A 55,324-nucleotide genomic window follows, 5' to 3' on the forward strand; every position below is an offset into this window, starting at 1 on the left:
TACGGGTGGCGTGGCGCTCCCCGCAATATGGTTTTCCGCCGATTGTGGCTCGCCATTCGCTCGACGACGAATCGTTTCTTCGCATCCAGAGTGCGTTGCTCGGAATGAAAGACCATCCCGAAGGTCGGGATGTGTTGCAGCGATTGAACCTCGACGGCTTCGTGCCTGACGACGACAAGGTATTCGACGGTATCCGCCGCCTCGTTGCGATTTTGAACTCCGGGCCGGTTTAGGGCCGCGCAGATGCTGTCCCATCTCAGCTACCGCTACAAGATTCCGCTCGCGCTGAGCGCAGTCATCCTGTTGACGGAAATACTCGTGACCTTCGCGCTTGTAAGCGTCGCGGTGTCCGATGCCAGAAATGACCTCGAAAGTAGCGCCCAGAATCTATGCCGTGTTCTCACACTGTCGGTTCGCGACCCGATGGTCAAGGACGACCTGTGGCGTGCATTCGAAGTGATTCGGACTCCAGTGACGGTCAGGGAACCCTCGAATCCGCTGAAGGAAATCGTTCTCTTTGATGCCAGGAGTCGCGTGTACGCGTCAACCTCTCCCCGGAAGGAACCCGTCCAGCGGCCGGTCGCCCAGCTTCCTGCCCAGTTCGGTACGGTCATCGCCCATCTGGGCGGCTCCGGTGACCCGTTCTTCTTCGATTTCCCGGGATTACTCGCGAGCCGCGACGTGACCGCCGGCATGCCGGTGAATTCCGACGACGGGAGCCGCCTCGGCTATGTTGTGCTGGTCTATGACGCCAATACCTTCTACGGCCGCGTGCGGTCGACGCTGCTCAAGCTCGCCGTAGCCACGGTGCCAGCTTTGTTGCTACTGATACCGTTAGGCTGGGTGTGGGGCGACCGGATGGCGAAACCGCTCCTTCGCCTCACGGCCGCCATGGGGCGAATTGGAAAAGAGCACCCTGAAAAAGTTGGCGCGGGTATCACAGCGCAAGGAAACGACGAAATAGGTCAACTGGAACAGCAGTTTCGGACCATGCTCGCAGAACTGGCGCAAAAACAGGATTTGGAGCGGGAAGTTGTCGTCTCCGAGAGACTCGCGGCCGTAGGCCAGGTCGCAGCCGGCATCGCACACGAAATCAACAATCCGCTCGGCGGTATGCTAAACGCCATTGACACGCTCAACACTCACGGTGAGCCCGATGCTCAAACAAAGAAGACGCTGGGGCTGCTCGAGCGCGGTCTCGGCCAAATCCGCGCGACTGTCGGCGCGTTGCTATTTGAAGCGCGACTGGACTCACCGGCGATGAGTCTGTCGGACTGGCAGGATTTAAAGCTGCTGATAGCACCGCAGATACAGGCTAAGCAGGCAGCGTTTCATTGGGACATTGAGCTGGACGAGGCGATAGCATTACCCGCACACCTCGTGCGCCAGCTTGTGCTCAACCTGCTGCTGAACGCCGTGAAGGCAGTGGAAGTTGGGGGACGCGTTGACTGCCTGGTTGCTGTCAACGGAATTGGGCTGCAAATAACGGTATCGAACACCGGTCAGCACATATCGGGTGTTGCCATGGAGCACCTGTTCGAACCGTTTGGGTCGGTTGCCATGGCCGAGGGTCGGCGGTCGCACAGCCTCGGATTGTGGGTGAGCTATCAAATCGTTACGCAGCTAGGTGGCACAATTTCAGTGGACAGTGCACCGGGAAGGACATACTTTGCCGTGCTGTTGCCGGTTACTTCTCCGTGAAACAGGAGAGCATCATGTCGACCACGCTCATCTGTGTTGTCGAAGACGACCCCATCATGGGCGAGTCCCTGGCTGACCGCTTCCGCCTGGAAGGGTTCGATGTGGACTGGCATACCGATGGTGAATCGGCGTTCGGTGCTATGCAGAATCGCCCTTATCAGGCCGTCATCAGCGATATTCGGCTGCCCGACATTTCAGGCGAGGACCTGTTTTCGCGTTCGGTGGCCGCGCACGGCTCCGTGCCGCCATTTGTTTTCATCACGGCCTACGCGTCAGTCGATACGGCAGTTGCTCTTCTCAAAAGCGGCGCGGCAGACTACATCACGAAGCCGTTCGACATTGGTGCGCTGGTCGACAAGGTCAGACTTCTCACCGGGACGAGTATACCTGACCGGGCCATGCCGGCGCAGAGCGAGCTAGGCGTGTCCGAAGCGATGCGGCGCCTTGCCGAACTGGTGCCGAGAGTCGCAGGTCGAGCCAAATCGATTCTGATTACCGGCGAATCGGGTGTCGGCAAGGAAGTGCTCGCTCGGTTCATTCATCGACATGCGCCCGGCGACGCATTTCCGTTTGTCGCAGTCAACTGTGGTGCCGTTCCGGAGACGCTTCTCGAATCCGAATTTTTTGGCCACGAGAGAGGAGCCTTCACTGGCGCGGAGCGGCAGAAGAAGGGGTACTTCGAACAGGCCGAGGGTGGCACGCTCTTTCTCGATGAAATAGGCGACTTGCCTCTGTCGATGCAGGTGAAGTTGCTGCGGGCGCTGCAGGAGCGACACGTCACGAGAGTCGGGGGTGAGAGAGGGTTCGCAACCACCTTTTGGCTGGTCTGCGCAACGAATCGGGACCTCGCGGAACTGGTCCGGGTCGGGAAGTTTCGAGAAGACCTGTTTTACCGCATCAACATCCTGCAGCTACGCGTCCCGGCACTTCGCGACAGGCCCGACGATGTCCTCTGGCTTGCCCATCGTTTCGTACGCGACATTGCGGGCCGGCTTGGTGAACCAACGAAACTGTTTCATCCATCGGCCGAAGCGCGATTGGCGACATATGGATGGCCCGGGAACGTTCGAGAGTTGCAGAATCGCCTTGAGCGAGCATGCATCGTGTGTTCCCGCAACATGCTTTTTTCGTCCGACATCTTCGAGGAGGACGGGTCTCAGGCTGTAGCAGCGCTGGATATGGATACTCCACTCGACGGCTACATGACCGCATGCGAAAACGCGTTCATTCGCGCCGCACTGCTGCAGCACCAGGGCCACATTTCCGAGACAGCCCACGCCCTCGGCATTTCAAGGAAGAGCCTGTGGGAGAAAATGCGTAAGCATGCGATTGCGGCCGAGCCGCTTCATTGAACCGCACTCGCAGGTGCGTCGCTATGCAACGGGAGTACGCGCATGGAATCTCATGATAAGGACGAGCCGCTCGAGACCCGACCGGTTCAGGTGAGGGGTCAGGTGCAGGGTATTGGCTATAGGGATGCCTGTGCACGTCGTGCGAGTGCGTTAGGCAGGAAATCGGCAACGGGTGTCAGACGCGACGTGCTTTGACGCTCCGAACGTGCCGCGCGCGGTTCGTCGCGAAGCGCGCCTGTTGCTTACACGTCCCTCGTCAGCAGGAGTGGACATGCGCAAGTTGCTCATAACAATCACCTTAGTGTTGCTTTCGATTGCAGTCCTTGCCGTTGTCGCGACATACGCTGTGATAGTCTGGGTTACTGCCGATTAGGAACCTTCGCGGGCTGTGCGCACAGGTTCCCGGCATCCCTATCGACGTGCTCCACCTGTGCAGGCTCTGCGCACTCCATAGACGGGGCGGTGCGGTTGACCAAAATCCGGCGCGCCGCTCTATCGGGCCACTTTAAAGACTCGTAGCACCGTCTTTCCGCCTGCATCTTTCAGTGGAAAGTAGGAGCGGTGCGTGTCAGGGGCTATCGCCACGACATGCGCATTGGGGCCGACGAAGCCATCGCCCACTTTCGATACTGTCTTGTCCGTAACCTGGAACATGGATAGAACGCCGGATTCCGCCGCGACGTATAGCAGTCCCAGCTGGTCATCATATGCTAGAACGTCGGGGTCCTTGCCTACCGCGAAGGACGATACGACGCGTCTGAGGCGCAAATCGACCACGATGAGCCTGGCGTTGTCTTCGCACGCCACAAAGGCGAGGTGCTGCGCAGCGGAAATTAGAAGCCCATGGTTTCCTTTCGCTTCGGGCAACACAACGCGACCGACGATTTGGTCCGTCGCCGGGTTCACTTCAACCAGTTCTCTGTGCGTCTGGTCGTTGAGGAAGACGTGCTTCGAGGCCGGGTCGTATTGTGCGTTTCCGACCTCGCCGCCTAGACTAATCGTCGAAATGCGCCGATTCGAACTAACGTCGACGACCGTCGTTGTGCCGCCGTTTTTGTCCGACACATAGAGCTTGTGTTCCTCCGGCGCGTAAGCCATGCCGTCGGGGTACGCACCGGTCGGGACGCGTGCAGATACGGTAAGCGTCGCGATGTCAATGGCAACTACTTCATTCGCGCCCGTGGCGGTAGCGTACACACGCCCGAGTTGCGGAATCGCAAGCACGCCGTGAACAGATGAGACATTCGGAACACGCCCAACGACCCGGGAGGTTTGGGTGTTGAAGACAACGACTTCGCTGTCTCCAAGATGAGCGATGAAAAGCAGATGCCGGTCAGCGTCGTAGCTCTCATAGTCGAAGCGTGTTGTAGCGCCGCCAAGTGGCACGTCGTCAATTATTTCCAGAGGTAACGTAGGGGGCGCAGCCGTTGCTTCGACTAACGAAGTGCCGCTGGCGGTTGACGCGAGAACAGCGGTTGCCAGAGCGATGCCGGCGAATACTGGACGTGGGAATGTCATGTTCGACGCCGTGGATTTCGTCGTTGGACGTGCCGCAATCAGGTCGCCGGTGGCCAGCCGTGTGTTTCGCTCTGACAGTCGCGACACCACGCATAGAGCGCGTCATACATGACCATGCCATGCGAAAGCATCTCATGGTCATCTGCAAAGATTCGCGATAGACCCAGTGATAGAGCCAGCAACCCTGGTGCTTGCGCAGCCAGGTCGAGCCGGGCCGTATCGGCTCCGCGTACGATGACTGCAAGCGTGGCCAGAGCCGGGTCCGTCAACTGATATTCCACGAGGAAAGTATCGAAGCTGCAATGTTCGCCAACGTGTGAGAATTTTACTCCAGGAACGTCGAACGGTATCGCACCTTCACGCTCGGCGACTACCGGCACCTGGTCTGTTGGCACGAATAGAAACTCCGGCGACTCATCGATGAATCGGGCAATTAGCCATGGGCAGGCTATACGGTCGATTTTCGGGCGTTCACGCGTGACCCATTTCATGTCAGCCTCCGCGTCGGCTGTGCGGCACTGAACCGTTGCGCAGCATTTTCCCAGTTCAATAGCGTGAAGAGCTGGGTGAGATACTCATTGCGCTTGTTCTGGTACCTCAGGTAGTACGCGTGTTCGAAGACGTCGAGAACAAGGATGGGTTGAATACCCCACGCTGTCAGCTTCTGATGATTTTCACACTGCAAGACCATCAGCTTCCCGGTTGTTGGATGGTATCCGACAACGCCCCAGCCAGACGCTTCTACCGCTAGCGTCGCCGCGAACAGCTGAGCCTTGAACCTGGCGTACGAACCGAAGTTCTTGTCGATTGCCTTCGCAAGTTCACCTTTAGGTTCGGCGCCTTTGCCCGAGATGCTGGTCCAATAAATCGTGTGCAGGATGTGGCTCGAGAGCTGGAACGCCAACTCTTTCTCGTAGAACTTCGCCAATGCAAAGTCGTTCGAATCGCGTGCCTTCGCAAGCGCCTCTTCCGCCTTGTTGGCAGCGACCGCTGCTGGCTTGTGATGGAAGTTGTAGTGAACTTCGACGGTTCGGGCGTCAATAATCGGCTCGAGTGCGTCGTATGCAAATGGTAGTGGCGCTGCCGAATATTTACCGTCCGCGTCTACGAGCTTGTCACTGTACGCAGTTTCCTCAGCTGCCTGCAGCGCATCGGCGGAGGCCAGAACCAGGCCCGCGCCTACTGCAGTTGTCTTGTGTAGAAAATCTCTTCGGGTCGCCACATGCTTCTCCCTTAGTTTGCGAGAGACGCCTCTCTCGGCTGCAGCGCCACATCCGCCGACCAAAGGGCCATTTTGAAGGCCCCAGATTGGCGCGGCGCGAACTGTGAGTCACCTGCTCCTGCGACGAATCGTAGGCCTGAATCGCCCACAAAGCAAAAATAATTTGTAGCGTGCGTAACTTTGATGTAGGTTACGTAACATGAACGAAATTACCGACTGGCTGCTCCTCGTGCTCACGCTCCCGACCGACAACGCAACCGCGCGCATGCGCTATTGGCGCGCCTTGAAAACCAAAGGCTGCGCTGTCTTGCGGGACGGGGTGTATCTGCTTCCGGACGGAGAAGGCGCGGGCGGCGAGATGGGAGAAATGTGCGAGGGTATTAGCCAGGCGGGGGGCACTGCCTATCTGATGCGGTTCCCAAGCCGCGATGCGGTGCAGGAGCAGGAATTCCGGGGGCTGTTCGACAGAGCCGACGAATATGCGACGCTGCGGCGCTCACTCGACGAAAGCCGGAAGTCGCTCGCGAGCCTTGCGCCTGCGGACATCACCAAGGTCCTGCGAAAAACGCGAAAGGAGTTTGAAGCGCTTTCGGGCATCGATTTCTTCCCGAACGAAGCCACGGTCCGTGCCCAGTCAGCCTGGCAAGACTTCGTCGCCGCTACCGATGCGGTGCTGTCCCCTGGGGAACCCCATCAGACGGAAGGCACGATAACCCGTCTTAAGCCAGAGGAGTACCAGGGCCGAGTTTGGGCGACCCGTCGGCGGCTCTGGGTCGACCGCGTGGCAAGTGCATGGCTCATCAGGCGGTTCATCGACCGCGACGCCCGCTTCGAGTGGCTCGCCTCTCCGGATGATTGTCCCCCGGGCGCGGTCGGTTTTGATTTTGATGGCGCCACATTCACACACATTAATGACCGCGTGACCTTTGAAGTTTTAGCGGCCAGCTTTGGTATCGACGAAGAGCCGGGTATGGCAGGACTCGCAAGCATGGTTCACTCGCTCGATGTCGGCGGCATCGTCGTTCCCGAGGCGGCCGGATTTGAGGCGGTGATGACAGGCGCCACACAGCGCGGCCTGAGCGATGACGAACTGCTGAACGAAATGAGCCAGATGCTTGACTCGCTGCTCGCGCATTTTGCAGCGGTGGAAAAGGGAGCAGCCAGGCGACGGAGGTGAAGGGGCTTCTGAATGGTCCCGCAGTAGCTTTCTCCGTTCAGTGTCCGTTGCCAATCGCCATGGAAAACCCGGCGTCGCAGTTACACCGCCCGCGAGATTTGCAACACCGGTCTGTGATGATGCCGCCGAAGTATCGGCACACCGCTAAACATTCAATCGCAAGCTGATGCATTCGGAGTTTCAAGTGCAACAAAGTCAACTGGCACCAGATAACGAAATGAACAATCAGCGCATTGAGGCGGTCGAGTCGGTGACCTTCGGCCAGGCGCTTTGGTACTGGCTCAAGCTAGGCTTTATCAGCTTCGGAGGTCCGGCAGGGCAGATTGCCATCATGCATCAGGACCTGGTCGAGCGAAAACGCTGGATTTCCGAGAAGCGGTTCCTGCACGCGTTGAACTACTGCATGGTCCTTCCCGGACCGGAGGCGCAGCAGTTGGCCACATACATCGGTTGGCTGATGCACCGCACGTGGGGCGGCATAATCGCCGGGGGATTTTTCGTTCTTCCGTCGCTTTTCATTCTGATAGGACTGTCTTGGGTCTACATGGCCTTCGGCAGTGTTCCGGCCGTCGCAGGCGTGCTTTACGGCATCAAGCCGGCGGTCACGGCCATCGTGGTGTTCGCCGCGTACAGGATTGGCTCTCGCGCACTGAAGAACGCGTGGCTGTGGGCAATTGCGGCGGCGGCATTCCTCGCCATCTTCGTGGCCAATGTCCCGTTTCCTCTCATCGTTCTGGTGGCCGGTGTCATTGGTCACTTTGGCGGTAAGTACGCTCCGTCCAGATTCGTGGTCGGCGGAGGACACAAGTCGGGTGAAAAGGCGTTTGGTCCCGCACTCCTTGACGACGACACGCCCACTCCGCGACACGCGCTCTTCACATGGAAGCGATTCACGGTCGTGCTTGCGACCTTCATGCTTATATGGCTCGCGGCCATCGTGGCACTTTCACTCACCTACGGCTGGGCAGGAACACTTACGCAAATGGCCTGGTTCTTCACCAAAGCCGCCCTGCTAACTTTCGGGGGCGCGTATGCGGTGTTGCCGTACGTCTACCAGGGTGCCGTCGATAACTACCACTGGTTGACCGGACCGCAGATGATAGATGGCCTGGCGCTCGGAGAGACGACGCCTGGACCGCTCATCATGGTGGTTTCCTTTGTCGGGTTCGTTGGCGGCTGGACCAAGGCAGTGTTCGGACCGGATGCAATATTGGCCTCTGCTATCGCCGCGTCCATCGTTGTGACGTTCTTTACGTTCCTGCCGTCTTTCCTGTTCATTCTGCTCGGCGGTCCCTTCATCGAAACGACCCACGGAAATCTGAAATTTACTGCGCCGTTGACAGCCATCACTTCCGCTGTGGTTGGCGTCATCGTGAACCTGGCTGTGTTTTTTTGCCCTTCACGTGTTGTGGCCACATGGCACGCACGGCGGATTCGAATGGCCCTCGCTGCTTATAGGTGTGGCTGCTGGTATTGCGCTGTTCCGGTTCAAGGTCGGGGTGATACCCGTCGTGCTTGGATGCGGTGTCATCGGACTCGCACTGAGATTGCTTGCTTTTTGAGGGACCTTTCTCCAGAACCAGTCGCCGATGCTGCCCACTCACGCTCCCGCACGTCAATAGAAGACCAGATAGCCTTTTACGGTCTTTCGCGCGTCAATGGATATGCCGGTGATGGATGTCGGGAAAGTGCGCATGTGTGTGAGTAACAGGCGCGTGCTGATGAGGATGCGTGTGGGGCTCCTCACCGTCCCACTCAAACTCGTGCGTGTGCTGATGGTGCTCGTCGTGCCGATGCCGATGGTTGTGGCTCAGAACCTCGTGAGTGTGCGGATGTTCATGCCGCTCACGGATATGAAGCCAGATTCCCAAAGCCATGAGCATGGCCGCAATCCAGAAAGACAGCGATGGCACCTCTGGCCAGAGGAAAAGCGATAACGCGACGCCGAATACTGGGGCGACAGAAAAATACGCGCCGGTTCGGGCGGTACCGAGATTTCGCAGGGCGATGACAAAAAGAACCAGGCTCACGCCGTAGCCAGCGAAGCCGGTGAGCATGGCAGCCGCCATCTTCCCGACGCCCGGCAGATGCGCACCGAGAAGCAGTGCGATGCACAGATTGACTGAGCCGGCGACAAGACCTTTCAGACATGCAATGACCATCGCGTCGTTCGCCGACACCTTCCGCGTCAAATTATTGTCGACTGCCCAGGCAACGCAGGCTGCGACGACGAGCAGTGCACCGGGCGACACGGCCGTGTCGCCCGGCTGCCACGAAAGGACGCCGCCGCCTGCCACTATCGCGACCATCCCGAGAAATATCGGCACGTCGACGTTCTCGCGGAACACAACCCAGGCAATCACCGCCGTGAACACGCCTTCAAGATTCAGTAGTAGGGAACTGGTTGCAGCGGGAGTCGTGCTGAGACCGAGCATCAGCAGCGCAGGTCCCGCCACCCCGCCCGCTGCGATTGCCCCAAGAAGCCAAGGCACTTCGGCGACCTGAATCCGGCTTTCGTTCTGGCGCTCTCCAGTCGTGCGGCGGAGGCGCTGAACAAGAATTCCGACGGCAAGACCGACGCCACTTCCTAGGTAAAAGAGGCCTGCGACCATGAAAGGCGACAGCGTGCCAAGCAGCGTCTTGGCGAGCGGAGTCGTCGCGCCGAATAGCGCGGCTGCTAGAAGTGCGGTGAAAGCGGCGTTGTGACGTGCGTTCATGGATTGACGGCTGCAAACATTAACCGGGTTTGGGAAGTATCTAGCGAAATCCGCGAGTACGGAGAATTTAGCGTAAACACCCAATAGCCCCACCCCCTATGGTAGACTTCGACAATTATATACCCCGGTGGGGTATCTGGAGGGTGCGATGGGTCATACGGTGCAGGAAAAACAGAAGCTCCTTAATAGGGTTCGCCGTATCAAGGGGCAGGTCGAAGCCATCGAACGGGCGCTTGAGGAAGAGCACGGCTGCTCCGACATCCTGCAGCGGATTACCAGTTGCAGGGGAGCGATGAACGGCCTTCTTGCCGTCGTACTGGAGGACCACATCCGGAATCACCTTGTCGATGCGGAAAGCGGCGAGGAGCCAGGTGACAGCGCGACCGAACAGCTCATCGAAGTTGTTCACAGCTATTTCAAGTAAGGCGAGTTGGAAATGAGTGAATTCAAAGACGCCGCGTTTGGCGCGGGGCACGACCACATCTTCCTTGGCGCTGGTCACGAACAGAACGAACGAAAGACGTGGGCCGTGATTGCGCTGTGCAGCGCGATGATGCTGATTGAAATCATCGGCGGAAGCATGTTCGGGTCACTCGCGCTCGTTGCCGACGGCCTGCACATGTCGACACATGCCGGTGCGATGCTGATTGCGGCGCTCGCATACACATACGCGCGCAAGCACGCCACCGACTCCCGCTTCGTGTTCGGTACCGGCAAACTTGGTGACCTCGCCGGGTTCACGAGTGCCATCGTACTCGCCATGATTGCAGTGCTGATTGGCTACGAGGCGGTGTCGCGTTTTCTGTCGCCGGTACCCATTCACTTCGGCGAAGCGATTCCCATCGCGGTGGTCGGCCTGCTGGTCAACCTGGCAAGCGTTTGGCTGCTGAGCGGCGGCGACCACGGTCATAGTCACGGACACGGTCACGCTCATGGTCACGACGACCATGCTCATGAAGACGAGGTGCGGAACATTTTTGCGCCGTCCGGTGTGTTTGCCGTTTCCATCTTCGAGGATGGGGTGCCGCCCGTCTTCCGCATTACACCGGTCACGGGGGGTTCGCGACCGGACGCCGCAACGGTGTGCGTTACGACGGCGCGACGCGATGGGACGCAACAGGTATTCGCGCTAGCGGACCGTGGCGACTATCTGGAATCGAAGGAAGACATTCCTGAGCCGCACGCCTTCAAGGTCATCGTGCGGATGCCGGACGGCGAGCACGAAATCGAGTTCGAAGAACCTGAACACTGCCACGACTCGCATGAGGCAGCGACCCGCGACCACAACATCCGGTCGGCCTACATTCACGTCATGGCTGATGCGGCGGTCTCTGTACTCGCAATCATTGGCCTTGTACTTGCGCGCACGTTTGGATGGATGTGGATGGACCCGCTCGCTGGTGTCATCGGCGCGCTGGTGATTGCAAACTGGTCGTACGGCTTGATGCGGGACACGGGCGCAATCCTGCTCGACATGAACTCCGACCGACGTATGGCGGAGAACGTGCGTCATGCCATCGAGGACCGTGGCGACAAGGTCGTCGACCTGCACGTATGGCGGGTGGGTCCAGGTCACATGAGTGCCGTGGTGTCGGTGGCAACGGGTGAACCCCAGCGAGACTCGCGCTTCTATCATGCGGTGCTCGAGCGCTTCAACGGGCTGTCGCATGTCACCGTTGAGGTGCAACCCGCTCAAGCGCCCGCCTGACCCATGGCAGTGAAGTGCCACGCGTTGCGGTGTGTGACTTCGACGGCAGGACCTGGACGGTGTCGGGTGTTTTCGTACCCACGTACGAAACACGAGGATGGAAGAGGATGACCGACCACCGGCGCCCTCAGGTGATTGATGGCCCGCCCGGCGCGAGGTAAGGTGAAGCGGGAATCACCAGAGTTATCATTCAAAATGAAGCCGGGCCGCACCGCCAGTCAGGACCGCGTTTCTAGAAGCACGTCCTCCCTATTTGTGGGCGACCCGTAATGTGCCGTACCCCGTGAACTTGCTCCGGCGGTTATCCGTCCCACGTTAAGCAGGTGCAGTGATGACTTCTGTCGTGCTGAATTCCACCATCACATGTCCGCAGTGCGGGCATAGGAAAGAGGAGACGATGCCGGCCGACACCTGTGTGTGCTTTTACGAATGCGCCTATTGCAAAACTGTGCTCAGGCCGAAACCCGGGGATTGCTGTGTGTATTGCTCCTACGGCACCAGCAAGTGCCCGCCGATGCAGCAGTCCGGCTCTCGCTGCGCCTAACCAAGCCCACGCGCGCTCGGGTTGACCCGGCAATCACAGCTTCCGGAAGGTGCAGTAAAGAAACTGCTGAGCGGCGCCAGCAGGCGTGTGGTGGTCTTCAAGTGTGCTTGTTACCAATTCGAACCCTGCACCGAATTCGTCGGAAAGCTGCTGAGCATCGTATCGCCTCACGTCGAGCCCGCTGCACCTCACTGGTCCCATTGGCCCGAATGTGGCAATCACAACGCGGCCATCTGGCCGGAGCGCTCTCGTCAACAGGTGGATGTAGGCGTCTCGCTGCGATGACTCCGTCAAGAAGTGGAAGACGGCGCGGTCATGCCACACGTGGTATCGATGCTCGGGTAGGTCGGCCAACGTAATGTCGGATTCGACCCACGTTACCTGCCCGGCGATAGAACCTAAACGCTGTTTCGTCGCATCGAGAGCGACAGTGGACATATCGAGCACCGTCAGGTTTCGGTATCCGCGCTGAAGTAAATCATCGACCAGCGTCGATTCTCCTCCGCCCACATCAATGATGGCTGTGTTCCGGTCTGGCACTGCCTCGTCAATCAGTCTCAACGAAGTATCCAGGTGCGGACGATACCAACTGACCGCATCGGATGCTTTGGCACGGTAAACGGCCTCCCAATGCTCCTTGTCGTCCATAGCGTTTCCTTGGCTGTGCATCCCGCATCTCCGTGCTACTCGAACCCCTTTTCCCACCCTGCGGCCAGTTCGCTTTGTGCGAGGCTTCGGCGACCCTCAGGCGCAGGGAGCGATGGCCGGGCTTATGTAACTCGAGGCATCATCAACGTTATGACCGCAGGCACTCAAGAATGCCCCTCGTCGCGACGCTCGTCGCCAGGCGGTCCGTTTCTTCGGACGGATACCACTCGCAGTCGGATATCTCATTTTGCGGGTGCGGCCTATCTGAATCCAGTACCGTTGCTTCGAACACGTGATGCAGATTGTCCTTGCCGCCAAATTGAAACAGGTACGTTACTGCCTGCGCGACGAGACCGGTCTCTTCCCGGAGTTCACGGGCAGCCGCGTCTGCAGGTGGTTCTCCCTGCTTGATTTTTCCGCCCGGAAGCGCCCATCTGCCCTCGGCCCTACGAACAAACAGGAATTGCCCGTTGCGCTTGCAAATCAGCGTGGCTCGTTCTCTCACTATCCCGCTTCCAATATTTTGAAGGTCAACCTTGGTCGCCGCGCGCCGTTGGGGAAAATCGCGGACCCGAACACAAAATGATAGCGCAGAACACATTTTGGTTGCGACCATCGAGTAGGGTTAGGGACGTCTTATTCCGGGCAAGGAGCAGCGATGCTGTCGGTGCCTAGACAATGGGGGTATCGCGTTCTCCAGAGTTGCGGGCCTGTTGCCAAATTTCGATGGCCTCCCTTGCTACGTGTATGCTGATGACAAGACCAACGGCCAAATCCGTATAACGCCATCCGGTCGCGAGGACCACCAGGCCGGACGCAAGAACACCGAAATTCGCCACTACGTCTGCGCGCGTACATATCCAGCTAGCTCGCAGATGGACTTCGCGTTCCCGGTACTGCGCGAGCATCCGCAGGACCGTGACGTTGACGCAGAGCGACAAAACGGAAAACCCGACCATTGCGGCACCGAGCGGGCCGCTTCCGAACAAAAATCGGCGAATCACGTCGGCGACAATACCGACGCTCAGGAGCATGAGCGTTGCGCCGGTACAGCGAGCGGAGTACTGCTTGAATCGCAGGCCCCTTGTCACCGCCATGAGCCCGAGTCCGTACGCGGTCGCGTCGGTGAGCATGTCCAGCGCGTCGGCCATCAATCCGCTTGGCTGGGCGCAAAGGCCGGCCGCCATGCCGACTACGAACATGGTGGCGTCCAACCCCAACGCGATACGAAGCGTCTTCCGTTCTTTTTCGGTGTTCGCCGATGCGTGGCTGCAATCGCCAGACATCATCAGTTCTCCGGTCCCCTGACGCTCGCTTCCATTCCAGTCCCCATGTAGTCCGACGCATTTCAAGCCGCGATTACCCAGGAAGCGCTACCCCGAACGTTTGCAGCAGTAAAAACGCATTGAGAGACAGGACGATGGCGGCTGCTACCGTGGCCAATATGGTAGTGAACCTGCGGTTCTTGCGAGCGCCCATGATGTCCTGTCGACAACTGAACCATAGCAGCGCCATCATCGGAAACGGCAAGGCAAGACTCAACACGACCTGGCTGATGACAAGCGCATTGGTCGCGTTCACGCCGAAACCAACAACGACAAAACTGGGCACCATTGTCACGACCCTTCGCACCCAAAGCGGGATACGAAAGCCAATGAAGCCCTGCATAATCATCTGGCCGGCCATCGTGCCTACGACCGAACTGGATATCCCAGAGGCAATTAGCGCCAAGAGAAAAATGCCCGCAGCCCCTATGCCCAACAGAGGCACCAGGGTGTGATATGCCGTTTCGATTTCGGCGACGTCAGGATGACCCGCGTGGAATGCGCCGGAAGCCATGATGACCATGGCCATATTGATAAGGCCGGCGGTGGTCAGTGCGATGACGACCTCGAGGTTCGAATATGCCAGCAGCGTGGTGCGTTCGGCCTCTGTCTTTGGGAGCACGCGACTTTGAGTTAGCCCCGAATGGAGAAACAACGCATGTGGCATGACCGTGGCGCCCATAATGCCGACAGCAATCGTGAGAGCTTCTGAATCCGGAAGATGCGCTGAAAACGTATGCATGAAGACTGCTGGCCAGGCGACCGGTACGATGAATAGTTCGGCAAGGTAAGACAAGCCAATCACACCGACCAGTCCCCCAATTGCAAGTTCGAGTGGACGGAAACCGGCACGCTCAAACAACAGAAGCGCATAGGTCACGAGAGCGGTGACAACCATGCTGACAAACAACGGCATGTGGAACAGCAGGGACAGTCCGATTGCTCCGCCCAGAAACTCGGCCAAATCCGTGGCCATCGCGGCCACCTCGCTCACGCCCCACATGAGAAGGACGAGGGGCTTCGGGAAGTGTTCGCGGCAGAGCTCAGCGAGGTTTCGTCCGGTAACTATCCCCAGCTTCGCTGAAAGCGCCTGAAACAGCATGGCTATCAGATTCGCCAACAGCACGACCCAGAGGAGCGTATAGCCGTACTTCGCGCCAGCCTGAATGTTCGTCGCGAAGTTCCCCGGGTCCATGTAGGCGATTGAGACGACCACCGCCGGGCCGAAAAATGGCAGGAACACCCGCGCGCCCCGACCTTCGAGTCGCTCCCGTATCGCCGACGTCGTTTGCTCCGTCAGCGTTTTACCTCGGTCCTTGCGACGAGCACGGTCGTCCATTGCCACTCCAGCCTGTCACCGGCTGCACGCACTGCGGGTCAGCGGTCTGTCTGCCCATTACAACATCATTTGCCCGCGTGCTTGGCCTGCCATTTCTTCATGTACGCAATTTCCTCATTTTGTGCCTTGATGATGCTCCTGGCGAGTCGCTTCATGTCGGCGTCCTTGCCGTACTTCAGTTCCACTTTCGCCATATCGATGGCGCCCTGATGATGGGGAATCATGTGCGCCACAAAGTCCTTGTCGGTATTGCCATCGTATGGGGGAGCGCTCATCTCTTTCATCATCTTTTCATCCGCTTCCTTGAACGCTGGCGTTGACGGGCTTGAGCCAGTATCCGCCGAAGTGGACATATTCATTCCCGGCATGGATGCGCCTTGTTGCGCGCTGGCGGGATGTGCCGCAACGGTCAATACGAGGCCCGCGCAAATGGACGCGGCGCGCAGAGCGAGAAGGCTTTTCATCTTGAATCTCCTTATAAGAAAGGTCATTTCGAGTGGCCACTGTGTTGATGGTGTGCATGGTCACGAGAGCTATGGCTTCCGCGCGGACCATGGTCATGGTCCCCGCCTTCCATCATTCGCATCATCTCGGGGCCGCCGGTCCTGAAAAAGACGACCATCAGAATGAGAAAGACGGCGCCGAAGATGATGTCGAGCACGGCGGTGTAGTTGAAAGTAATTGCTGTATCGACGACTGCGGTATGCCGTTCCTTCGGAACCCATCCAAGCAGCTGGAACAGTGACTCAACTACCAATGCGGCCGCGACCATCGCGACATAAAAGGTAACGGCCAGAAACGCAGTCATCCTGCCGCCGTAGTACTTCCTGTAGATGTTGAGGATGGGAAGAATGATGAGGTCGCCGAAGATGAAAGAGGCCACCCCACCGAAGCTGATGCCACCGTTCCACAGCACTGCGGCGAGTGGCACGTTCCCGACCGAACAGGTAAACGACGCAACAGCAATCAGTGGGCCGACAAACGCGCCCCAAATCATCGCGGCCGTCGGATGGCTGACGAGAAAAAACTTCTGCCAGAAGCTGTCGGGCACCCATGCGCCGAGTGCGCCCGCGACGAGTAGACCGATACCGATGTCGCGCCACAGCATCGACCAGTTCATCACGTAGCTGTGGCTGATGGCTATCCACCCCTCCCGCGAAGCGAGACGTTGCTTCCAGCTCCCGTGCTGTTCGCCCATCGACATGGCCGCATGACCTTCCATGCTGCCGGCGATTCCCCTGTTTGCCTGCTCGACAGCTTCCTTCTTCAGCGAGTCCTTGAGAAAGAACCTGAAGAGCAGCACGAGTACAACAATCATGATGGGACCACCGATAAACTCAGCTGCGGCAAACTGCCACGAAATCAGTACCCACATCAGCACGCCGAGTTCGAGTACGAGATTCGTCGCTGCGAACTGGAACGCCATTGCGGCCGTGAAGTCGCCGCCCTTGCGCACGATGGAGCGAGCCATTGCGACGGCGGCATAGGAGCAGGAGGAAGACGCGGCGCCGAGCAGACTGGCGACGGTCAGCGACCGGGGAGATGCGTCAGGCAGAAGCCTGGACATCTCGGACTTCGAGACCACGACTTCAATTACGGCGGAGAACAGGAAGCCGACACTCAATCCCCAGAATATCTGCCAGAACATCGTAAAGGCCATCCAGAGAGCATGACCTAGGGCAGTGACAATCTGCATCGCAACCTCCTGCGTGGAAGCTCCTATATGAGCGGCGCGCGGTTATAGAAGTAGATACCGTGAGGCGATTTTCCGACCTTGATGGTGTTAACGAGCTTGTGGGTTTTCATATCGATGACGCCGACGTAGCGGGTGAACCGGAAGGTCACCCACAGGTATCGTTTGTCGGGCGTCAGTTCCATGTCATCGGGACCAGCAAGCAAACCGTTGATGGTGCCCACATTGGTCAGCGTGTTCTGGTCGAGAATGCTGATAGTGCTGCCAACCCGGTTCGACACCAGAATGTGCTGTCCGTCGACGAGCGACCGGAAGTTATGCGCACCTTTGTCCGTGTGAATGGTTTTCACGATTTTGCGCGCCCGCCAGTCAATGACTGCGACGTAGTCCGCGCCGGTCATGCCAATCAACAGGTATTTGTCCCCCGGCGTGAGCCAGAGACCGGCGGGCGACTTGCCGACGGGCATTTTCCAGAGCACGGTTTGGGTTGCCAGGTCAATCGCCGCGACCTCGCCTGAGACCTGCAGGGTGACGAAAACAATCTTGCTGTCAGCAGAGAAAATCATGTGGCTCGGCATCGCAGCCAGCGGCACGCGCTTGGCGAGCGCGAAGTTTTTTCCGTCGTAGTGATAGATGTCCACACGGTCAAGGCGCAAGCCGTTCGTGACGAACCATTTACGGTCGTAGGAGAATCCGAGTTGATATGGGTCCTCGATGCCTTGAAGCCAGCGCTGGACTTTCCCCGTTTTCGGGTCGGAAAGACGAGATTGTTGGCAACCGAGTTCGCGATAATCAACGACTGATTGTCGGGCGTCGCCATGAGGTGATGGGGTTCCTTGCCGACAGCAATCGTGTCGACGACTTTCTGCGTCGCCTCATCAATCAGGCTTACGCTGGCGTCGGCTGAATTCAGCACGATAACGTTTTCAGCGTGCGCCGGAAGCTGAAACCCCAAGGCGAACAGTAACGCACAAATCGGGAGCCGCATTTCGTCTACCTCCGTGGGACGGCGTCGTCAGCCTTTGACCGTGGGATGGAATCCTGCCTCTTCGATGACGGCGACCAGTCGACCCAATGGCAGTGCCGAATCGATTTTCACGACTTTGGTGGTGACATCGATGTCCAGCGTGGCTGCCGGGTCGACACTGTTGACCGCGCGCGTGATTGAGTTTGCGCACCCGCCGCATGACATATCTTTGACTTCGAACTCCATTTTCTGCTCCATTAGCAAATTGGAACCCCAAGCTTGAACCTTCCCATGGCAGGAAGGTCAAGTACCGCGACACGTCTGCTGGCGAGTCGTCGTCGCAGGTCAGAGGCGGGGCAGGAAGACAGAGGGTGAAATCGCCAGAGTGCAGTTACACACTGACACGGTCTCTGTCTTACAGCCTTCCTGAACTGCGTGCTAGACTTCTGGACTATGTCCTATTGGCGCAAACTCTTCGTCGTCGTGCTGCTGATACTGAGCCTTCCGGTTCAGTCGTTCGCGGCCGTCTCCATGAAATGCGGGTCGTCGCATTTCGGGAATGAAGTCGCGTCTGCGCACCATGAAGACGCTGATGAGTCGCTCCCGCACCATCACACGCATGAGGTGACAGTGGCTGGCAGCGACCATGACAGCCATTCCCATGGCGGCGATTTGCACCATGCTCATTCGTGCTCGACATGCGCATCCTGCTGTTTCGGCGGAGCTTTGCCGGCCGCCCCCACGGTGGCGACATCCGCCGCCGCTGTTCATTTTGCTCTTCCGATTCCCCCCTCCGACCGCATCGCGTCGTTCCTGACCGGCGGCATCGACCGTCCTCCCCGAATCTTCCTCGTCTAGTCCTTCTGTCGCGGCCGTAGCCGCGATGCGAAATTTCGACCTGAAGGCCTGTCGGCTATCCAGGTGACTTACGACGAGAAAATCCATGCGAATCTTTATCGCGGCGCTAGCCGGGGCGGCGGCATTGTTGCCGGCGCTCGTGCACGCCACTACTGCACTTCCTGACCCGACGGATGCGGCTGCATCGGTTCCGACGGTTAGCGTGCCGTCCGTCTTTGCGGACTATCAACCATACCGGGACCAGAAAGCGCCCAGCTGGCAGGAGCTCAACCGGACAGTAACGACCTCGCCCGGAAAGCGGGGGATGAGCCACAGCCAGATGCCTTCCGGCGGCGCCGGTGCCAAGAGTAACGACCCCACCTCTCATCAAGAGGAGTCGGCCAAATGATGCGGCATTTCTTTTCGTGCGGCCGCGTCGTCGCTGCGGCCACCGCACTAGCGTTTCTTGCCGGCTGTACGACCTTTTCAAAGGACGGCGGCTTTAACACCGTTTCGACGACCGCATCGGAGCGTCTTGGGAAGGACGCCTTGCTGGTGAAGACCGACGAGGACCGCGAGGCGGTTGCAAAGCGGACGCAGGAACTTCTTTCAAAGCCGCTCAGCATGGACGACACCGTGCAGATTGCCTTGCTGAACAATCGGGGACTGCAGGCTTCATACGGGGAACTCGGCATCTCCGAGGCCGACCTGGTACAGGCCGGACGCCTGCCTAATCCGGGATTCACGTTCAGTCGCGCGCATGGGAACGACTCCCTGAGCATCAATAGAACCTTTACGCTCAGCTTGCTGAATGTCCTGACGATGCCGCTCGCGACGCGCATTGAGAGCCGCCGCTTTGAACAGACCAAGCTGCTGACTGCAGATGCGATGCTCAAGGTCGCGGCCGACGCCCGCCGGGCCTATGTCAACGCGGTTGCAGCCCAGCAGTCGGCCGCGTACGCCGCGCAGGTAAAAGATTCCGGCGAGGCCGGTGCCGAACTCGCGCTGCGGATGCAGCAGGCGGGTAATTTCAGCAAGCTCGACTACGCGCGCGAGCAGGCGTTCTATGCAGATGCCGTGGCGCAACTAGCGAAGACGCGACAGCAGTCTGTCGCCGCTCGGGAGAAGCTGACCCGCACGATGGGCCTGTGGGGAGCGGGCACGCAGTACAAGCTGCCCGACCGTCTGCCGGACCTGCCCAAGGACCGTCCAGAGCTGAAGGACCTTGAGAGCTTCGCGATGCAGAACCGGCTGGACATCCAGGCGGCGAAGCTGCAGACGCAGAGCGTCGCATCGTCATTGGGTCTGAGCAAAGCGACGCGTTTTATCAACGCGCTGGATGTCGGATATCAGAACAATTTCACGACGTCCGACGGCCACGAACAGGGCTACGAAATCAGCGTCGAGATTCCCATCTTTAACTGGGGCGGTTCGAAGGTTGCACGCGTCGAAGCAATTTACATGCAGTCGGTCAACCGCGTCGCCGAGACCGCGATTAACGCACGGTCCGAAGTTCGCGAGTCGTACTCGGCCTACGTGACCGACTACGACGTCGCGAAGCACTACCGCGACGAGGTCGTACCAATCCGCAAGACCATTTCCGACGAACTCATGCTTCGCTACAACGGCATGCTCGCGAGCGTGTTCGAACTGCTCGCTGATTCGCGCGACCAGGTCGGCGCGGTGAACGGCTATATCGACGCGCTGAAGGACTACTGGCTTGCGGAGACCGACTTGCAGCAGGCAGTCGGTGGTCGTCTCCCCCCGCTCGCGATGGCCTCAGCGTCATCCGCACCCACGACGCAACCGGCGTCGTCTACAGATTCCGAAGGTAAATGAAATGGTGTCACGTCGAGATTTTATTGGTGGCTCCGGGGCGGCGCTGCTGGGAGCAGCACTGGTCAGCAAGGCTGGCGCTGCGTCGCTGCCTGAGGCGCCCACGATGGCCAAGCCCACGATGCAACCGCCGCTCACGCCTCCAAATGGCCGTCCCTATACGCCCGTTGCAACGCTGAATGGCTGGTCGCTGCCCTGGCGAATGAAGAACGGCTGGAAGGAATTCCACCTGACTGCGGAGCCCGTGGTACGTGAAATGGCACCCGGCATGAACGCGAATCTCTGGGGCTACAACGGCCAGACGCCGGGGCCGACCATCGAGGCAGTGGAAGGCGACAAGGTCCGCATCTTCGTGACCAACAAGCTGCCGGAGCACACCACCGTTCACTGGCACGGGATGCTGTTGCCATCGGGCATGGATGGCGTCGGCGGCTTGACGCAACCGCATATCCCACCGGGCAAGACTTTCGTCTACGAATTCGAGCTCGAGAGGCACGGCACCTTCATGTATCACCCGCACGCGGACGAGATGGTGCAGATGGCGATGGGAATGATGGGCACGTTCATCGTTCATCCGAAAGACCCCGGCGTCATGCAGGTCGACCGCGACTTCGTGTTCATCATGTCGGCGTATGACATCGACCCGGGCAGTTTCACGCCGCGCGTCAATGAGATGACCGACTTCAACATGTGGACGTGGAATGCGCGGGTGTTTCCCGGTATCGACCCGTTGCCCATCCGTGCTGGCGACCGCGTGCGTATCCGCTTCGGCAATCTCACGATGACCAACCACCCCATCCATCTGCACGGTTACTCCTTCGAAATAGCCGGCACGGACGGTGGCTGGATTCCGAAGGGCGCGCGCTGGCCGGAGGTCACATCCGACGTCGCGGTCGGCCAGATGCGCGCCATCGAATTCACGGCGAACCGGCCCGGCGACTGGGCGTTTCACTGCCACAAGTCGCACCACACGATGAACGCGATGGGACACCAGGTACCGAATTTCATCGGCGTGCCGCAGAAGGACCTTGCCAAACGCATCAACAAGCTGGTGCCAGATTACATGGCAATGGGCAGCACGGGTGGCGCGATGGGCGAGATGGAGATGCCGCTGCCCGATAACACGCTGCCGATGATGACCGGCACCGGCCCCTTTGGCCCGCTGGAGATGGGCGGCATGTTTAGCGTCGTGAAGGTTCGCGAGGGACTGGGGCGCAACGACTACCGCGACCCGGGCTGGTTCAAACACCCCAAAGGAACGGTCGCCTACGAATACACCGGTGAGCTACCGGAGAGCTGATTTTTGTCTGGCCGGCATGCAGCCGGCCCAACTTTTGTTTAACGCAGGGGAAAGAGTGATGAAGAACGTATTTGCATTGATTGCAGTTAGCTGCGCATTGGCAATCTCCGCATCGGCCTATGCGGCCGGCGACACGGGCAACATGGACATGAGCAGCAGCAGTGCCAAACCGGCCGGCGAAAACGCCGCCATGTCGCATGGGGAAATCAGGAAGGTCGATGCTGCAGCCGGGAAGCTGACCATCAAAGCCGGCCCGATAGAGAATCTGGGCATGGAAGCCATGACGATGGTGTTCAAGGTGAAGGACCCGGCAATGATTTCGCAGGTCAAGGTCGGCGACAAGATTGATTTCGTGGCCGAAGAAGTGAACGGCGTCGCGACGGTAACCAAGCTGCAGAAGCCGTAATGGTGCACGGGGTGTTGCCATTAAAAGCAGGCAACACCTACTTTGACTATTCAGGATGCGCAAGAACATGAAAACATTCACTCGCAAGCACTTGGTGGGACTAGCTACGACAGCCGTCATCGCATTCATGCCGGCTGCTGCGTTCGCGCACGGCAAGCTCGAAAGCGCCGTCCCGGCCTCCGGTGCCACGGTCGACGCGGCACCGGACACGTTGCGACTCACGTTCAACGAGGACCTGGAGTCCGCCTTCAGCACCGTGAAAGTGACCGACGCAAACGGCACCGCTGTGAGCAAGGAAAAGGCCAAGGTCGATGCCGCGAATCCGCGCGTGTTGACCATTGCTGTCCCGAAGCTGTCGCCGGGTTCCTATTCCGTGCAGTGGGCCGTCATGACACATGATTCCCACAAGACGAAGGGCGCATACGGCTTTCGGGTGAAGTGATGAACGACGGTCTCCTTGGCATCCTGCGGCTCGCGTCAGTCGCTCTTCAGAACCTCGGCTTTGCAGTTGTTGTCGGCGTGCTGCTCAGTGACCGGTGGCTCGCGCGCCGACCCTCACCGTGGCAGACAGGCGTGAGCCGACGGCTGCTTCGCGCTCTACGTATTGCGTCGGTCGGCGCACTGATGTCCAGCGCGTTTGCATTCTGGATTCATTGCGCGTTGATGAGCGACTCCACGCTGCTGGAGGCGGGGCCTGCAATCCGCTCGATGCTGGTGGCGACCGATTTTGGTCATGCCTGGTCGGTTGGCGAGGGACTGATGCTGTGCGTGGTCATCCTTTCGTTCATGCAGACGGGCAAGTCGATTCGATTTCCGCTAGCCATCTGGTTGGCCGTGGCTGGTGTCGCCCTCGCTCGAAGCAATGGGGGCCATCCGGTCGATGCTGGCCTTTTCAGCCTGCCTGTATGGGCGGACTGGATACACCTGCTCGCCATCAGCACGTGGGTGGGCCTTGTGCTGGTTGCGACTTACGTTGTGATGCCGCGTTTGTTCGAAGCGAAGAGAACCGAGCTTGTGAACAGTGGTGCGTTCGTTCAGTCGCTCTCGGACGCTGCCACGTTCGCGCTGATTTTGCTGTTTGCTACCGGTGCGTACAACGGGTGGCGCGGCGTCAATTCGGCGGGCAACCTGGTCGGTTCGCTTTATGGACAGATTTTGCTTCTGAAACTTGCGCTGGTGCTCGTTGCCGCCGCGCTCGGCGGGCACAATCGCTTCTTTCAGATGCCCGGCCTATTGGCGTCTTTGACAAATGCGTCATCGACATCGCCGGTACGCCACCTCAAACGCTTCGCCGCTGTCCTGCATGTCGAGTCGCTGGTCCTGGCGGGTGTGCTGGTCGCTGCTGCCGTGCTTGTCTCCAGCCCGCTGCCGGACGCCTAGTAGCCAGTTCGGCAGCGTTTGTTTCTTACGTCCACGCAGATGGTCACCGCCGCAGGGTCAATTGAGGGCTCAGCCAGCCTCGATTGACTCCCCAGGCAAAGGCCATCTTTTACAGGACCCGAACGCATGTTCGGGTCCTTTTTTTATGGCTCCAAGCCTTGTCATCGAAGCAACAGATTCACGTCAAGGCAGCATTCGCCGCCAGCGGCGCGAGCTACGGCGGCCCACATGTAATGCATGAACCCCATCAGGAACCGCTTGCACTAGCCGCCGCCTGCAGGGGTGGCGCACACGCTTGACCTTCCCATCATAGGAAGGTCCACAGTAAAAAATGTGCGGCGTACGGACCGTGCTCTACAGGGGCTCAATATGAACATTGGTGAAGCGGCGAAGGCGTCCGGCGTATCGGCCAAGATGATTCGCCACTATGAGGAAACCAGACTGATTCGGCCGGCGAAGCGCACGCAGTCCAACTACCGCGTGTATTCGCCCAGCGATGTGCAAATACTTCGGTTCATTAAGCAAGCGCGCCGACTCGGTTTTTCGATGAACCAAATCACCGTTTTGCTCGGGCTGTGGCAGGACGGCCGGCCGAGTAGCGAGGTCAAACGCCTGGCCATGGGGCATATCGGAGAGTTGGAGCTGCGTATCCGTGAACTCGTTGAAATGAAAGAGACCCTCGAGAACCTGGCGAAGCACTGCAGAGGCGATTCTCAACCTGAATGCCCAATCCTGAATGACCTGACTGCAACGTCATTGACCCAGCGCGGTCATGAGACGGGGGACTGCGGCCGCGCGCTTGACCTTCCAATAGGGGGAGGGCCAATGCTGGATTCATTCAGCCTGAACGGAGAGAAAAAATGGAATTTGAAGTGAAAGACATGACGTGCGGTCACTGCGCGGGCCTCATCACGAAAGCGGTAAAAGACGCGGACCAATCCGCGATGGTCCACGTATACCTTGACCAAAAGCGGGTGAAGGTTGTGTCTGAGACGTCGCCCGATGAGTTTCTGCATGCCATCTCCGAGGCGGGTTACAGCCCGATTTTGAAAGATTGACTCGCGCCCGAGCCGCCCTTGGCTCGGTTGTGATTATCGATGAGGTGATGAAAATGGAAGCGACAGTGCCGCAGGCCGGCGGTAGAAAGCCGGCCAAAGAATGGACTTTGCCCGTGGAAGGAATGACTTGCGCGTCTTGCGTGAGCCGGGTTGAAAAAGCGATTTTAAAAGTGCCGGGCGTCGAACGGGCGACCGTGAATATCGCCACCGAGCGCGCGAACGTAACGACGGACTCATCCGTCGTGGCGGATGCGCTTGTTGAGGCAGTGAAACGCGCAGGCTACGAAGTTCCACAGTCGTCGACCTCGCTTAACGTGGGCGGCATGACATGCGCATCCTGCGTTTCGCGCGTCGAAAAGGCGCTGCTCCGGGTAGCCGGCGTGACTGACGCCGTCGTGAACCTCGCAACAGAGACCGCAACGGTGCGCGGCTTTGCAGTTAGAGAGGACGCGCTCGTCGCCGCCGTCTCGAAAGCGGGCTATGAGGCATCGTTGCACAACAACGAAGCGAAGCAAGCACCGTTGCCCCGGCGAGACAGGGAGATGCTGGCAGTTTTAGTCTGCGCGCTGCTCACGCTGCCGCTGGCCGCGCCGATGGCCGCCCAGTGGTTCAGCCTGCACGTGATGCTGCCACCGTCAGTTCAACTCGTGCTCGCGACAATCGTGCAGTTTGCCTTCGGTGGGCGGTTCTACAAGGCTGCATACAAGGCGGTTCTGGCGAGAGCCGGCAACATGGATTTGCTGGTTGCGCTCGGGACTTCCGCCGCGTATGGGCTGAGCGTGTATGAACTGATGGCTCACCCGGGCGAAACGGGGCACCTGTACTTCGAGTCGGCCGCCATCGTCATTGCGCTGGTGCGTTTCGGCAAATGGCTGGAAGTGCGTGCGAAACGTAAGACGGCCGAGGCCATACGGGCTCTGAATGCTCTGCGGCCCGAAACGGCGCGCGTGCGCGCAAACGGCGAAGAAAACGACATTCCACTGTCCCAGGTAAGAGTAGACGACAGCGTGGTGGTTCGTCCTGGCGAGCGAATTCCAGTCGACGGCGTGATTCTGGAAGGCCAAAGCGATATTGACGAGTCGCTCATCACGGGTGAGAGCTTGCCGGTGTCCAAGGGCGCAGGCGACGCGGTCGTCACCGGCTCAATCGTGGCGCATGGCTACCTTGCTGTGCGGACGACGGCCGTCGGCGCGGACACGATGTTGTCGCGCATTATTCGGCTGGTCGAGTCCGCACAGGCCGAGAAGGCGCCGATTCAGCGTTTGGTGGACAAGGTCAGCGCGGTATTTGTGCCAGCTATCTTGGGCATTGCATTGCTGGCCTTCTTCGGCTGGCTCGCTGTGGGTGGAAGTGCCGAAATCGCATTGCTGAACGCGGTCGCGGTACTTGTCATTGCCTGTCCCTGCTCGCTCGGTCTTGCAACCCCTACCGCGATTATGGCGGGCACCGGCGTGGCGGCCCAGCACGGCATACTCATCAAGGATGCCGAAGCCCTGGAACTGGCGCATAGGATGAACGTAGTTGCGTTCGATAAGACGGGCACGTTGACCGAAGGCAAACCCAGCCTCGTCATATTCGAACCGGCGCATGTGTCACGAAACGAGGCTCTGCGGCTTGCTGCGTCGGTTCAGCAGGCGAGCGAACACCCACTTGCCCGTGCGGTCGTCGCGGAAGCACAACGCGAAGGAGTTGCACCGAGCAGCGTCGCAGACGTCACAGCGCTGCCCGGTCACGGCATTGAAGCTACCGTGGACGAGCGGCAACTCGTCATTGGCAGTGACCGGTGGTTGGGCGGACGCGCTGTCGAGGTGCCGAGCGAATTGCAACAAGCCGCCGAAGAAGCGCAGGCCTCGGGTTTGACCGTGTCATGGTTGATTGAAACCAACCCCGAGTCGCGCGTGCTCGCCTTGATGGCCTTCGGCGACGCCATAAAGGACACCGCGCGTCATGCTATCGGAGCGCTCTCAGAGATGGGCGTGCGTACGGTCCTGCTTACCGGTGATAACTGGGGTAGCGCGCAGCGCGTGGCAAAGGAACTGGGCATCGACGAAGTGCATGCAGAATTGCTGCCCGAGGACAAAGCGAACACCGTCGCCGCGTTGCGTAAGGCTGGCGCGGTTGTCGGTATGGTCGGTGACGGGATAAACGATGCGCCCGCGCTGGCAGCGGCTGACGTTGGCATCGCCATGTCAACAGGCACGGATGTCGCGATGCATGCCGCAGGCGTGACGCTGATGCGTGGCGACCCGTCGTTGGTGGCCGACGCGATTGACATCTCACGCAAGACGTACCGGAAGATTCGGCAAAACCTCTTTTGGGCGTTCGTCTATAACGTCGTCGGCGTGCCTCTGGCGGCTTTTGGTGTGCTCAGTCCCGTCGTGGCGGGAGCCGCGATGGCCTTCAGCAGCGTGAGTGTTGTCAGCAACGCATTGTTGTTGCGCACGTGGAAACCGCAGGCAGGCAGGTCGGCGTCAGGCACTGTTGAAATCGGCGCCGTTCAGGAAGAAAAAGCACGCGGTGCCTTAGCCACACCTCACTGAGCGGTGGCCTTCAGCGGGATAGCATGCATGGCCGGGTGCCGGAAGTGCGTACATTTCCGTTGAGTCCTTTCGCTGGCGGGCCGATTGCCGGCGGCACGCGCTGCGCCCCGTCACCATAATCGTCGGTCGGTGCCGGCTCTGTGCGCTGAGCGCCACTAGCTACACATTCGCGGGTACATGGATAAAACGGCTCCGCTATAATCACAGCCATGAAATTTCTTCGGACATTGCTCCTCCTGTTGCTTTGCGCCGCGCTGCCCATCAGTGGGCTGGCGGCCAGCGGCTTGACCGGAGAATGTCCAATGCAGATGCCCATGTCCGCTGACGAAGGCAGCGCCATGTCTTCGGACATGCCCGGCTGCGAGACGATGAAATCCTCGCAACCGGGGAAGGCCAAGGGGTTCTTCTGCAAGGCAACGGCGCAATGCCAGCTCGGCAGCCTGTATCACCCTGTCTCTGCTGCCGAGGTAACCCGTCCCGCCGGGCTGTCCAGTCCCGTCGTATTCCACTACGCACAGTCGCTGCCCGTCCGTGAACCGGCCGGTCTCTGGCGACCTCCTCGCACCCTCTAATCCCTTGCTGACAGGTTCGCCGCGTTTGCGGCGAGGTCGTCCTGCGTCCAGGACGTGGATTCCCTGTGGGAGTCCGCCGTTGGGGTTAGAACATGCCTTTAACTATTGGCACGCCGTCATGCCGGCGTGCGCCACTGCGCGCGCATTCACTTTTTGCAGCGCTGATTCTCGCGAGCGTTTCAGCCTACGCTCAGGAAGCACCCGTCACGCTTGACGCGGCATTGCAGGCCGCCACCGACCGCTCCGCTGCCATGGGGGCTGCACAGGCTTCGGTCCGTGCGAGTTCGGAAGCGGCCGTCCGGGCCGGCCAGTTGCCCGACCCGATGCTCAAAGCTGGCGTCGACAACCTGCCTGTGACCGGGCAGCAGAAATTCACAATTGGCCAGGATTTCATGACGATGCGCCGTATCGGCATCGAGCAGGAATGGGTGTCGGGCGACAAGCGCCGACTCCGGTCCGCATTGGCGAATGACGTCGTGGACCGCGAGCGGGCCGGCTACCTCGCCCAGCTCGTGAACACCCGCCAGCAAACGGCCACCGCGTGGCTGAACGCGGTCTATGCGAAGAAAGCTGTCTCGCTGCAGCAGGAGCTCGTTGGCCACATGACCCATGAGCTGGATGCGACGAAGGCCTCTTATCGTGGGGCGAAAGCGACTGCGGCCGATGTGATGCAGGCCCAGGCGATGCTGGCGCAGACCCAGGACCAGTTGCTCAAGGCCCGGCAGACGTTGCAGACCGCGCTTATAGGTCTGTCCCGCTGGACCGCAATGCCCGTTTCTGATGTGACGGGCGACCCGCCGGCGCCGCAGTCATATGTGTCATCGCTGCCGCCTGAGGAGCTGGGTGAGGTGCAGCCAGTGCTCGTCGCAGCATCACGGGACATTGCCGTCGCCGATGCCGATACGGCCGTCGCGAACAGCAACCGCAGTCCCAACTGGACATGGGAGGTCGCCTACCAGCAGCGCGGAGGCGGATTCTCGAACATGGTGTCGGTTGGCGTCAGCATCCCGCTGCCCATCCATCGCAAGAACTCCCAGGACCGGGACGCGGCGGAGAAGGCGGAACTGGGCACTAAGACGCGACTGATGTACGAGGACGCGCAGCGTCAGGTCGAAGCGGATATCCGTACGCAGTCAGCCACGCTCGCGAGCGGTCGCGAGCGCATTACCAATCTCACCCGCTCCCTGCTTCCCGCTGCGGACCAGCGCGTGCAACTGGCGGCTGCCGCATACAGGGCAGGCACTGGCTCGCTGGCCGATACCTTCGCTGCCAGGCGCGCGCAACTCGACGCCGAACTTCAGGTGCTCGACCTGCAGCGCGATGTGTCGCAAACCTGGGCCCAACTGGAATACCAGGTCGTGCCCGCTTCGATGTCCGTGAGTCAGTGAAGGAGAACAAGATGCAGAAGAAACAACTGGCACGTGCGGCTCTTGTGGTGTTTGCCGCAGCAGTGTTGCTAGGCGTCGGCTATGTGGCCGGCACGCATCGTTCGGCGATGAGTGGCGAGAGCGCTCCTGCAACTACACCCTCCAGCGACAAAATCGACCCGAAGACTGGCCGGACGGTACTGTACTGGCACGACCCAATGGTGCCGAACCAGCATTTCGACAAGCCGGGCAAGTCACCTTTCATGAACATGCAGTTAGAGCCGGTCTATGCCGATGAAGGAGGCGCCAGCGGTATCAAGATTGACCCGGGTCTTCAGCAGAATCTGGGCATTCGCTACGCAACCGTGCGGCGGCAGGAAACAACCGAAGGATTCGACGCGGTAGGCACGACACAGTTCGATGAATCGAAAGCTGATGTCGTCCAGTCGCGAGTGACCGGTTACATTGACCATCTTTACGCCAGCGCCCCGATGCAGCGCGTAACGAAAGGCGCTCCGATTGCGTCACTGTTCGTTCCAGAATGGCTTGCGCCGCAGGAAGAGTATCTGGCGCTAAAGCGTGGCGGCATGGATGACGGCATGCTTGCGGCGTCACGTGCGCGCATGCGTGCGATGTCGATTCCGGACGGTGTGATTGCAAGTCTCGACCGCACCGGCAAAGCGCAGACGCACATCACGCTATCCGCACCGGAAACCGGTGTGCTGACCGAACTGAACGTTCGCGATGGTGCGATGGTGTCGCCCGGGCAGACGCTCGCGAAGGTCTCCGGGCTCAACAGGTTGTGGCTCGTGGTCGAGGTGCCCGAAGCATTGGCCCTCCAGGTTCAACCAGGCATGAGCGTGGACGCTGTGTTTGCTGGCGACCCGGCGCAACATTTCACGGCACACATCCGCGAAATCCTGCCGGGCATCAGCACGAGCAGTCGCACGCTCCAGGCACGCCTCGAAATCGATAACGCGGACTTCAGGTTGACGCCGGGGATGTTGATGCGGGCGCGCGTCGGCGCCGCAAAAAAGGTATCGAGGTTGCTGGTTCCCTCGGAGGCCGTCATCACGACGGGTAAGCGGTCGGTGGTCATCGTCAAGAATTCAGACGGCAGATTACAACCTGTTTCGGTCTCCGTTGGCAACGAAGCCGGCGACGATACCGAGGTGAGCAGCGGCCTGATGGAAGGCCAGCAGGTCGTCGCATCCGGCCAGTTCCTCATAGACTCGGAAGCGAGTCTGAAATCCGTTTTGCCGAAGCTCGAAGCAACCGCACCGGCCGGTGCGAGCGCTCCGGGCCCGGCACCTGCTGCTGCAGCGCCGCCGACCTACGACACCACAGGTAAGGTCGAACAGGTGACGGCCGGAGACATCACGTTTTCACATCAACCCGTTCCAGCTCTGGGCTGGGGCGCGATGACGATGACATTCGGCAAACCGTCGCCGACGGCGTTTCCTGAGGTGAAGCCTGGCCAGACTGTTCATTTTGTCTTCAGGCAGTCGGGGGACGGATACGAGTTGACCAGGGTCGAACCAGTCGGAGGCGCCAAATGATTGCGCGTCTTATCAGGTGGTCTATCCACAACCGCTTCCTGGTGCTGCTCGCGACCGTGCTGGTCGCAGCATGGGGCGTCTACTCGGTGACTCAAACGCCGCTCGATGCGCTGCCCGACCTGTCCGATACGCAGGTCATCATCAAGGCATCGTACCCGGGCAAGGCCCCGCAGGTCATCGAGGACCAGGTGACGTATCCGCTCACCACGACGCTGCTTGGCGTGCCCGGTGCGAAAACCATTCGCGCGTATTCGTCTTTCGGCGATGCGTTCGTCTACGTGCTGTTCGACGACAAGACCGACCAGTACTGGGCACGCTCGCGCGTGCTCGAATACTTGAATCAGGTACAAAGCCGACTGCCACAGGGGGCGACCGTTTCGCTTGGACCGGATGCAACTGGCGTGGGTTGGGTGTACGAATATGCACTCGTCGACAAAACCGGGCAGCACGACCTCGGGCAGTTGCGCGCGCTTAATGACTGGTTCCTGAAGTTCGAACTGAAGTCCGTGCCTGACGTGTCTGAAGTCGCGAGCATCGGCGGCATGGTGCGCCAGTATCAGGTTGTCCTCGACCCGGACAAGCTTCGTGCGTATGGCCTCACGCAGGCGGCGGTGGCCGATGCGCTTGGCAAGGCGAATGAGGAATCTGGCGGGTCGGTCGTCGAGATGGCCGAGTCGGAGTACATGGTCCGTTCGTCCGGCTACCTGCGTACGCTCGACGATTTCCGCAACGTCGTATTACGCACGAACGATGCCGGTACGCCGGTTCTGCTCGGTGATGTAGCCCGGATTCAAATCGGACCCGAGATGCGGCGCGGCATCGCTGAGCTGAACGGCCAGGGCGAGGTCGCGGGCGGTGTCATCGTCATGCGCTCCGGCAAGAATGCGCTGACGACCATTGACGCAGTAAAAGCGAAACTGGCGGACCTGAAGCGTTCACTGCCGGCTGGCGTGGAAGTCGTGACAACCTACGACCGCTCGCAGCTCATCGAGCGCGCCGTGGACAACCTCAAAGACAAGCTCATCGAGGAGTTCGTCATCGTTGGGCTCGTCTGCGCGGTGTTCCTGTTCCATCTGCGCAGCGCGTTCGTGGCGATTCTGTCACTGCCGCTAGGCGTGCTGGCCGCCTTCATTATCATGCGCTATCAAGGGGTGAACGCGAACCTGATGTCCTTGGGCGGCATCGCGATTGCCATCGGCGCGATGATTGACGCGGCCATCGTGATGATTGAGAACGCTCACAAACATCTCGAAGCGTACGACCACGAGCATCCGGGCGAACAAATCACGACGGCACAGCGCTGGGAACTCATCGCGACATCTGCTGCGGAGGTGGGACCGGCGCTGTTCTTCTCGCTTCTCATCATCACGCTGTCGTTTATCCCGGTGTTCTCGCTCGAGGGGCAGGAGGGGAAGCTGTTCTCTCCTTTGGCCTTCACCAAGACTTACACCATTGCCGCTGCTGCCGGGTTGTCGGTGACGCTGGTTCCCGTGCTGATGGGTTATCTGATTCGAGGTCGCATTCCCCACGAGAACTCGAACCCCATCAATCGCGTACTGATTCGACTGTATCGACCGTTGCTGGAAGCGACGCTTCGGCGGCCGTGGGTTGCCATTGGTTTGGCGGTCGTTGCGCTGGCCGCTTCGGTGATTCCTTTATCCCAGCTCGGCGGCGAATTCATGCCACCGCTCGATGAAGGCGACCTGCTGTATATGCCGACAGCGCTTCCGGGAATCTCGGCCGAGAAAGCAAGTGAACTGCTACAGCAGACCGACCGGCTCATCAAGACGGTTCCGGAGGTGCAGACCGTCTTCGGCAAATCCGGGCGGGCCGACACCGCTACGGACCCGGCGCCGCTCGAGATGTTCGAGACCACGATTCAGTTCAAGCCACGCAGCCAGTGGCGACCCGGCATGACGCCGGAAAAGCTGGTCGATGAACTGGACGGGACCGTCAAGGTGCCGGGGCTGTCGAACGTGTGGGTACCGCCCATCCGTAACCGTCTGGACATGCTGTCTACCGGCATCAAGACGCCGGTTGGCGTCAAGATTTCCGGCAGCGACCTCTCGCAAATCGACAGAATTGCGGCGCAGGTCGAAACAGCGGTCAAGAATGTGCCGGGTGTCACGTCTGCACTGGCCGAGCGCCTGAACGGCGGCCGGTACATCGACATCGACATCGACCGCCAGGCGGCTGCACGTTACGGACTTTCCGTCGGTGATATCCAGTCTGTCATTGCTTCGGCCGTCGGCGGAGAAAACGTCGGCGAGGTCATTGCTGGCCGGGAGCGGTTCCCCATCAACATCCGCTATCCGCGCGAAATCAGGGATTCGCTCAAGAAGCTGCGTCAGTTGCCGGTCGTCACAGACCGTGGCGCGCAAATCCAGCTCGGCGATGTTGCACACATCACGATTGCCGATGGTCCACCGATGATTCGCAGCGAAAATGCGCGGCTCTCCGGCTACGTCTATGTCGATATCCGCAATACGGACCTGCAGTCAGCAGTCGAGGCAATGCAGCGCGCGGTCGCGGAGAAGGTGACGCTTCCGCCGGGCTATTCGATTGCATGGTCCGGTCAGTTCGAATATCTCGAGCGTGCAGCGGCGAAACTGCGCACGGTCATCCCCGTGACGCTCGTCGTCATCTTCGTGCTGCTCTTCCTGACGTTCAACTCGGCGACCGATGCACTTCTGCTGATGTCGACGGTGCCGTTCGCTCTGGTCGGCGGGTTCTGGCTCATCCGGATTCTAGGTCATGCAGTGTCGGTCGCAACCGCAGTCGGGTTTATCGCGCTCGCTGGTGTTGCAGCCGAGTTCGGTGTGGTGATGCTGCTTTACCTGAAGGGTGCGCTCAATCGCCGGCTGGAAGATGGTGAACCGCTAACCGAGGCGCTTCTGTTCGATGCGATTCGTGAAGGCGCCGTGTTGCGCGTGCGGCCGAAAGCGATGACGGTTGCCGTCGTGCTCGCGGGTCTCATCCCCATCTTGGTCGGACACGGCGCCGGTTCGGAAGTCATGCAGCGCATCGCCGCACCGATGGTGGGCGGCATGGTCACTGCGCCAATCCTTTCGATGTTCGTTATCCCGGCAGCCTGGTTCCTGTTGCAGCGCCGCCGTGCGCGCAAACAGGCAGGTGCAGGGCTCCCCCACGCAGTACCTTCCGGCATGAAAGTGCCATCTACTCAAACTGGAGAAGTTAAATGAAGAAGTTGATTGTTGCATCTGTTGCTCTTGCAGCCATCGTTGCTGCGCCCGCGTTCGCTGGTGATGACATGGCCGGCATGAACATGTCCAAGCCGTCGGTTTCGAAGATGTCATCGAACACCGCGCTCACCGATGCAGAGGTCAAAAAGGTGGATGCTGAGACCGGCATGGTCACGCTGAAGCACGGCGCGTTGGAAAACGTCGGGATGCCGCCGATGACGATGGCGTTCAAGGCGAAGGACACCGCGATGGTCAAGCAGGTTCACGAGGGCGACAAGGTCAAGGTCCGCGTCGAAAACGTCAACGGCACCCTCACCATCGTGAAACTGGAAAAGCAGTCATGATGGGGCGCTGACACAGCACTCGCAGGCTCGCCGCGTGACGGCGGGCCTGCGGTCGCACGTCTGCGCTCACATCTTGTGAGTAGAGGCACTGCAATGCGAATGACATCATCCCACCTACGGCAGCGAATTTGCCGTCAGACAGACGCAGCGAAGCGCGCGTTGCGCATCGCGCTTGGCTTGCTATTCGTTTTCATGTCTCTGGCCGCTTACGCGGTGAGCGAATCCGACCTGCTACCCGTCAACGAAGCCTTCCCATTGACGGTCAGCGTCAGCGGTCCACAACAGGTAACGCTCGACTTCGGCACGAAGCCTGGCTACTACCTATACCAGGACCGCTTCAGCTTCGCGGTGGATGGTGTGCCCGTTAAGCCGGACCAGATGCCGCCCGCAGAATCGAAAAACGACCCGACATTCGGCATGGTCCAGGTCTATCACCGGCCTGTGCAAATTCGCGTTCCGCTGCCCCGCGCCATCACGGCGAGCACCGTTCTGTCCGTCACGTCGCAGGGGTGTGCGGACCTCGGCGTCTGCTACCCACCGCTAACCCGAAGCTATCGAATCGCTGCTAACGGAGTCATCACCTCCATCGCGAACGAAGGGAGTGCAACGGCCGGCGCGACCGAGTTTCCAGTTGTCGGCGAAAACCGGAGCATCGATGTTTTCGGCCTGAATGTGCGACCGGCAAATGGTCTCGGCGTGTCTGAACTGCTGGGTTTCCTGCTTGCCGGTCTTTTGATGGCGGGCACGGTTTGTATGTATCCCCTCATTCCCATTGTGACCGCTGTTATCGGCGGAGGTCAGCAACGGCCAACCGTGTGGCGCGGCTTCGCGCTGTCGGTCGCCTATGTGCAGGGACTTGCGGTCACCTATGCGGTCGCCGGCACCATTGCGGCACTCATCGGCATCCCGTTGGTGGCTGTAACGCAAAAGCCCTGGGTGCTGGCCGCCTTTGGTTTGCTCATGGTCGTCCTCGCGTTCGGCATGTTCGGTCTGTTCAGACTGCAGTTGCCAACGGGCTGGCAAACCAGGCTTACTGAATGGAGTAACCGTCTACCCGGCGGCCGGATTGTCCCAGTGTTCGTGATGGGCATGCTCTCCGCACTGATTGTCGGCCCATGCTCGACGCCAGCACTGGCGGGTGCGCTGCTGTATATCGCCAACAGTCGCGATGTCGTCGGCGGAGCGCTGGCCTTGTACGTGATGGGCATCGGAATAGGCATTCCGCTGCTGCTCGTCGGTACTTTCGGCGCGCGCGTGTTACCCAGGTCCGGGCATTGGATGATTGCCGTTCAGAACACGCTGGGCGTCATGCTGCTTGCAGCAGCATTGTGGTTCGTCTATTCACTACTGCCGGATTGGCTGCTGATGGCATTGGTCGCTTTGCTGCTGGCCGCTTGCGCCATGATGCTACGCGCCATCGACCCGCTACCGCCGAACGCACACGGTGTGCTTCGCGTGGGCAAAGCAATTGGTGTACTGCTGCTGGTCGCCGTGATTGCCGAACTGGTCGGCGTTGCATCGGGAAATTTTGAGGTTCTTCAACCATTGCGCGGTGTTACGCGGGGCGCACAAACTGAGACGGCCAGTGCCGCGCGTTTTGAACCGGTACGGTCGACCGCCGAACTTGACCGGGCACTCGAGGCGGCACACGGCCAGCCTGTCATGGTGGATTTTTACGCCGACTGGTGTATCAGTTGCAAGGAACTGGAGCGATTTACCTTTACCGACGCGCACGTGGTGAGCGAGTTCTCGCATTGGAAACTGCTGCGTATTGATGTGACGAAGAACACACCCGACGACACTGAGATGTTGAGGCGCTTTGGGCTTTTTGGACCACCGGCTTTGATTTTCTATGACCGTAGTGGCCATCAGCAGACTGACGCGCAGTTGGTCGGTTTTGTTGGTGCTGACGCGTTCCTGGCGCATCTAAAGCGTTGGGGCCAGTGACGTACCGGGTAGCGCGCGAGGGTCATCCTCTCCTTTGGCGATGTCGTGTGGACCACCTATACTGAAATGATGGAATTCTGGGTAAAACTTGTCGCCTGTCTGCTCATCGCGTGGCTGCCGCTCCTCGGCTACCCCGCACAGGTGGCGCTTTGCCCGGAGATGTCGTCGTCGACAATGCAGTCGCAGATGAAGGCGCCGCATACACCGGGCATGGCGTCGTGCGCGCAAGATACAAGAGCGCACGTTATGGGTTCCCAGCCCGCATGTCACGGCGGCCTGAGCGGTCTCGGCTGCGGCATGGCTGTCATACCCACGACGCACAAGACGGCAGTCGTGACTTCCTCGCCCGTCTACCGGGCCACCAACCTCATCCTCATACCGCAGTTCATCCCCGAACTGCCAGCGCCTCCGCCTCGCTCCCTGTAGTTTCTTCGTCGACGAGTCTCGAACGGCCCCGCGTCGTTGTGCACGCACACGTGTCGCAAACGCCGGGCGCGTCGGGTCGCGCCTCGACAAGTGCTTTCTCAGTGACACGATTTAACCGAATCCGGAGATATATATGAACGCGAAATCACTACTGACTGCTGCCCTGTTGGCACTCTCGTTGGGTACGGGCGCTGTAGCAATGGCTGCCGGTGGGACCGGCAATGACGCGAGTCGCCCCCCGCAAACGCGCGAGCACAGTCCCTCCATGATGGGCGGTATGGGAATGGGAGGGATGGGCGGCGGCATGATGGGCAGTTGTCCAATGATGGGCGGCAATATGGGTATGGACCCGAAGACCGCGATGCGCATGCATGGGGAAATGATGAAGGCGATGGGCGACATCATGCTCAAGTACTCGGACCAGGCGGGTACGTCTCCATCGAAGTGACGCGGATTTCTTCTCGATACTGTTACCCAATCCAATTTCAGGAAGGAAACAACATGAAGTGCAACACAAAGACCATGGTGACGACTGCACTTGCGCTCGCGCTTGTTATCGCCCTTGGATATTGGGCGCTGCCTCAGTTCAGAGGCGCCCTCGCACCCTTTATCCTGGTGGCGTGCATGCTGGTGTGTCCGCTTTCGATGCTGCTCATGATGCGGGGAACAAAGTCCAGTACCGACAAGCACGACGTGCAGAGTGAAACGGTGACGGGTCCCAAGTCATGACCTGATTCATCACGACACGGACAAGTCACGCGGAGCAGCGCGATACCGCTGCTCGTCACGCTGCTCCGCGACTGGTGCGAAGGAGGAGTTCATGTTCGACAACGCTCGAATGCTCAACGTCATCATTATCATTTTCGCCGTCATTGGCCTTGTCGCTGTGCTCGGTATCGTCGGCATGGCTGTGATGCACGTAAGCATGATGCACGGTATGCGTTCTTGCAGTGAGGCGATGCGTCTCTGGCGATAGCGCTGACCTGTGAAATAGGAGAGGTGCAGTGAAAAATCGGATGCGCAAAAATGAGGAACATCAGGCGCGGCCGGTGCGTTCCCCGGCAATCACTTCGGCCAGGTGGCGCCTCGTGGCGCTGGTGGTCGCGCTGATTCTTGCGGTACCTGCGACGGTTCTTCTGGGACCGTCCTTTGCAGGGCACCCGATACTGGATTCCTCGACCGGGAGCACGGGTCTGCAAGAGCAGGTTCATTCGGAAACTGCGTGGCATGTTGGGATGTTGCGTCCTGATGGGTTGCGCATCATTCCCAGTGGCCGGTCCGATGCATCACACGTCCTGAACCCGAATCAATTTGCTGATAAGGACGTAAGGCATGCCTACTGGGTCGCGACGCAGATTCCGGCGACGCTCAACAAGCTCTATTGCTGGTGCGGTTGTGAAAATCGCGGCATACACCGCTCCAATCTTCAATGCTTCGAAGACCAGATGGCGGTGACATGCGCGGTTTGTCAGGGCACGGCAGAGATAGCCTGGCGCATGACACAGGCTGGAGTTCAGGATGCCGGCAAGATTCAAGCTGCCGTGGATGCGAAGTGGGCGCCAAAAGGACCAAACGGATAGCAGCAGACGGTTTCGCTAACAATCAACCGCTGAGGAGGACGACATGGAACTGAAATGCGTTGTTGCCATTGTCAGGCTCGATGTAGTGGAAGCACTGGAACGAAAGTTGGGCGCGATTCACATCCATGGCGTGACCGTTACCAAAGTGCGAGGATTCGGCGTACATCCGAATTACTTTGCCGACGATTGGACGACGGAGCACATCAAGATTGAAATCTTTGCGCAGGCGGAGAACGTCGATGTGCTGGTGAAGACCATCATGGATGTCGCACGTGTCGGCGCTGGTGGAGATGGGGTCGTTGCGGTGATTCCGGTGGAGAAATTCTTCCGCATTCGCAGTCAGGCGGAAGCGATACCGTGACTCGATGGCGGACATCGGTCCGCCGTCGTGCGACGCTTGACCTTCCCATTGCGGGAAGGTCTAAACAGAGATATACGGCAGATTGGCCGGCCAGACAAAGGCGGCTGAGATGAACATTGGTGAAGCGGCGAAAGCATCCGGTGTGTCGGCGAAGATGATTCGCCACTACGAGCGGACCGGACTTATCAAGCCAGCGGGCCGCACCGGGTCGAATTACCGCGTTTTCGGCTCGACCGATATCAAAATTCTTCGCTTTGTGAAGCAGGCGCGTCATCTTGGTTTTTCGATTAGACAAATCGCTACCATGCTTGAGTTGTGGCAAAACCGCAGCAGACCCAGCGGCGAGGTCGAGCGCTTGATTAACCAGCATCTCGCGGAGCTAGACTGCCGGATTCGCGAGATGACTGCGATGAAGGAGACCGTGGAAAATCTGGCGGTCCACTGTCGCGGCGACTCGCGGCCCGAGTGTCCGATACTGGAGGGACTTTCAGCACTCCTTCGCCTCGGCATTTCGCGCTGTCCATGAGTTTTTCGCAGAGTTAGACGCCGAACACCCCACGAGCTGACATAGAAAATACGTGCGCATGGTCGAAGCGCACATAGACGTTCGTGCGGTTACCGGACTGCATTGTTGGCGTCGCTAGCAGCCGCATGGACTCTCGCGGTTTCTGCAGTGCGCGGGCGGGCTTTTCACGGAACGCCGCCTCCGAAATCACTCATCCTCCAAGAACATCCCCTAGGCCCGGCTCGGCGTCATCCAGCAGCGACGCGCGCCCTTGCGCACTATAGCCATTGTCAAAAAATGCCATCAAGACACCTCGAGCCCAATCGCTTGCGCCACCGATTGGTGCTCGTAACAGCGCCGGTGTAACGTCGTCAGTTCGCGCGGCTACAGGTCGTCCAGGTCGAACTTGACAGCACGGCTCACCGATTTCAGGCGAGCCTGGATGAACTGCTCGTCGCAGTCGCGCAGCAGGCCGATAACGCCAATGTCCTCGTCCAACTGGTCCCAATGCAAACCCAAACCGGACACAGAAATGCGAACAGCGCGACGTCGCTCGGGCGTTGCAACCTTCAACTTTGGAAACCAGTCCAATGGAACGCGCAGCGAGCCACCGTCGTCCAGATATACGGTAAAGCTACTCTCGTCGAAAGACACTCCGATAGCGCGTGCCAATGTATGGACTCCTTAGCCCCGCGTGCGCGACGAACAACGAGGTCGATTGGATGGCGTAGCTGAGTCCGCCGGCTCGCTGCTGACAACGGCGCCAGAACAGGCTAAGGATTGTTGGGGCAATCCGGCTGCAAAAATCTTGCGGGCAACTACTACGGCGTCGTCGCAATCATTCACCGGAATTGGCGCAATTTTGAAGCGCGGGACGTCGCCCACAACAATCCATGCAATCGCGCCACGCAACGTTAGGCTCACGTCGAATCGTGCCGTCAACACGCAATTGTCGCGCACAAAAACAGTCAAAGCGTCGCTTTGCGGGTAGGGCCCCGCAGGCTGCACGTTCTGCAAAGCGCGAGCAGTTCGTTCCCACAATGTCTCACCGAGGACTCCCATTCGCGTGCCGGTACATACAAGCGGCATTGCCGATAACAGGTCGTGCGCCTGGTACGCACCCGCATGCACCGACACTGCAGTCAGCGGTGGCGACAGCAGCGGTAGGTTGTCGCTTAAGCACTCTGAACGCGCAGGCGAAGTGTCATCCGCCGTATCAAAGGGGATAGCTGACAAAGGAGCCCCGACAAACAGCTCCGCTATTTCCTTGCTGTGCGTTTCAACAGGGTCGGGCACCTCGAACGAGCCCTTAGCGACGCCAATGCGAGTTCCCGTCCATGTTTTCTCCCAACGGACCAGCTTCGCCACAGGCAAGCCGTGTCGAGCTATTATGAGTTCGCGTTCCAGCCCCTGTTCGACGGCCCTCACTAAGCGCGACAACGTGAATTTCGCTCGCAAAATGTTGACCACTTGCATCGTGCGTCCTCCCTTTCCGGTGACTCTAGTTCTTGCTGGCTTTCGCTTTGATGCTGTCGGACCGGCATGCGCGGAGTCCTTCCCGCTCTCTGTCGTGAGACCTGCTCGCTCGGACGCGCGGACCATTCTTTCCAGCCCTTATCGTTGTGCGGCTCGCTTACGCCTCACCAGGCGCCCATTTTTCATCAACAGAGCCCTTCTGGAACTCGACTAAACTCAGATAGTTGGCTTACCGAATCGCTCATGTAGACGCGACCGAAACTGCTCGACGACAGCGGGGTCGCCCAGCCCTGCCTCAGTTTGACAGTGAACTAGGCGGTCGCGGCAGCACTCGAAACCATCTTTTCTGTCATCGACGGCTAACCATCTGTCCAGTGAGTGACGTCGGACGTAATCAAGAACCTGGGCTCCGCGAGACAACCTCGGCCAAAGCAGTTCGTTTTCACAACCCTGATAAGTCGCCCCAATCACTTTTCTACGCAACAATGAGTCCGGCAACATGTTCAGCGTGGGCTCGACGCCGAAACGAAAAGTCCAGTCTGAAGACAGTACAACCTCGACATCCGGATAGCAACGCAGCAGGCCGTCAAGCGTTGGTACATGTTCAAACAATTCAATGCGGCCCGGCGCGCTGCTGACAATTCGACCTCCCACGGCGTAGCTATCGCCTCGATGCAGAACGCCGTCAATGTCCACAAAGAGCACCCGCCGCAACAGCTGTCCCATCAGCGGTCTCCGTCCGCGCGGGCACAGTCTCCGGACTCTTCGCGGTCTAGTTCGTCAAAAAATGCGTCACTGTCGCGATGGCTTCCTTGCGCTATATCCCTTCGGTCGAGCTCAAGGATAAGCGGCAGTGTGGCTGTGTTGAAACGGTCTTGGGTGCAGGAGGCACGCATGCTCAGTCTATTACGGGATGTTGGTATTTCTGGCTCCTGAAATCGAGTCCGGGGATTGCATTCAGGATTCTCCTCAACTCATCATCAATGCACGCGCTATAACCGCTGAAGCGACAGTTTTCTAGCGGCTACAACGACATGGAGTACCACGCCGACGATGTCTTCGTCAGCGACCCGGATTGCGTCTACCTTGTAGGTCGACACCTCGTGACAATCGACGTTTGCATGTGCAACGCCGTCAACGATAGTCACAGCAATACGTGCTTCAGGAATGGGCGAAGCCTGACCGGCGGGGTGCCGAGAGATGAACACCGTAGCCTCACTTGCCTTGGGGTAGGGTCCGCTGGGATGGATATATCCGCCTGACTGCAGCGCACCCTCTGCACGCTTCCAGAGATTAACCCGTGGGTCTATCTCATCAGCCGCTGTCAGCGCAGGTTCCATGTTACGTGGTTCCTCCTGGTGGCGACCCAGGTAAATCTTGACTACAGTTCTTGTCCAATCCGCCGCATACGCTCGTGCCATCTCTCGCAGCAAATGGTATTGCCGCTCATTGCGGAGCGCCTCGAGCGGCGATATGCCCCCGAGATTAACGTGCCTCGACGACAGATACCCGAGTCGGCACGATGGCGGTGCTGGCACGAGCAGTCGACAAATTGAATACAAACGTCTGAGGTCAAGACCCGGCGTAGCGAGAAGCGCCGGAATATAACGCACTCCGTCGACGACTATTGTGAACACGTCTCCCTTCTGAAGCATCTGGGCGAGTCGCCTCTCACTGAGCACAAGACGTTTGCGAAATTCGTCTGCATGCAGTAGGTCTCCGGTTGCGACCATTAGCCGCCTTGCCGCTAGCGCTTGTTGCTCGATTTCATCCTGGAATGTCATCGCGATTCGGCTCTCTGCCTCGACAACCGTGAAAGAGACCCCTACCGATGTCTTTGTTATAGGAGTTCGTTCACCACATCTTTAGTGGAAGGTGGATTCCTAATCGGGTCCGCCAAATACTCGGAGCCCCCTGACACTAGGTCATGGTTGTCTCCACTGTGATGCTTGCTGCATCTACGTATCCGTCTTGGTCAGCCCAGCCATATCGATTCTTTAGCAATCGACGCAATCAGGCCCTCATCTGGATAGTGACGCAGATTGTGACTTGCTCGTTCCTGCAAATGCCTTGCATCGAGGTGCTCAGGGTGTAGGGATAACTCCAGCAACAGTTCGCGCGCACGAATTAGCGCCTGCGTTCGTTCATCTGGCATCGTCATCGACCTTTTCTCCTCTGAACGATTCCGTCGACTAGGTCTTAGTCGATGAAGTTGTCCTTGAGGCGCTAGCCTCTCAGGCAGCTTTTGACTGCCGCCGACGGGACTTCACCGGTTTTCAAATGTCCAAATTTGGGAACGTAGCGCTCAGCAGTTTTTGCGTTACCTCCCAGACGCCATCATTACTGCCGCAAGCAACGGGACCGATGTCCACACGTGGCGAGTCCCTAATGACGACCCCCGCCGACGCACTATCGAAATCGCGAACGATGTCGAGTCTGGCCAAGACTTCGCCTCGAATGTCCGTCGAACTAGCTCGCTCCACAAAAACGGTCACGAACCGCATCGTCTTTGCTGGTCGCGGAAGCGACCGATAGTGTCGAGCCGAGACGGTAAGGTCGGCGAGAAGCGATATTAAGCATCGTTCAACATCATCTGATGCCTCCGTGTGTTTGTTCCATGCGCGCCCCCGCCGCATCGACAGCAGCGGTAGCTCATGCGACAAATGTAGAAATTCACCTGCATGCGCCCGCGCGAACCACGCTACTTTTTCACCTGTGCGAGGTGAGTTCATCCCGTCAGCTCGCGCCTCGAACCCGGCATCAACTCCTCCGTGACATCGGTCCACTCCTGGCCGTCTCCCAAGATGCGCCACACTCGGTTCCGCACGTACTCAGCGTCACTGTCGCGGCCCGCCCGCCCTAGCAACCGATATGTTCGCCCGCTCGCGGTTTGTCAGCTTCGACTTGCCGCATCGAGCTCCAGGATTTTGGTACTAACGCGGCCATCGCGGCTTTCGAGACAAAATCCCACGAAATGCTGCGTGTCGTCTGCGAATCGCCGTACGGACCAGCGCTCGAGTTCGACGGTCATGAGTCCCTCTCCGGTTTGATGCAGGTAAACGGACATCCTTTGCTCCTATTTCGTTTTTAAGACCGTCAAGCCTTCTTTCCTTTTTTGCTTGCGCCGTTCATAGAGGGCATCTCGGAGCCCCTTTTGAAGATTCGCCCAATTTCAAATGAGGAGCGCGTCATGAGGTCCACGTAACTTCGCGGAGTCAGTTCCTGCAGCATGGACCTAACTCCGCGCCCAAAAGCATCACGCACATCACCCGGCAATGACCGCCAGAGCTTCTCATTAAGTCGTGGCGTTGCCATTCGTTTCACCTGAGGGCGACATTGGCGAATTTCGGACAACTAGCTCAGGATGCAAACCAGCGGCGACTTGCACTTTCAAGGTTCTTCTCTCTTGACATCGAACAGCATCTCTGCGAGACGACGCTGAAATGCCGCATCTTGATTTGCCCGCAGCGGAAACTTGAAGTTTCGCGCCGTTCGCAGCGCGGCCGTGGCAACCGTCGCGCGCAAAATGTCGTCGTCAGAAAGTGCGTCAGTCGCAGGGGCGCCGAATCCCCGCAGGTGGCTTTCCAGCGCGGCGCGTGCCGTGTCATCGAACCCGCGCTCGTGGTCTACGTCAATTCGCGACGAACCGGTGCGATGGGAAAACTCGAAGTCTTGAGAAGCCAGTATCACGAAAGGTTCATTGCGATTCGCCATGAAATCAAAAACCGCCTGTTCCTTCGTACTCCCTATAGTATTGAGCACATTTAAGACGCGCCGTCCAAATCCAGAGTCCGCTTGCCGCAGGGTCTTGAGGTCGTAATAAAGGGGCCAGTCATTGCCTACGACAATCACTGCTCCCGGGTACGCACTGAGCGCTTCCCCTAGCAGTTGGACATCCCTCTCTAGAGAGCAGCAGGATTCCGGGGAATTTTCACGTGTCGTCAACGATGGATGACGATTCATCGGACCGAGTACTCCGCTGACGCAGAAAAATATATAAACCATTCTTGCTCCGCTCGCATCACACAAAATAGATGCGCCACTTGTTTCGCGTCGCGGACCTTGGCGCCGGACTTTTCAATTCGGGGAGGCCCGAGCTCACGACTGGCTCTCTATTGTTCAAGTCGCGCTACGATGAGTCGATTGTAGATGTTTACGGAGTAGATGTAAACACGGTAGACGCTTGCGCGGTAGACGAACGGCCGGTGTTCCGACAATCTCCGCGCATGGACGAAATTGATAACAAAACGGTCGACCCATGGCTGCGCCGCCGCCTAGCGCTTCAGGTTCGCCGGTTGAGGTTAGAAAAGAAGGTTTCGCAAGAAAGGCTCAGCGAAGACTGTGGTTTTCACCGCACTTACATCAGTCAGGTCGAACGCGCAGTCACAAATATCACTCTCGACAACCTTCAGAAACTCGCGGAGGCACTAGGGGTCGACCCGTCCGCGCTTTTGGCCGCGTGAGCTCCTACCACGGTTATGGGCGCGTTCAAGCCTAGCGTGCACGTTGCAAGAAGCGCAAAGACTCGGCGCTCACATAGCGGGGACAACGTTTCCGCTCGGATTCGAACCGCGCAGAATCCTCGTGGTTGCCGCGACAGGTTTGCAGACTCGGCGACCGTGACGAGGCCGGCGACCTAAAAACCGACGGTACAATCGCGCTTAGCAGCAAGACAAAGCATAGGCAAGTGCGAGGCCTGAGCCTCGAATCGCTGACGGCGAAGCCTAGCCGCGCCGAACGTCTCGTTGACGATGGGAGTAACGTACCGGCACTGGAAGACAACCAAAGGCGATATATCTGCGATATTCGCTTTATCCGGCGCATGGCCCACCTTTAGCAATTCAGTCCCGCAGATGAGCCCGTCCTCATTAAAGTTTTAAAGTCGTATGAAAAGTCATCAACGCGCACTATCCGACGACATGCTCGCTGGCAAACATTGTTGGCCTTAGCTGGCGCACAGGTGTCCTGTGACAATTTCCCATCGATTCACTTTAGGCCTTGAGCACGAGAAACGGTTTCCGCGCTAAAACGCCAAAACCTTAAGGACTGGAGTGCTCCCATTTACAACCACTTAACCGCTGGAGAGAACTTTTTCTTAAAGTAAGCGAATGGGTTTTATCCTCATTCTGGCCGAGTTCATCCGAGGGACCATGAAGGATAGTTCGTTCCCTCTCCATCGGTCGTCCCACCGCGTTCACAAGCGCCATCGCGCACATCTGCTGCTCCGGACGTCTCCAACAGTCGGTATGGAGGGACCACCGCGAAGCACTAACTCTCGGCGTTTGGCAACGCCTCGTCCCGACATCCGCGAAATAACGCGGGTTTGCCTGCTCTCAGAAAGCCCGCCCCCTAGAGCCTTCCGCTGCGCACGCAAAACGACCCATCTGCCGAGCCTGGAACATGCAACGAGTCCTTCGACGCACGGACAGAAAGTCCGTCGCTTCGGGCGTCTGGCGGTCCGCTCCCATTTAAGTCCGGATGCTACACGATAGTTATTAACTCTCTTTCGCCCGTGCGTCGGACCGCATAACGAGTCGCCGAACACTGGTCTCCAAAACCGCGCAAAGAGGAATGCAAATTCCTGGCGCAGGCACTGAGTCGCAAAGAACGTCGCTGTTTTAACCGGCGAGCTATACGAGTTTTAATTGCTCCGCAACTAGCCGCGCTCTCGGACCTGCCGACGACATAACGAATCCTCGACCGTACGACTCATAACCGTATGGCACAGCGCAGACTTAATAAATTGACTCACCATGAGCTGATGCGCACGATGCGTCCTGCCGAAGGTGAGTGACGAAAATAGTCGTCATCGCGCCCAACCTCCAAAAATTGATTGCTACGCGACCTTGAACGGTCCAGCGCCCCCCGTGGCTAATACACACCGGAACCACCACGCAATTGACACCACACTGGTTACCAATCAGCGCGTGGCCAACCAGGTATGCGTCGCCGGACGCGCCGTCTCGAGCTTCATGCCCGCCCTACCGACTGCGCTCGCGCGCGCCACTCAGACTAGAAGATTCGATTCCGCAAGTGGTCAGTCTAAAACTCAGCGCTACACGAAATCCAACAACAACATGAATCAGCTCCGCGCCGCCCTAAGCTACATAACGAAACCTGCACCGCTTGCATGGCATGCAAGAGGTGGAGGGCACGGTGAAAAATACCCAATTTATCAATAGCTTAGGCGACGTACGTTACACCGTAACGTACGCAGATAACGTAACCGGCTGGCAAGCATCGCGGGGCTCTACCGATGGTCAGATGGAAATCTCTTACGCCGAATTAATAAACCACCACAAACATGCACTTCTCAGCGACGAACCAGATTCGTCTTCGCGGAGGCAAGTTTTTCGAAATCACCAAAGCACCCTCGTTTCCTACCTGGCCTTCAATGGTAAAACGCCAGAATCGAAAGTCGGCGCCGAGCTCATGCTGTCCTTTGCCGACCGTAGCCGCGACTACCTCGAGCACCTGCAGAAGGCACCACATACCATCGCAGACCGCAGAAGCCACCTTCGCGCTTGGCAGGCGTCGGTAACGAACCTGATTGAGGAAGCACGCGCCGCGCGTGAACCGCAAAAGCAGGCCGATGAAGCGAGCCTCTTTCACCGCACACTTCGTGCGGCTTTTGCTGCCCAAGACGAGGCGCCAAAAACGATAGCCCGAAAAGCTGGCGCATCGGTAAGTGCCGTGGCACGTTGGCTAAAGGGGTCAACGCCGAATCGACGGGCGCTTCCCTCGCTTACTCGAATCGAGCGGGCCCTCGGTCTTAAAAAGGATGCGTTGCGATGCTTAATCTCCGAAAATGAAAATGGCCAGCCGACAACAACGCACGCGACGATTCCTTACCGCGCTCGTCTGAAATCGCTCACGACCGACGAGTACGCACTCCCTCAAAGTGAAATCTCGGCAGAGCTACTTCAAGAATGGGATAGCCTCTTTGAATACAAAACCCGGACACGCCCTAGACTCAAGCGTACGAAAAGAGGCCGATGGCGGCTGCGTCACAAAACGCAGATTGCAAGAAAATTACAAACTGCGGCCTATCTCGGCGAGTCAGGTTGTCCTTCCGCTGACATCGTATTCAACAAGATACGTTCTTTCCTCGGATTCCTGTGTAGACCCCGGAACCAGGGGGGTATGGGAATACCGAGGTCGGAGGTAATGACGCTAGCGTGGTTCGCGGTCCCTGAGGCCGTAGATTCCTACCTTACCTTCATCAAGATGCGGGCGGATGGAATCGTCCATCAGGGACATCGCACTTTTGCCGCCCTCTCGTCCAGTTTGACGGCGAACGGCACAGGTTTCCTCGTGCAGCAGCCCAAATTCGCTTCTCGGCTACCGACGCGCTATGTCGACCGTCCGTTCAAAGATATGTGCGAGGAAACTTACCAGCTCGCGCACGAGTGGATGGAGCAAGTAAGCGGCCACTCACGAAAGCCTGAAGAGCCGATTCGGGCCCTCCTAGCTCTCAATGAGCCGTTGGCGCCGCTCTTGAAAGCGATAACAGCGTTAGACAAAGCGGCAGCGGCCGCTGCGCCCGGTAGTCTCCAAGAAGCGGTATACAAACGTGACGCGCTCCTATTATCAATGCTGATGGCCAATCCTCTAAGGCTGAGCAACTTTACGCTTATGACCTACGCTGCCGACGGCACAGGAAACTTGTACCGGTCGGAGACGGTTTGGCGTCTGAGGTTCGAAGCTGCCGACTTCAAAAACGAACGCGGCGCGCGTAAGTCTGCTTATGATGCGCCTTTACCGGCAGGACTCTCCGAGCGAATCGAAGAGTACCTTGACGAATTTCGGCCGCGTCTTATCCGAAAGAATCCGGACACGGCGTTACTGCTACCGACTCAGCATGGAAACCTGTGGGAAGGATTGTCCAAGCAGATGAATAAGTTCACCCGGCGTTTCATCAAAGAAACGCCGGGATTTGGGCCGCATGCCGTGAGACATCTCGTCGCGACTGACTATCTTCGCAAGCACCCAAACGACTATCCGACTGTCGCGCAACTGCTTCATGACCGCCTTGAGACCGTGATGGCGACTTATTCGCACCTCAGACAGGACGATTCATTCGGGCGGTGGGAGGAACACCTTGGAAACGTACCGAAAAAATAAGATTCACAAATGCACCTCTTGCGTCGACAAACGCAAGAGGACTCACCGCCACGCGGTCGCTATGCCAACTCGAGAATAAACAAACAACTTCGTTGCGCGCTGCCGTCGTGGGCAAGCCCTTGAATCCCACATTTGCTCGTGACACAAACCTGTAGGTCGGTGACGCTGTACGGCGAACACGCTTAGGTGAAGCCCTCCTGAGGCCCACCGGCCGTCGGCCAGAGACCACTTCACAACGGAAAGAAGCCCCGCCGGCCCACGCCACCCGACTCACCGATAAACTCGGTGTGGGCGATTTGTTTAAGTAACGCCGTCGAAGGTTCTTCGTTTTCGAGCACGATGACCTGGCCCGGCTCCTGGCGAGCGGCTAGCCATTCGTAAAAGCGGTCGGCCACCGTCGTGTCCAGCAACTCCTCACCCTTCCCCCCGTGTTTAGGGTCCTTATAAGTGACGACAGGAGAGTCAACGGCCACAAATCCGAGATGTGGATTGCCGCTCTGCAACGCGTGCTCCATCAGCGCCACCACATACGCCGTCAAAAAAATGCCGCGTTTTCCTTTCCCGAAGGAAATTCGATTTCGCTGATTTATAAGTACGTCCACATTCTTCTCGTCGAAGTGCACCGCCTCGACCCCCGGAACTCCCCACTCTGACAGCAACGTTTTGATGCGTTTGCAAACGCTCAGCGCATCTCCGGCCACGTTTCGGACGACGGTTTGAGTTTTCCGTCTGGCACGTTGCGCGTGCTCTTCACGGCGCTTGACCAGCACGTCGACGCGGTCCAAGTCGCGTGATACAAGCGCCCATTCCGTTCTCTGCGTGGCCAGCACACTGAGGCCCATGCCATCAGGGTCCGGCGAGTTCGCGAACAACGCGTCTTGCGCGAGCAAGTTGTCCGCTTCCTGCGTGCGCACTTCACGAAGGTCTGCCGTAAGGCTCTCAAGGTCTTCATCAAGCTCGCGAATCGCGGACGCCAGACCGAGCTGAAGATGCGCTATCTTCTGAGACTCCGCGCGCGCAGCGTCGGCCAATAACGCAAAGGAGTCGTTCTCCGCGTGCACATGTCGCGACTGGGCCTCCAACGGCGTATCGCACAGCGGACAGGGCTGGGGAGCAAAAGCATCCATCACCGACGCAGCCGTTTCGACAGCCTCCAGCCGCAGAAGGTCACTCGAGTATTTCTCTCGGAGAAGCTCGAACCTCGTGCGGGCTTCCGCCAATGCAGTGTGCTCGTTTGCGATGCGCCGGCCCTCCCGTTGCAAGTGCAATCGCGCACGCTTCAGCTCATTCAGCGCGCTTTCATTGCTCCGCAAGAACGTCTGCAATCCTTGAATACGAGCGTCCAGCTGTGCTATCTCGTCAAGTACATTCGAAGCATTGACGTCCTTGGGAAGTCGGGCGTTGAGTATCGCCAGCTCCTCGTCGACTGCTTCGACATAGCCGCCGGCATTCGCCCGTTCGGTGGCTGATGCGACCAGCGTCAGCCCGTCGTCGTCCTGTCCCGTCAGGATGACCGCACCGCTGGCGCGTCGTCGTGTTTGTAGGTTCGTGTCCGTTCCAACCAACGGTTTCAGGTCAAGAGTCTCAATCTCGTCAAACAGGCTGAAGTGGCGCAGGTCGCCCGCAGCAAGCCCCTCCCGCTTCCCAGCTTTGACCAGAATTCGCTTTTCCGAGGCGCCGCATAGTAGCGCCAAAACACCTGCTATCTTTCGCGGCTTGACTCCGGGAATTGCGCCCTGAGGTGGAGTTTGATGATAGCCATCGCAGACCGCTTCGCCTCCGTCCACGAGGTCCCGAAAGAAGGTTAACTCCTCACCGTTGGCCGACTGTAACTCGAGTGCGAGCCGCGTATATCCTGCAGAGAACTCATTTTCGCGAGGCTTACCTGAGGAGCCGAGTCCGTAGCGCAAGCTCTCAAGAACATACGACTTACCTGTGTCGGTTGGACCGAACACAAGATATGACCGTCCGCCAAACAGCAGCTCTGCCGGCTCCCGGCCTGGACCGGTTATGCACAACCTGTGAAGCTGAATACTCATCAACCCTCCAAGATGTCGGAGCCACCATCGACGAAGTGGGCTCCCCATCGCAGTCCGCGCTCGACAAACATGACCTCTATCTCGCCTGCCGAGCGGCTCCCGACAGTGTCCGCCACCCAGCGACATCGCTCCGCCAATACCGTTCCATATTCCCCGGCAATCAGTCCGACAAGCGCTGCCGCACTCTCCCCTGCCGAATACCAGATTCCGCCAACGTCAGCTTCTATCGACACGAGGCCCCTGGTAGACATCAGGTAAAGTCCTTGCTCGATGACGTCTCGCCTGGAAAGGTACTCGCCGTTCCGTAGCGGCACTGGCGTATGAAGGCTGCTCGGGCCGCCAAGGTCGGCCGAGTAGATTGCCGCATAGTCCATATAGACAAGCGTCTGCAGGTCCGCCTTGCGAGGATGCAAAGCGAGCAGCAAGAACACCATTCGAACGCCAAGCTCGAATGAGCTATTGAACACTTTCGCTGGCTGCTTCATCGCCTTCGACCCACTGGGCCCGTCCTTGATTTGCGAGATGATGACAACTGCCCTGCAGGTCGCCGGACCTGAGGCGCGCCCGCAAAGGGTTATCCATTATCTGCAACGCGTTTGCTGTGTGAAGAACGGAGCGCAAGCGAACGAATCCGCTTTCGTGCGGGAAAGTCAACTCTGCCCCAACCCCGTTTTCCACCTCGTCCAGGAGCGCTTCAAATGCCCCTGGCAGCTTGTCACGGCTAAAACGGTGCAAGCCCTCCGCTGAATAAAAGAGCCGCCGCTGAGCCTTGAAGTGTGGCCCGTGCGCAGGCGGAATATCGGGCACGTCATCAATCGTCACCCGGGCATGCTCGGCATATACCCTTAGCAGTTCGGTCACATATGTCGACTCGCCAGAAACCGGCAGTGGAGGCACTTCTGGGTCATTGTCTCGAGGAGCAAGAACTCCGAATCGCGCCCAATACGAAGATGCATCTCTCCCGTGGATTGACAACAGTTCCATGGGCGGCAGACGCTTCACGACGTCAAACGGGAATGCGTCGATGAACTTCTCAAGGTCGGCATCAAGGGGTTGTCTGAACTTCCCGAACTTGCCATCCTTCTTTCGCCAGTCTTCGAGAAGGCGTTCTTTCAGGCGTACCGGATGTTTGAGCAGGTCGAAAAGCGTTGTACCAACGTCCTTGCTTGCACAGATGAAATACTTCGCAGGACGCGTATAGTCTTCACGCCAGACACACGTGACAAACTTTGCGAGTTCTGGAAAAAACTCGCTCGGAGTCAGCGGGCTATCGTAGTGTTTTGCCTGATAGAGGTCCCAGGTTCCAGTTGCCGGATATTCCATCGAATACCCGCATACGTCACGACCTTTGTCTCCACTCCCGCCGAGCGCCACCACTTCGACATACTGCCCCTCCTTCTGGAGTTGACTGACGCACTCCTCGATGAAGTCTTCCCATTCGCCCGCGTGCATCAGCAACATTCGCTGCTGCGGCGTAATGGCGGCTGGCCCGGGATGGAAGACACTCGGATGGTTCATAGCGAAGACCCGCAAACGTTTTTAATGTCCTGCTACCGAAAAGCCAACGCGGCGTGATGCCGTTCGAAGCACCCACATCGGTTATACCGGCACGCGATTCGTACCCCGGTGCGTGCAAGACCCGTGTTTATCGGCGTATTTGTCCAGAACTTGAGGAACGACAGCGAATATGGCGGAGACGGTCTGCCTTGCCTTGTCGCGCCCCTTTGTCTACCTTCTATCAAAGGCATCGTTGCGGAGAGGCCGGTTCCAAGGCAACGCAGGCTGCGGCGAGGAGTGCCTTGTGGAAATTTCGAGATTCGTAACATGGGCGATGGTGGTCGTCTTTATAGCGATAGGGACACCGTCATGGGCAGCCGGTCCCGTTGCCCCTGCGGGTCCAAAGACCTGGGCGGCCGACAGCACCCCTGATGCGAGCCGTCAACAAAAGCGGCAACCCACCGTGTGGTGCGTCAGCGTTGGGACAAAATGTCGCCTCCCCTCCGGAACATCGCGCGGGCAGAAATGCTGGTGCCCCGGCATCAGCCGGTAAAGGTACACGAAGCCTCGCTGAGGCGACAGCAACGCAGGCAACGGCGTGCGATTAGTCGTGCAGTGGGCACCCTTTTCGGGAGGCGCTGTGAACTTTGTGCGATGGATTTTCGCGGGCATGCTGGCTGGCCTTGGGGTATTGCCGACGGTGAGCCCGGCCCAGGCTTATGCTCCTTCCCCCCCTTCAGTCGCGCCCCAAGCGGCGGCTTCGGAAGTCGCGCCTTACGGGCCATCCATCACCCGCCACCCAAAAGGAGCAGCGGCCCCGCACGGCCCGTCAGCCGGTGAAAGCATCTGGTGCGTGGGTCCGGATACCCGTTGCCCGCTCCCTGCTGGTACGCCTCGCGGCAAAAAGTGCTGGTGTGCCGGAACGAGTGGCTAGGACGGGATAGCCGTTCCCGGTTTCATCCCTGTGTCCCACATTAATTTGTCGCGCGGGCAGGGGGCGGGGCGTCGGCAGGATGTCCATGACCATGACCTGAGTCGATAACCCGATTGCCTTGCAATCGAAGCACATGCAGAGGTCGTGCGGGGCGAGCCTTGGGCTGCTCACGAAAGATTCGTCACAGCCGTTCGAAGCTGGTCGTTGAGTGCAGCAGGCGTGCGGTCTGCGGCCTTGAGTCGCCGACGTCGCAGGTCTACTTTTGTTTAGATGCCCGCATTCGGAGCGCAGGCTACCTTTTGCCGGGAGCGGGAGGGGTCATGACTGCCTTGATGCGTGTGTTCGTAGCGACGCTGGTCGGGCTGACAAGCCTGACACCACCGGCATGGGCCGTCGGGTTCGGCGATATCAACCAGATGATTGAGCAGGCGATGCCACCGCCGCCCGCAGCCGCAGCGCCCGCCGGCCCGGTGGATGCCTTTTCGCCATTGGGCCCTGCGACAGTCAGCCCAGACCAGCCTGCTGGCGTCGCGTGGTGCGTTAGCGCTGGGACCAGATGCGCACTTCCTGCTGGCACCCCGCACGGGCAGAAATGCTGGTGCCCAGGCGTTAGTCAATAAAGGGAAAAGAAGCATCGCTGATACGACAGAAACGAGAGCGACTGCTTGCAATTGCGATGGTCAGGACGACCAATATTCTATTCGGGAGGCGCTATGGACTTCGCGCGATGGATGTTCACTGGCGGACTGGCCTGGCTTGTGGCATTGCCAGCGGCGACCATGGCACAGGAAACAGATGACTTCATGAACGCCCCCGCCCCTTCCGGGCCCGATGTAACCACGGTCAGGCACCCCCCGGCACCGGCCCCCGCCGGCCCATCGCCCAGCGAAAGCGTGTGGTGCGTGGGACCGGAAACCCGGTGCCCGCTCCCAGCTGGCACGCCTCACGGCAAAAAGTGCTGGTGCGCCGGGACGAGCAACTAGAAGTTGCCAAGCCCGCCTCTGGAGCCGTCATGAAAACGATAACGCGCGTCATCCAAGCAGTGACTGTCGTGCTCTTGTTTTGCGCCCTGTACCGAGCGCATGGCGAGGGACCCGATGCACCGGCCGCGTCAAGTCGCCCATGGGGCGCAAACGACGCAGTAGCAGCTTCCCCGCCATCTTCGGGACCGGTGGACGCCGCTTTGTCCAAGCTCACTGCTTGCTATGACCGCGCCTTTGCGCGCTTGGGCAAAACGACCGCCGATATTGACACGCTGAAGCAGGTCTCCAAGTTTTGCCACAACGAATCCGGCTACGCCTATGACCAGACCGAATGGGAAGTCCGGCGTGGTGCGTACGAGCAAAGCCAGACACAGAGCGATGCGATTCTCCGACTGGTCAAAGGGATGACCTGGGGCGGCATTGCGCTGGCGGCCCTGCAGCTCGCCTTCGTGTTTGCCCTTTCCTGGCGCGAGCGGAAACTGCTCACGGATGCGAGCGAACTCACCGCCGAATCCAGCAAGGAGTCCAGCAAGCTTTACTTCAAGTCGTCCGTCGCGGGACTCATGATTCTGGTTATCACCTTCTTCTTCTTTTACCTGTACATCCGGTACGTCTACCCGGTAACGGACGGGTCAACTGCACGTGGCGCCGGGTCCCCGCAGGCGGAAATCGGGCGGCTCGACACCGACTCCGCAACTGCCGAACCGGCCGAACCCGGAATGGGCCGGCTTGACGACCCCGGGTCCCCGGCCAGCGCATCGCCGGCGATGGGCCAGCTTGACCCCTCCCCTGCACCGGGTCCGCCGGCGTCACCAGCGCGGCCGTCCGGGCCACCGCACAAGGCCCGCTTGAAACACCGCGCGGACCACCACATGAACGCAGCCCAGGCTGCCTGTCCATGCGTGAACCAGCACCAGGAATAGGTCCTGTTCATCCGCATGCGTTGCCAGCGGCTGTGCGCCGTCCCGGATGCCTCGTCGATGCGCAGGCCGTCTCGCGGGCCTTGTGTGTGCCGCTGAGGTGTGCCAGTATCACCCTGTGGACCTGACCTAAGTCCTTGATTTGACTGGCCCGGTTTTATACTGAGTTCGAATCTCACCGCCTCCGCCAAGTCATCAGCAAAAACGGGCCGGCAGGCC

Annotated in this window: 54 protein-coding genes and 2 pseudogenes; 34 read left to right on the forward strand and 22 right to left on the reverse strand. The window is 59.0% G+C overall.

Annotation, left to right across the window (positions count from 1 at the left end; all coding sequences use genetic code 11):
• From PQR02_RS26805 to PQR02_RS26815, 3 genes are all read left to right on the forward strand, one after another.
• On the forward strand, nt 1–233 hold a 233-nt coding region (locus PQR02_RS26805; RefSeq protein ID WP_408238399.1), incomplete at its 5' end, for a PhnD/SsuA/transferrin family substrate-binding protein.
• Between the two features lie 10 nt (nt 234–243).
• Nucleotides 244–1,701 carry a sensor histidine kinase gene (locus tag PQR02_RS26810; protein WP_408238402.1) on the forward strand — a complete coding sequence of 486 codons (1,458 nt, stop codon included), beginning with the start codon at nt 244–246 and terminating at the stop codon, nt 1,699–1,701.
• Nucleotides 1,702–1,715: 14 nt separating this feature from the next.
• Nucleotides 1,716–3,053 (forward strand): sigma-54-dependent transcriptional regulator, encoded by a 1,338-nt coding sequence (locus PQR02_RS26815; RefSeq protein WP_408238405.1) that lies wholly within the window; start codon nt 1,716–1,718, stop codon nt 3,051–3,053.
• Nucleotides 3,054–3,545: 492 nt separating this feature from the next.
• Here the strand turns inward: PQR02_RS26815 and PQR02_RS26820 are convergent, their stop codons facing one another.
• From PQR02_RS26820 to PQR02_RS26830, 3 genes are read right to left on the reverse strand one after another with little or no spacing between them, the layout of a single operon-like run.
• Nucleotides 3,546–4,571, reverse strand: a complete 1,026-nt coding sequence (locus PQR02_RS26820) for a YncE family protein (protein ID WP_408238408.1) — start codon at nt 4,569–4,571, stop codon at nt 3,546–3,548.
• 38 nt (nt 4,572–4,609) lie between these two features.
• On the reverse strand, nt 4,610–5,062 hold the full coding sequence (locus PQR02_RS26825) for a chromate resistance protein ChrB domain-containing protein (protein ID WP_408238411.1): 453 nt from the start codon (nt 5,060–5,062) through the stop codon (nt 4,610–4,612).
• Nucleotides 5,059–5,793 carry a superoxide dismutase gene (locus PQR02_RS26830; RefSeq protein WP_408238414.1) on the reverse strand — a complete coding sequence of 245 codons (735 nt, stop codon included), beginning with the start codon at nt 5,791–5,793 and terminating at the stop codon, nt 5,059–5,061. Before PQR02_RS26830 ends, PQR02_RS26825 begins: the two co-directional genes overlap by 4 nt.
• A 199-nt stretch (nt 5,794–5,992) precedes the next feature.
• On the opposite strand from PQR02_RS26830, the gene PQR02_RS26835 reads away from it, so the two are divergent.
• Entirely contained in the window at nt 5,993–6,970 is a 978-nt protein-coding gene (locus tag PQR02_RS26835) for a chromate resistance protein ChrB domain-containing protein (protein ID WP_408238417.1), read from the forward strand.
• Between the two features lie 184 nt (nt 6,971–7,154).
• The gene (chrA, locus tag PQR02_RS26840; protein WP_408238420.1) at nt 7,155–8,678 is read left to right on the forward strand and encodes a chromate efflux transporter; all 1,524 of its coding nucleotides are present in this window, start codon (nt 7,155–7,157) and stop codon (nt 8,676–8,678) included.
• Here the strand turns inward: chrA and PQR02_RS26845 are convergent.
• Complete coding sequence (locus tag PQR02_RS26845) at nt 8,626–9,687, reverse strand: DMT family transporter (RefSeq protein WP_408238423.1); 1,062 nt, start codon at nt 9,685–9,687, stop codon at nt 8,626–8,628. The genes chrA and PQR02_RS26845 overlap by 53 nt on opposite strands.
• A gap of 148 nt (nt 9,688–9,835) precedes the next feature.
• On the opposite strand from PQR02_RS26845, the gene PQR02_RS26850 reads away from it, so the two are divergent.
• The 3 genes from PQR02_RS26850 (at nt 9,836) to PQR02_RS26860 (ending at nt 11,939) form a co-directional block, all read left to right on the forward strand.
• On the forward strand, nt 9,836–10,111 hold the full coding sequence (locus PQR02_RS26850) for a metal/formaldehyde-sensitive transcriptional repressor (protein ID WP_408238426.1): 276 nt from the start codon (nt 9,836–9,838) through the stop codon (nt 10,109–10,111).
• Between the two features lie 12 nt (nt 10,112–10,123).
• On the forward strand, nt 10,124–11,395 hold the full coding sequence (gene dmeF / locus PQR02_RS26855) for a CDF family Co(II)/Ni(II) efflux transporter DmeF (protein WP_408238429.1): 1,272 nt from the start codon (nt 10,124–10,126) through the stop codon (nt 11,393–11,395).
• A 331-nt stretch (nt 11,396–11,726) separates the two neighbouring features.
• The gene (locus tag PQR02_RS26860) at nt 11,727–11,939 is read left to right on the forward strand and encodes a GDCCVxC domain-containing (seleno)protein (RefSeq protein WP_408238432.1); all 213 of its coding nucleotides are present in this window, start codon (nt 11,727–11,729) and stop codon (nt 11,937–11,939) included.
• 33 nt (nt 11,940–11,972) lie between these two features.
• Here the strand turns inward: PQR02_RS26860 and PQR02_RS26865 are convergent, their stop codons facing one another.
• The 8 genes and pseudogenes from PQR02_RS26865 to PQR02_RS26900 form a co-directional block, all read right to left on the reverse strand.
• A complete protein-coding gene (locus PQR02_RS26865) occupies nt 11,973–12,587 on the reverse strand; it encodes a class I SAM-dependent methyltransferase (protein WP_408238435.1) in 615 nt (204 codons plus the stop codon).
• Between the two features lie 148 nt (nt 12,588–12,735).
• Entirely contained in the window at nt 12,736–13,203 is a 468-nt protein-coding gene (locus tag PQR02_RS26870; protein ID WP_408238438.1) for an NUDIX hydrolase, read from the reverse strand.
• Between the two features lie 55 nt (nt 13,204–13,258).
• Nucleotides 13,259–13,876, reverse strand: coding sequence for a cation efflux transmembrane domain-containing protein (locus tag PQR02_RS26875; protein ID WP_408238441.1), 618 nt, complete (start codon nt 13,874–13,876; stop codon nt 13,259–13,261).
• 70 nt (nt 13,877–13,946) lie between these two features.
• Entirely contained in the window at nt 13,947–15,251 is a 1,305-nt protein-coding gene (locus PQR02_RS26880) for an Nramp family divalent metal transporter (RefSeq protein ID WP_408238444.1), read from the reverse strand.
• Between the two features lie 65 nt (nt 15,252–15,316).
• Nucleotides 15,317–15,715, reverse strand: coding sequence for a CopM family metallochaperone (gene copM, locus PQR02_RS26885; protein WP_408238447.1), 399 nt, complete (start codon nt 15,713–15,715; stop codon nt 15,317–15,319).
• Nucleotides 15,716–15,738: 23 nt separating this feature from the next.
• Nucleotides 15,739–16,947, reverse strand: coding sequence for a permease (locus PQR02_RS26890; protein ID WP_408238450.1), 1,209 nt, complete (start codon nt 16,945–16,947; stop codon nt 15,739–15,741).
• A 23-nt stretch (nt 16,948–16,970) separates the two neighbouring features.
• Nucleotides 16,971–17,932 (reverse strand): annotated as a pseudogene (locus PQR02_RS26895) (YVTN family beta-propeller repeat protein).
• A 27-nt stretch (nt 17,933–17,959) separates the two neighbouring features.
• Nucleotides 17,960–18,157 carry a heavy-metal-associated domain-containing protein gene (locus PQR02_RS26900; RefSeq protein ID WP_408238453.1) on the reverse strand — a complete coding sequence of 66 codons (198 nt, stop codon included), beginning with the start codon at nt 18,155–18,157 and terminating at the stop codon, nt 17,960–17,962.
• 207 nt (nt 18,158–18,364) lie between these two features.
• Between PQR02_RS26900 and PQR02_RS26905 the strand changes: the two genes are divergently transcribed.
• The 23 genes and pseudogenes from PQR02_RS26905 (at nt 18,365) to cueR (PQR02_RS27015) (ending at nt 39,153) form a co-directional block, all read left to right on the forward strand.
• Complete coding sequence (locus PQR02_RS26905; RefSeq protein ID WP_408238456.1) at nt 18,365–18,769, forward strand: hypothetical protein; 405 nt, start codon at nt 18,365–18,367, stop codon at nt 18,767–18,769.
• 85 nt (nt 18,770–18,854) lie between these two features.
• Nucleotides 18,855–19,157, forward strand: a complete 303-nt coding sequence (locus PQR02_RS26910; RefSeq protein ID WP_408238459.1) for a hypothetical protein — start codon at nt 18,855–18,857, stop codon at nt 19,155–19,157.
• A complete protein-coding gene (locus PQR02_RS26915) occupies nt 19,154–20,587 on the forward strand; it encodes a TolC family protein (RefSeq protein ID WP_408238462.1) in 1,434 nt (477 codons plus the stop codon). The genes PQR02_RS26910 and PQR02_RS26915 overlap by 4 nt, the downstream gene beginning before the upstream one ends.
• 1 nt (nt 20,588) lies before the next feature.
• Complete coding sequence (locus PQR02_RS26920; protein WP_408126987.1) at nt 20,589–21,884, forward strand: multicopper oxidase domain-containing protein; 1,296 nt, start codon at nt 20,589–20,591, stop codon at nt 21,882–21,884.
• Nucleotides 21,885–21,942: 58 nt separating this feature from the next.
• The gene (locus PQR02_RS26925) at nt 21,943–22,290 is read left to right on the forward strand and encodes a copper-binding protein (RefSeq protein ID WP_408238550.1); all 348 of its coding nucleotides are present in this window, start codon (nt 21,943–21,945) and stop codon (nt 22,288–22,290) included.
• Between the two features lie 67 nt (nt 22,291–22,357).
• Nucleotides 22,358–22,732: a copper homeostasis periplasmic binding protein CopC gene (copC, locus tag PQR02_RS26930; protein ID WP_408238465.1), complete on the forward strand. Its 375-nt coding sequence runs from the start codon at nt 22,358–22,360 to the stop codon at nt 22,730–22,732.
• Nucleotides 22,732–23,670 carry a CopD family protein gene (locus PQR02_RS26935; protein ID WP_408238468.1) on the forward strand — a complete coding sequence of 313 codons (939 nt, stop codon included), beginning with the start codon at nt 22,732–22,734 and terminating at the stop codon, nt 23,668–23,670. The genes copC and PQR02_RS26935 overlap by 1 nt, the downstream gene beginning before the upstream one ends.
• 369 nt (nt 23,671–24,039) lie before the next feature.
• Nucleotides 24,040–24,414: pseudogene (gene cueR, locus PQR02_RS26940) on the forward strand (Cu(I)-responsive transcriptional regulator); the annotation flags it as partial.
• A gap of 116 nt (nt 24,415–24,530) precedes the next feature.
• Nucleotides 24,531–24,728, forward strand: a complete 198-nt coding sequence (locus tag PQR02_RS26945) for a heavy-metal-associated domain-containing protein (protein WP_408238471.1) — start codon at nt 24,531–24,533, stop codon at nt 24,726–24,728.
• 53 nt (nt 24,729–24,781) lie between these two features.
• Nucleotides 24,782–27,268: a heavy metal translocating P-type ATPase gene (locus tag PQR02_RS26950; protein ID WP_408238553.1), complete on the forward strand. Its 2,487-nt coding sequence runs from the start codon at nt 24,782–24,784 to the stop codon at nt 27,266–27,268.
• A gap of 209 nt (nt 27,269–27,477) precedes the next feature.
• Nucleotides 27,478–27,840 (forward strand): hypothetical protein, encoded by a 363-nt coding sequence (locus PQR02_RS26955; RefSeq protein WP_408238474.1) that lies wholly within the window; start codon nt 27,478–27,480, stop codon nt 27,838–27,840.
• Between the two features lie 92 nt (nt 27,841–27,932).
• Nucleotides 27,933–29,228: a TolC family protein gene (locus tag PQR02_RS26960; protein WP_408238477.1), complete on the forward strand. Its 1,296-nt coding sequence runs from the start codon at nt 27,933–27,935 to the stop codon at nt 29,226–29,228.
• Between the two features lie 11 nt (nt 29,229–29,239).
• A complete protein-coding gene (locus PQR02_RS26965) occupies nt 29,240–30,766 on the forward strand; it encodes an efflux RND transporter periplasmic adaptor subunit (protein ID WP_408238480.1) in 1,527 nt (508 codons plus the stop codon).
• A complete protein-coding gene (locus PQR02_RS26970) occupies nt 30,763–33,969 on the forward strand; it encodes an efflux RND transporter permease subunit (protein ID WP_408238483.1) in 3,207 nt (1,068 codons plus the stop codon). Before PQR02_RS26965 ends, PQR02_RS26970 begins: the two co-directional genes overlap by 4 nt.
• Nucleotides 33,966–34,313, forward strand: a complete 348-nt coding sequence (locus PQR02_RS26975) for a copper-binding protein (RefSeq protein ID WP_408238486.1) — start codon at nt 33,966–33,968, stop codon at nt 34,311–34,313. The genes PQR02_RS26970 and PQR02_RS26975 overlap by 4 nt, the downstream gene beginning before the upstream one ends.
• 159 nt (nt 34,314–34,472) lie before the next feature.
• The gene (gene dsbD, locus PQR02_RS26980; RefSeq protein ID WP_408238489.1) at nt 34,473–36,260 is read left to right on the forward strand and encodes a protein-disulfide reductase DsbD; all 1,788 of its coding nucleotides are present in this window, start codon (nt 34,473–34,475) and stop codon (nt 36,258–36,260) included.
• Between the two features lie 45 nt (nt 36,261–36,305).
• Complete coding sequence (locus PQR02_RS26985; protein ID WP_408238492.1) at nt 36,306–36,686, forward strand: hypothetical protein; 381 nt, start codon at nt 36,306–36,308, stop codon at nt 36,684–36,686.
• Nucleotides 36,687–36,819: 133 nt separating this feature from the next.
• Nucleotides 36,820–37,134, forward strand: a complete 315-nt coding sequence (locus tag PQR02_RS26990; protein ID WP_408238495.1) for a hypothetical protein — start codon at nt 36,820–36,822, stop codon at nt 37,132–37,134.
• A gap of 53 nt (nt 37,135–37,187) precedes the next feature.
• Nucleotides 37,188–37,415, forward strand: a complete 228-nt coding sequence (locus tag PQR02_RS26995) for a DUF2933 domain-containing protein (RefSeq protein WP_408238498.1) — start codon at nt 37,188–37,190, stop codon at nt 37,413–37,415.
• A gap of 91 nt (nt 37,416–37,506) precedes the next feature.
• Nucleotides 37,507–37,662: a hypothetical protein gene (locus PQR02_RS27000; RefSeq protein ID WP_408238501.1), complete on the forward strand. Its 156-nt coding sequence runs from the start codon at nt 37,507–37,509 to the stop codon at nt 37,660–37,662.
• 28 nt (nt 37,663–37,690) lie between these two features.
• On the forward strand, nt 37,691–38,266 hold the full coding sequence (locus PQR02_RS27005; RefSeq protein ID WP_408238504.1) for a PCYCGC motif-containing (lipo)protein: 576 nt from the start codon (nt 37,691–37,693) through the stop codon (nt 38,264–38,266).
• 43 nt (nt 38,267–38,309) lie between these two features.
• Nucleotides 38,310–38,627 carry a P-II family nitrogen regulator gene (locus tag PQR02_RS27010; protein ID WP_408238507.1) on the forward strand — a complete coding sequence of 106 codons (318 nt, stop codon included), beginning with the start codon at nt 38,310–38,312 and terminating at the stop codon, nt 38,625–38,627.
• Nucleotides 38,628–38,736: 109 nt separating this feature from the next.
• Nucleotides 38,737–39,153: a Cu(I)-responsive transcriptional regulator gene (gene cueR, locus PQR02_RS27015; RefSeq protein WP_408238510.1), complete on the forward strand. Its 417-nt coding sequence runs from the start codon at nt 38,737–38,739 to the stop codon at nt 39,151–39,153.
• A gap of 363 nt (nt 39,154–39,516) precedes the next feature.
• Here the strand turns inward: cueR (PQR02_RS27015) and PQR02_RS27020 are convergent, their stop codons facing one another.
• The 7 genes from PQR02_RS27020 to PQR02_RS27050 all read right to left on the reverse strand — a co-directional run bounded on the left by PQR02_RS27020 (nt 39,517) and on the right by PQR02_RS27050 (nt 44,613).
• On the reverse strand, nt 39,517–39,804 hold the full coding sequence (locus tag PQR02_RS27020; protein WP_408238513.1) for a DUF2442 domain-containing protein: 288 nt from the start codon (nt 39,802–39,804) through the stop codon (nt 39,517–39,519).
• A 12-nt stretch (nt 39,805–39,816) separates the two neighbouring features.
• Complete coding sequence (locus PQR02_RS27025) at nt 39,817–40,608, reverse strand: type II toxin-antitoxin system Phd/YefM family antitoxin (protein ID WP_408238515.1); 792 nt, start codon at nt 40,606–40,608, stop codon at nt 39,817–39,819.
• 216 nt (nt 40,609–40,824) lie between these two features.
• Nucleotides 40,825–41,334, reverse strand: a complete 510-nt coding sequence (locus PQR02_RS27030) for an HAD domain-containing protein (RefSeq protein WP_408238518.1) — start codon at nt 41,332–41,334, stop codon at nt 40,825–40,827.
• Between the two features lie 266 nt (nt 41,335–41,600).
• On the reverse strand, nt 41,601–41,948 hold the full coding sequence (locus tag PQR02_RS27035; RefSeq protein ID WP_408238521.1) for a hypothetical protein: 348 nt from the start codon (nt 41,946–41,948) through the stop codon (nt 41,601–41,603).
• 635 nt (nt 41,949–42,583) lie between these two features.
• Nucleotides 42,584–42,769 (reverse strand): BPSL0761 family protein, encoded by a 186-nt coding sequence (locus PQR02_RS27040; RefSeq protein WP_408238523.1) that lies wholly within the window; start codon nt 42,767–42,769, stop codon nt 42,584–42,586.
• Nucleotides 42,770–43,501: 732 nt separating this feature from the next.
• Complete coding sequence (locus tag PQR02_RS27045; RefSeq protein ID WP_408238526.1) at nt 43,502–43,639, reverse strand: hypothetical protein; 138 nt, start codon at nt 43,637–43,639, stop codon at nt 43,502–43,504.
• A 359-nt stretch (nt 43,640–43,998) separates the two neighbouring features.
• Nucleotides 43,999–44,613 (reverse strand): hypothetical protein, encoded by a 615-nt coding sequence (locus PQR02_RS27050; protein ID WP_408238529.1) that lies wholly within the window; start codon nt 44,611–44,613, stop codon nt 43,999–44,001.
• Nucleotides 44,614–44,834: 221 nt separating this feature from the next.
• On the opposite strand from PQR02_RS27050, the gene PQR02_RS27055 reads away from it, so the two are divergent.
• Nucleotides 44,835–45,071 (forward strand): helix-turn-helix domain-containing protein, encoded by a 237-nt coding sequence (locus PQR02_RS27055; RefSeq protein WP_408238532.1) that lies wholly within the window; start codon nt 44,835–44,837, stop codon nt 45,069–45,071.
• Nucleotides 45,072–46,764: 1,693 nt separating this feature from the next.
• Entirely contained in the window at nt 46,765–48,732 is a 1,968-nt protein-coding gene (locus PQR02_RS27060) for a site-specific integrase (RefSeq protein WP_408238535.1), read from the forward strand.
• A gap of 230 nt (nt 48,733–48,962) precedes the next feature.
• Here the strand turns inward: PQR02_RS27060 and PQR02_RS27065 are convergent, their stop codons facing one another.
• The 3 genes from PQR02_RS27065 to PQR02_RS27075 are packed head-to-tail and all read right to left on the reverse strand — an operon-like array spanning nt 48,963 to nt 52,232.
• Nucleotides 48,963–50,771, reverse strand: coding sequence for a hypothetical protein (locus PQR02_RS27065; protein ID WP_408238538.1), 1,809 nt, complete (start codon nt 50,769–50,771; stop codon nt 48,963–48,965).
• Nucleotides 50,771–51,238 carry an ABC-three component system middle component 2 gene (locus tag PQR02_RS27070; RefSeq protein WP_408238541.1) on the reverse strand — a complete coding sequence of 156 codons (468 nt, stop codon included), beginning with the start codon at nt 51,236–51,238 and terminating at the stop codon, nt 50,771–50,773. The genes PQR02_RS27065 and PQR02_RS27070 overlap by 1 nt, the downstream gene beginning before the upstream one ends.
• Complete coding sequence (locus PQR02_RS27075; protein WP_408238544.1) at nt 51,228–52,232, reverse strand: ABC-three component system protein; 1,005 nt, start codon at nt 52,230–52,232, stop codon at nt 51,228–51,230. Before PQR02_RS27075 ends, PQR02_RS27070 begins: the two co-directional genes overlap by 11 nt.
• Before the next feature lie 2,153 nt (nt 52,233–54,385).
• Between PQR02_RS27075 and PQR02_RS27080 the strand changes: the two genes are divergently transcribed.
• Nucleotides 54,386–55,108, forward strand: a complete 723-nt coding sequence (locus PQR02_RS27080; protein WP_408238547.1) for a hypothetical protein — start codon at nt 54,386–54,388, stop codon at nt 55,106–55,108.
• Nucleotides 55,109–55,324: the final 216 nt, after the last annotated feature.

This window comes from Paraburkholderia sediminicola (assembly GCF_046026895.1).
Taxonomy (GTDB): Bacteria; Pseudomonadota; Gammaproteobacteria; order Burkholderiales; family Burkholderiaceae; genus Paraburkholderia; species Paraburkholderia sediminicola_C.

Coding starts and splice junctions, on each gene's coding strand:
- PQR02_RS26810 (WP_408238402.1), top strand. CDS start 244: ATGCTGTCCCATCTCAGCTACCGCTACAAGATTCCGCTCGCGCTGAGC.
- PQR02_RS26815 (WP_408238405.1), top strand. CDS start 1,716: ATGTCGACCACGCTCATCTGTGTTGTCGAAGACGACCCCATCATGGGC.
- PQR02_RS26820 (WP_408238408.1), bottom strand. CDS start 4,571: ATGACATTCCCACGTCCAGTATTCGCCGGCATCGCTCTGGCAACCGCT.
- PQR02_RS26825 (WP_408238411.1), bottom strand. CDS start 5,062: ATGAAATGGGTCACGCGTGAACGCCCGAAAATCGACCGTATAGCCTGC.
- PQR02_RS26835 (WP_408238417.1), top strand. CDS start 5,993: ATGAACGAAATTACCGACTGGCTGCTCCTCGTGCTCACGCTCCCGACC.
- PQR02_RS26845 (WP_408238423.1), bottom strand. CDS start 9,687: ATGAACGCACGTCACAACGCCGCTTTCACCGCACTTCTAGCAGCCGCG.
- PQR02_RS26850 (WP_408238426.1), top strand. CDS start 9,836: ATGGGTCATACGGTGCAGGAAAAACAGAAGCTCCTTAATAGGGTTCGC.
- dmeF (WP_408238429.1), top strand. CDS start 10,124: ATGAGTGAATTCAAAGACGCCGCGTTTGGCGCGGGGCACGACCACATC.
- PQR02_RS26860 (WP_408238432.1), top strand. CDS start 11,727: ATGACTTCTGTCGTGCTGAATTCCACCATCACATGTCCGCAGTGCGGG.
- PQR02_RS26865 (WP_408238435.1), bottom strand. CDS start 12,587: ATGGACGACAAGGAGCATTGGGAGGCCGTTTACCGTGCCAAAGCATCC.
- PQR02_RS26870 (WP_408238438.1), bottom strand. CDS start 13,203: ATGGTCGCAACCAAAATGTGTTCTGCGCTATCATTTTGTGTTCGGGTC.
- PQR02_RS26875 (WP_408238441.1), bottom strand. CDS start 13,876: ATGATGTCTGGCGATTGCAGCCACGCATCGGCGAACACCGAAAAAGAA.
- PQR02_RS26880 (WP_408238444.1), bottom strand. CDS start 15,251: ATGGACGACCGTGCTCGTCGCAAGGACCGAGGTAAAACGCTGACGGAG.
- copM (WP_408238447.1), bottom strand. CDS start 15,715: ATGAAAAGCCTTCTCGCTCTGCGCGCCGCGTCCATTTGCGCGGGCCTC.
- PQR02_RS26890 (WP_408238450.1), bottom strand. CDS start 16,947: ATGCAGATTGTCACTGCCCTAGGTCATGCTCTCTGGATGGCCTTTACG.
- PQR02_RS26900 (WP_408238453.1), bottom strand. CDS start 18,157: ATGGAGTTCGAAGTCAAAGATATGTCATGCGGCGGGTGCGCAAACTCA.
- PQR02_RS26905 (WP_408238456.1), top strand. CDS start 18,365: ATGTCCTATTGGCGCAAACTCTTCGTCGTCGTGCTGCTGATACTGAGC.
- PQR02_RS26910 (WP_408238459.1), top strand. CDS start 18,855: ATGCGAATCTTTATCGCGGCGCTAGCCGGGGCGGCGGCATTGTTGCCG.
- PQR02_RS26915 (WP_408238462.1), top strand. CDS start 19,154: ATGATGCGGCATTTCTTTTCGTGCGGCCGCGTCGTCGCTGCGGCCACC.
- PQR02_RS26920 (WP_408126987.1), top strand. CDS start 20,589: ATGGTGTCACGTCGAGATTTTATTGGTGGCTCCGGGGCGGCGCTGCTG.
- PQR02_RS26925 (WP_408238550.1), top strand. CDS start 21,943: ATGAAGAACGTATTTGCATTGATTGCAGTTAGCTGCGCATTGGCAATC.
- copC (WP_408238465.1), top strand. CDS start 22,358: ATGAAAACATTCACTCGCAAGCACTTGGTGGGACTAGCTACGACAGCC.
- PQR02_RS26935 (WP_408238468.1), top strand. CDS start 22,732: ATGAACGACGGTCTCCTTGGCATCCTGCGGCTCGCGTCAGTCGCTCTT.
- PQR02_RS26945 (WP_408238471.1), top strand. CDS start 24,531: ATGGAATTTGAAGTGAAAGACATGACGTGCGGTCACTGCGCGGGCCTC.
- PQR02_RS26950 (WP_408238553.1), top strand. CDS start 24,782: ATGGAAGCGACAGTGCCGCAGGCCGGCGGTAGAAAGCCGGCCAAAGAA.
- PQR02_RS26955 (WP_408238474.1), top strand. CDS start 27,478: ATGAAATTTCTTCGGACATTGCTCCTCCTGTTGCTTTGCGCCGCGCTG.
- PQR02_RS26960 (WP_408238477.1), top strand. CDS start 27,933: ATGCCTTTAACTATTGGCACGCCGTCATGCCGGCGTGCGCCACTGCGC.
- PQR02_RS26965 (WP_408238480.1), top strand. CDS start 29,240: ATGCAGAAGAAACAACTGGCACGTGCGGCTCTTGTGGTGTTTGCCGCA.
- PQR02_RS26970 (WP_408238483.1), top strand. CDS start 30,763: ATGATTGCGCGTCTTATCAGGTGGTCTATCCACAACCGCTTCCTGGTG.
- PQR02_RS26975 (WP_408238486.1), top strand. CDS start 33,966: ATGAAGAAGTTGATTGTTGCATCTGTTGCTCTTGCAGCCATCGTTGCT.
- PQR02_RS26990 (WP_408238495.1), top strand. CDS start 36,820: ATGAACGCGAAATCACTACTGACTGCTGCCCTGTTGGCACTCTCGTTG.
- PQR02_RS26995 (WP_408238498.1), top strand. CDS start 37,188: ATGAAGTGCAACACAAAGACCATGGTGACGACTGCACTTGCGCTCGCG.
- PQR02_RS27000 (WP_408238501.1), top strand. CDS start 37,507: ATGTTCGACAACGCTCGAATGCTCAACGTCATCATTATCATTTTCGCC.
- PQR02_RS27010 (WP_408238507.1), top strand. CDS start 38,310: ATGGAACTGAAATGCGTTGTTGCCATTGTCAGGCTCGATGTAGTGGAA.
- cueR (WP_408238510.1), top strand. CDS start 38,737: ATGAACATTGGTGAAGCGGCGAAAGCATCCGGTGTGTCGGCGAAGATG.
- PQR02_RS27025 (WP_408238515.1), bottom strand. CDS start 40,608: ATGCAAGTGGTCAACATTTTGCGAGCGAAATTCACGTTGTCGCGCTTA.
- PQR02_RS27030 (WP_408238518.1), bottom strand. CDS start 41,334: ATGGGACAGCTGTTGCGGCGGGTGCTCTTTGTGGACATTGACGGCGTT.
- PQR02_RS27035 (WP_408238521.1), bottom strand. CDS start 41,948: ATGGAACCTGCGCTGACAGCGGCTGATGAGATAGACCCACGGGTTAAT.
- PQR02_RS27040 (WP_408238523.1), bottom strand. CDS start 42,769: ATGACGATGCCAGATGAACGAACGCAGGCGCTAATTCGTGCGCGCGAA.
- PQR02_RS27045 (WP_408238526.1), bottom strand. CDS start 43,639: ATGACCGTCGAACTCGAGCGCTGGTCCGTACGGCGATTCGCAGACGAC.
- PQR02_RS27050 (WP_408238529.1), bottom strand. CDS start 44,613: ATGGTTTATATATTTTTCTGCGTCAGCGGAGTACTCGGTCCGATGAAT.
- PQR02_RS27055 (WP_408238532.1), top strand. CDS start 44,835: ATGGACGAAATTGATAACAAAACGGTCGACCCATGGCTGCGCCGCCGC.
- PQR02_RS27065 (WP_408238538.1), bottom strand. CDS start 50,771: ATGAGTATTCAGCTTCACAGGTTGTGCATAACCGGTCCAGGCCGGGAG.
- PQR02_RS27075 (WP_408238544.1), bottom strand. CDS start 52,232: ATGTTGCTGATGCACGCGGGCGAATGGGAAGACTTCATCGAGGAGTGC.